This is a genomic window from Tabrizicola sp. (genome assembly GCF_031377265.1).
Lineage (GTDB): Bacteria > Pseudomonadota > Alphaproteobacteria > Rhodobacterales > Rhodobacteraceae > JAUYQR01.
This window is the reverse complement of the sequence record NZ_JANMET010000111.1, coordinates 1-56,726: the sequence shown is the minus strand read 5'-3', so window position 1 is coordinate 56,726 and position 56,726 is coordinate 1. Positions and strand designations below refer to the sequence as shown.

50 protein-coding genes and 1 tRNA gene are annotated in these 56,726 nt (G+C 64.3%); 16 read left to right on the top strand and 35 right to left on the bottom strand.

Annotated features, from left to right (window positions below):
* The 3 genes from RMO18_RS06590 to RMO18_RS06580 form a co-directional block, all read right to left on the bottom strand.
* On the bottom strand, positions 1 to 1,391 hold a 1,391-nt coding region (locus RMO18_RS06590; protein ID WP_309664705.1), incomplete at its 3' end, for a BTAD domain-containing putative transcriptional regulator.
* A 103-nt stretch (positions 1,392 to 1,494) separates the two neighbouring features.
* Positions 1,495 to 2,400 carry a DMT family transporter gene (locus tag RMO18_RS06585; protein ID WP_309664704.1) on the bottom strand — a complete coding sequence of 302 codons (906 nt, stop codon included), beginning with the start codon at positions 2,398 to 2,400 and terminating at the stop codon, positions 1,495 to 1,497.
* Positions 2,397 to 3,908, bottom strand: coding sequence for an amino acid permease (locus RMO18_RS06580; RefSeq protein WP_309664703.1), 1,512 nt, complete (start codon positions 3,906 to 3,908; stop codon positions 2,397 to 2,399). Before RMO18_RS06580 ends, RMO18_RS06585 begins: the two co-directional genes overlap by 4 nt.
* A gap of 100 nt (positions 3,909 to 4,008) precedes the next feature.
* Between RMO18_RS06580 and RMO18_RS06575 the strand changes: the two genes are divergently transcribed.
* Both RMO18_RS06575 and RMO18_RS06570 read left to right on the top strand, forming a co-directional pair.
* Complete coding sequence (locus RMO18_RS06575) at positions 4,009 to 4,497, top strand: hypothetical protein (protein WP_309664702.1); 489 nt, start codon at positions 4,009 to 4,011, stop codon at positions 4,495 to 4,497.
* A 115-nt stretch (positions 4,498 to 4,612) separates the two neighbouring features.
* A complete protein-coding gene (locus RMO18_RS06570) occupies positions 4,613 to 5,752 on the top strand; it encodes a histidine decarboxylase (protein WP_309664701.1) in 1,140 nt (379 codons plus the stop codon).
* Between the two features lie 653 nt (positions 5,753 to 6,405).
* Here RMO18_RS06570 and RMO18_RS06565 read toward each other — a convergent pair.
* From RMO18_RS06565 to rpoN, 4 genes are all read right to left on the bottom strand, one after another.
* Entirely contained in the window at positions 6,406 to 6,657 is a 252-nt protein-coding gene (locus tag RMO18_RS06565; RefSeq protein WP_309664700.1) for a hypothetical protein, read from the bottom strand.
* Between the two features lie 167 nt (positions 6,658 to 6,824).
* Positions 6,825 to 6,901 (bottom strand) — tRNA-Met (locus RMO18_RS06560).
* A gap of 196 nt (positions 6,902 to 7,097) precedes the next feature.
* Positions 7,098 to 9,101: a hydantoinase/oxoprolinase family protein gene (locus RMO18_RS06555; protein WP_309664699.1), complete on the bottom strand. Its 2,004-nt coding sequence runs from the start codon at positions 9,099 to 9,101 to the stop codon at positions 7,098 to 7,100.
* Between the two features lie 118 nt (positions 9,102 to 9,219).
* On the bottom strand, positions 9,220 to 10,503 hold the full coding sequence (gene rpoN / locus RMO18_RS06550; RefSeq protein ID WP_309664697.1) for an RNA polymerase factor sigma-54: 1,284 nt from the start codon (positions 10,501 to 10,503) through the stop codon (positions 9,220 to 9,222).
* A 209-nt stretch (positions 10,504 to 10,712) separates the two neighbouring features.
* Here rpoN and selD point away from each other — a divergent pair, with 209 nt between their 5' ends.
* Positions 10,713 to 12,905: a selenide, water dikinase SelD gene (selD, locus tag RMO18_RS06545; RefSeq protein WP_309664696.1), complete on the top strand. Its 2,193-nt coding sequence runs from the start codon at positions 10,713 to 10,715 to the stop codon at positions 12,903 to 12,905.
* A gap of 130 nt (positions 12,906 to 13,035) precedes the next feature.
* Here selD and mnmH read toward each other — a convergent pair whose 3' ends face one another.
* On the bottom strand, positions 13,036 to 14,085 hold the full coding sequence (gene mnmH / locus RMO18_RS06540; protein ID WP_309664695.1) for a tRNA 2-selenouridine(34) synthase MnmH: 1,050 nt from the start codon (positions 14,083 to 14,085) through the stop codon (positions 13,036 to 13,038).
* Positions 14,086 to 14,184: 99 nt separating this feature from the next.
* On the opposite strand from mnmH, the gene RMO18_RS06535 reads away from it, so the two are divergent.
* Complete coding sequence (locus RMO18_RS06535) at positions 14,185 to 14,802, top strand: DUF1287 domain-containing protein (protein ID WP_309664693.1); 618 nt, start codon at positions 14,185 to 14,187, stop codon at positions 14,800 to 14,802.
* A gap of 43 nt (positions 14,803 to 14,845) precedes the next feature.
* Entirely contained in the window at positions 14,846 to 15,619 is a 774-nt protein-coding gene (locus RMO18_RS06530) for a formate/nitrite transporter family protein (protein WP_309664692.1), read from the top strand.
* Here RMO18_RS06530 and argE read toward each other — a convergent pair.
* Positions 15,616 to 16,761, bottom strand: a complete 1,146-nt coding sequence (argE, locus tag RMO18_RS06525) for an acetylornithine deacetylase (RefSeq protein WP_309664691.1) — start codon at positions 16,759 to 16,761, stop codon at positions 15,616 to 15,618. The genes RMO18_RS06530 and argE overlap by 4 nt on opposite strands.
* 129 nt (positions 16,762 to 16,890) lie before the next feature.
* Here argE and RMO18_RS06520 point away from each other — a divergent pair, with 129 nt between their 5' ends.
* Together RMO18_RS06520 and RMO18_RS06515 are read left to right on the top strand one after the other, a co-directional pair.
* Positions 16,891 to 17,562 (top strand): hypothetical protein, encoded by a 672-nt coding sequence (locus RMO18_RS06520; RefSeq protein ID WP_309664690.1) that lies wholly within the window; start codon positions 16,891 to 16,893, stop codon positions 17,560 to 17,562.
* A 108-nt stretch (positions 17,563 to 17,670) separates the two neighbouring features.
* Positions 17,671 to 18,372 (top strand): hypothetical protein, encoded by a 702-nt coding sequence (locus tag RMO18_RS06515; RefSeq protein WP_309664689.1) that lies wholly within the window; start codon positions 17,671 to 17,673, stop codon positions 18,370 to 18,372.
* Positions 18,373 to 18,707: 335 nt separating this feature from the next.
* Here RMO18_RS06515 and RMO18_RS06510 read toward each other — a convergent pair whose 3' ends face one another.
* The 6 genes from RMO18_RS06510 to RMO18_RS06485 form a co-directional block, all read right to left on the bottom strand.
* Positions 18,708 to 19,769 (bottom strand): serine protease, encoded by a 1,062-nt coding sequence (locus RMO18_RS06510; protein WP_309664688.1) that lies wholly within the window; start codon positions 19,767 to 19,769, stop codon positions 18,708 to 18,710.
* A 33-nt stretch (positions 19,770 to 19,802) separates the two neighbouring features.
* Positions 19,803 to 21,761: a caspase family protein gene (locus RMO18_RS06505; RefSeq protein WP_309664686.1), complete on the bottom strand. Its 1,959-nt coding sequence runs from the start codon at positions 21,759 to 21,761 to the stop codon at positions 19,803 to 19,805.
* Between the two features lie 75 nt (positions 21,762 to 21,836).
* Positions 21,837 to 23,267 (bottom strand): patatin-like phospholipase family protein, encoded by a 1,431-nt coding sequence (locus RMO18_RS06500; protein WP_309664685.1) that lies wholly within the window; start codon positions 23,265 to 23,267, stop codon positions 21,837 to 21,839.
* Between the two features lie 15 nt (positions 23,268 to 23,282).
* A complete protein-coding gene (locus RMO18_RS06495) occupies positions 23,283 to 24,596 on the bottom strand; it encodes a HAMP domain-containing sensor histidine kinase (RefSeq protein ID WP_309664683.1) in 1,314 nt (437 codons plus the stop codon).
* A gap of 65 nt (positions 24,597 to 24,661) precedes the next feature.
* On the bottom strand, positions 24,662 to 25,357 hold the full coding sequence (locus RMO18_RS06490; RefSeq protein ID WP_309664682.1) for a response regulator transcription factor: 696 nt from the start codon (positions 25,355 to 25,357) through the stop codon (positions 24,662 to 24,664).
* 27 nt (positions 25,358 to 25,384) lie between these two features.
* Entirely contained in the window at positions 25,385 to 26,734 is a 1,350-nt protein-coding gene (locus RMO18_RS06485) for a trypsin-like peptidase domain-containing protein (protein WP_309664681.1), read from the bottom strand.
* A 153-nt stretch (positions 26,735 to 26,887) separates the two neighbouring features.
* Between RMO18_RS06485 and RMO18_RS06480 the strand changes: the two genes are divergently transcribed.
* Both RMO18_RS06480 and RMO18_RS06475 read left to right on the top strand, forming a co-directional pair.
* Complete coding sequence (locus RMO18_RS06480) at positions 26,888 to 27,511, top strand: hypothetical protein (protein ID WP_309664680.1); 624 nt, start codon at positions 26,888 to 26,890, stop codon at positions 27,509 to 27,511.
* A 9-nt stretch (positions 27,512 to 27,520) separates the two neighbouring features.
* Entirely contained in the window at positions 27,521 to 29,593 is a 2,073-nt protein-coding gene (locus RMO18_RS06475) for a caspase family protein (protein WP_309664679.1), read from the top strand.
* 214 nt (positions 29,594 to 29,807) lie between these two features.
* Here the strand turns inward: RMO18_RS06475 and RMO18_RS06470 are convergent, their stop codons facing one another.
* From RMO18_RS06470 to RMO18_RS06460, 3 genes are all read right to left on the bottom strand, one after another.
* Positions 29,808 to 31,001, bottom strand: a complete 1,194-nt coding sequence (locus RMO18_RS06470) for a hypothetical protein (protein ID WP_309664678.1) — start codon at positions 30,999 to 31,001, stop codon at positions 29,808 to 29,810.
* Between the two features lie 37 nt (positions 31,002 to 31,038).
* The gene (locus tag RMO18_RS06465; protein ID WP_309664677.1) at positions 31,039 to 32,448 is read right to left on the bottom strand and encodes an FAD-binding oxidoreductase; all 1,410 of its coding nucleotides are present in this window, start codon (positions 32,446 to 32,448) and stop codon (positions 31,039 to 31,041) included.
* A 113-nt stretch (positions 32,449 to 32,561) separates the two neighbouring features.
* Positions 32,562 to 33,260 (bottom strand): arylesterase, encoded by a 699-nt coding sequence (locus tag RMO18_RS06460; protein WP_309664676.1) that lies wholly within the window; start codon positions 33,258 to 33,260, stop codon positions 32,562 to 32,564.
* On the opposite strand from RMO18_RS06460, the gene RMO18_RS06455 reads away from it, so the two are divergent.
* Both RMO18_RS06455 and RMO18_RS06450 read left to right on the top strand, forming a co-directional pair.
* Positions 33,259 to 33,951: an ATP-binding cassette domain-containing protein gene (locus RMO18_RS06455; protein ID WP_309664674.1), complete on the top strand. Its 693-nt coding sequence runs from the start codon at positions 33,259 to 33,261 to the stop codon at positions 33,949 to 33,951. The genes RMO18_RS06460 and RMO18_RS06455 overlap by 2 nt on opposite strands.
* Positions 33,948 to 36,461, top strand: coding sequence for an FtsX-like permease family protein (locus RMO18_RS06450; protein ID WP_309664673.1), 2,514 nt, complete (start codon positions 33,948 to 33,950; stop codon positions 36,459 to 36,461). The genes RMO18_RS06455 and RMO18_RS06450 overlap by 4 nt, the downstream gene beginning before the upstream one ends.
* A 102-nt stretch (positions 36,462 to 36,563) precedes the next feature.
* On the opposite strand, the gene RMO18_RS06445 is transcribed toward RMO18_RS06450, so the two are convergent.
* Positions 36,564 to 37,262, bottom strand: coding sequence for a serine/threonine protein phosphatase (locus tag RMO18_RS06445; RefSeq protein WP_309664672.1), 699 nt, complete (start codon positions 37,260 to 37,262; stop codon positions 36,564 to 36,566).
* Between the two features lie 93 nt (positions 37,263 to 37,355).
* Positions 37,356 to 38,306, bottom strand: a complete 951-nt coding sequence (gene hemC / locus RMO18_RS06440) for a hydroxymethylbilane synthase (protein WP_309664671.1) — start codon at positions 38,304 to 38,306, stop codon at positions 37,356 to 37,358.
* Between the two features lie 92 nt (positions 38,307 to 38,398).
* Here hemC and hemE point away from each other — a divergent pair, with 92 nt between their 5' ends.
* Positions 38,399 to 39,430 (top strand): uroporphyrinogen decarboxylase, encoded by a 1,032-nt coding sequence (gene hemE / locus RMO18_RS06435; protein ID WP_309664670.1) that lies wholly within the window; start codon positions 38,399 to 38,401, stop codon positions 39,428 to 39,430.
* Between the two features lie 2 nt (positions 39,431 to 39,432).
* Positions 39,433 to 40,335 (top strand): DMT family transporter, encoded by a 903-nt coding sequence (locus RMO18_RS06430; RefSeq protein WP_309664669.1) that lies wholly within the window; start codon positions 39,433 to 39,435, stop codon positions 40,333 to 40,335.
* 10 nt (positions 40,336 to 40,345) lie between these two features.
* Here RMO18_RS06430 and RMO18_RS06425 read toward each other — a convergent pair whose 3' ends face one another.
* The 4 genes from RMO18_RS06425 to hemF all read right to left on the bottom strand — a co-directional run bounded on the left by RMO18_RS06425 (position 40,346) and on the right by hemF (position 43,727).
* A complete protein-coding gene (locus tag RMO18_RS06425) occupies positions 40,346 to 41,818 on the bottom strand; it encodes an MFS transporter (protein WP_309664668.1) in 1,473 nt (490 codons plus the stop codon).
* A gap of 73 nt (positions 41,819 to 41,891) precedes the next feature.
* Complete coding sequence (locus tag RMO18_RS06420; RefSeq protein WP_309664666.1) at positions 41,892 to 42,233, bottom strand: hypothetical protein; 342 nt, start codon at positions 42,231 to 42,233, stop codon at positions 41,892 to 41,894.
* A 12-nt stretch (positions 42,234 to 42,245) separates the two neighbouring features.
* On the bottom strand, positions 42,246 to 42,857 hold the full coding sequence (locus RMO18_RS06415; RefSeq protein ID WP_309664665.1) for a LysE family translocator: 612 nt from the start codon (positions 42,855 to 42,857) through the stop codon (positions 42,246 to 42,248).
* Between the two features lie 9 nt (positions 42,858 to 42,866).
* A complete protein-coding gene (gene hemF / locus RMO18_RS06410; RefSeq protein ID WP_309664662.1) occupies positions 42,867 to 43,727 on the bottom strand; it encodes an oxygen-dependent coproporphyrinogen oxidase in 861 nt (286 codons plus the stop codon).
* 125 nt (positions 43,728 to 43,852) lie between these two features.
* Here hemF and RMO18_RS06405 point away from each other — a divergent pair, with 125 nt between their 5' ends.
* Positions 43,853 to 44,245 carry a hypothetical protein gene (locus RMO18_RS06405; protein ID WP_309664660.1) on the top strand — a complete coding sequence of 131 codons (393 nt, stop codon included), beginning with the start codon at positions 43,853 to 43,855 and terminating at the stop codon, positions 44,243 to 44,245.
* On the opposite strand, the gene RMO18_RS06400 is transcribed toward RMO18_RS06405, so the two are convergent.
* The 3 genes from RMO18_RS06400 to clpS are packed head-to-tail and all read right to left on the bottom strand — an operon-like array spanning position 44,246 to position 46,433.
* Positions 44,246 to 45,058, bottom strand: coding sequence for an SDR family oxidoreductase (locus RMO18_RS06400; RefSeq protein WP_309664658.1), 813 nt, complete (start codon positions 45,056 to 45,058; stop codon positions 44,246 to 44,248).
* Between the two features lie 19 nt (positions 45,059 to 45,077).
* Complete coding sequence (locus RMO18_RS06395; RefSeq protein WP_309664657.1) at positions 45,078 to 46,064, bottom strand: methyltransferase; 987 nt, start codon at positions 46,062 to 46,064, stop codon at positions 45,078 to 45,080.
* Between the two features lie 48 nt (positions 46,065 to 46,112).
* Positions 46,113 to 46,433 (bottom strand): ATP-dependent Clp protease adapter ClpS, encoded by a 321-nt coding sequence (clpS, locus tag RMO18_RS06390; protein WP_309664706.1) that lies wholly within the window; start codon positions 46,431 to 46,433, stop codon positions 46,113 to 46,115.
* A gap of 168 nt (positions 46,434 to 46,601) precedes the next feature.
* Here clpS and RMO18_RS06385 point away from each other — a divergent pair, with 168 nt between their 5' ends.
* Positions 46,602 to 47,291 (top strand): HAD family hydrolase, encoded by a 690-nt coding sequence (locus tag RMO18_RS06385; protein WP_309664656.1) that lies wholly within the window; start codon positions 46,602 to 46,604, stop codon positions 47,289 to 47,291.
* Between the two features lie 256 nt (positions 47,292 to 47,547).
* Complete coding sequence (locus RMO18_RS06380; protein WP_309664654.1) at positions 47,548 to 49,467, top strand: serine hydrolase; 1,920 nt, start codon at positions 47,548 to 47,550, stop codon at positions 49,465 to 49,467.
* A gap of 153 nt (positions 49,468 to 49,620) precedes the next feature.
* On the opposite strand, the gene ccoS is transcribed toward RMO18_RS06380, so the two are convergent.
* The 8 genes from ccoS to RMO18_RS06340 all read right to left on the bottom strand — a co-directional run.
* Complete coding sequence (ccoS, locus tag RMO18_RS06375; RefSeq protein WP_309664653.1) at positions 49,621 to 49,779, bottom strand: cbb3-type cytochrome oxidase assembly protein CcoS; 159 nt, start codon at positions 49,777 to 49,779, stop codon at positions 49,621 to 49,623.
* Positions 49,780 to 51,978 (bottom strand): heavy metal translocating P-type ATPase, encoded by a 2,199-nt coding sequence (locus tag RMO18_RS06370; protein ID WP_309664651.1) that lies wholly within the window; start codon positions 51,976 to 51,978, stop codon positions 49,780 to 49,782.
* Between the two features lie 4 nt (positions 51,979 to 51,982).
* Positions 51,983 to 52,435, bottom strand: a complete 453-nt coding sequence (locus tag RMO18_RS06365) for a FixH family protein (protein WP_309664649.1) — start codon at positions 52,433 to 52,435, stop codon at positions 51,983 to 51,985.
* Positions 52,428 to 53,855 (bottom strand): cytochrome c oxidase accessory protein CcoG, encoded by a 1,428-nt coding sequence (gene ccoG, locus RMO18_RS06360; protein WP_309664648.1) that lies wholly within the window; start codon positions 53,853 to 53,855, stop codon positions 52,428 to 52,430. The genes RMO18_RS06365 and ccoG overlap by 8 nt, the downstream gene beginning before the upstream one ends.
* A gap of 60 nt (positions 53,856 to 53,915) precedes the next feature.
* Positions 53,916 to 54,794, bottom strand: a complete 879-nt coding sequence (gene ccoP, locus RMO18_RS06355; protein ID WP_309664646.1) for a cytochrome-c oxidase, cbb3-type subunit III — start codon at positions 54,792 to 54,794, stop codon at positions 53,916 to 53,918.
* A gap of 2 nt (positions 54,795 to 54,796) precedes the next feature.
* Positions 54,797 to 54,994, bottom strand: a complete 198-nt coding sequence (locus RMO18_RS06350; RefSeq protein WP_309664645.1) for a cbb3-type cytochrome c oxidase subunit 3 — start codon at positions 54,992 to 54,994, stop codon at positions 54,797 to 54,799.
* An 11-nt stretch (positions 54,995 to 55,005) separates the two neighbouring features.
* A complete protein-coding gene (ccoO, locus tag RMO18_RS06345) occupies positions 55,006 to 55,749 on the bottom strand; it encodes a cytochrome-c oxidase, cbb3-type subunit II (protein WP_309664644.1) in 744 nt (247 codons plus the stop codon).
* Positions 55,750 to 55,761: 12 nt separating this feature from the next.
* Positions 55,762 to 56,726, bottom strand: a 965-nt coding sequence (locus RMO18_RS06340) for a cbb3-type cytochrome c oxidase subunit I (RefSeq protein ID WP_309664642.1), incomplete at its 5' end; no start/stop codon positions are given.

Genomic DNA, 56,726 nt, shown 5'->3' with positions numbered 1-56,726 from the left:
CGGACCATGCTGCGGGTTGATAGAACCTGCGCAAGGCTTGCGTGGCTGCCCGCAAGTCCTGGGTCCAGCTCGATTGCGCGCAGAAACATCGCTTCAGCTTGCGAGTCCGCCTCGGCCGACCAAAGCCGTGAAAGCTGGTGCGCCTTCAGCCAAAGGTCGTACGCAACAGGGTTCCCCGGCGTGCTCCGGGCATGGCGCAACAGGGTGATGTGGTTGACCTGGCTTGCCAGATTGGCAGCAACGGCCCCGGCCACGGATGAGCTGATTTCCTGCAATTCATGCTCGGCCACCGGGAAAAGGTGCGACCAGACTTCGCTGCCGTCGCGGCAGTCGATCAGCGTGACAAACAACTTGCCGCCCCCGGTGCGCCAGTCCAGCACGCAGTCCACCGCGAAGTCGGCGTCGGTGGCGCGGCCGATGGCGGTGAAATCCACCGCGCTGGCCGAGTCAAAGCCGGTCGCGGGCCAGGGAATGACGATCCAGCAGCGAAAGCGTGACAGGCAGGCCTTTGCCAGATACGCGAAACCCTCACCAAGGTAGTCCTTGCTGGTGTCGGGATAGCGGGTCAGTGGCGGACGGATGGTGATCCGGGGCGGGCCCAGGCGTGACATCGCAGGGACAGTCGGGATTGGTGCCGCAGCCGAACGCTGAAGCGAGACCTCGCCGCTCTTGATGGCCACCAGAAGGTCGTTCGATGCCTCGCTGGGTTCGCTGTCCAGCTCGTCCGCCAGCGCCCGCTCCAGTTGGGCGAACTGGCGAAGGGCCGCCGACTGGTCGCCCCGCAGCGCATGAAAGCGCATCAGGTACTGGTGGGCAAGCTCGTGGCTCGGCTCGACGCGCACGAGTTCCTCGGCGATACCGGTGTCGGTGAAGGCGCTGGCGGCGATCTGTCGTTCCAGATGATCGGTCAAGGCCATGGTCAGTGTCGATCGCAGGTGCGAGCGCTCGATCTGAAGCCAGGCCTCGAAGACCGGGGCGCTGGGTTGGGCGGTGCCGAACAGCTCGCCCTGCCAAAGGGCAGCGGCGGCAAGGAGCGCTGCCTGATCCCCGGCAGCAGTGGTGATCAACTCGCAAAAGCGCAACACGTCCACCGAAAACTCCGCGCCGCGCAGACCGACGGTGAAGCGGTCGGAGTCAAGGACGTCGCCGTCTGGGTGCAGCACCTCGCGCAGCTCCTTGAGGGCCTGCCGAAGGCTGCTGCGGGCAAGCTCTTCGGGCGCCGGATCCCACAGAAGCGAGGCCAGTTGTTCGCGGTTCATTCGAGAGTTCGGACTGAGCAGCAAGAGACCCAGAAGGCATCTCGTCTTGCGGGTGCGAAAGGCGACCTCCTGGCCATTGGAAAGCCGGACGGCCCGGCAGCTTCCCAAAAGGTCGACTTGAAACCGCGCCATTTACGCCCGTCCTGGAAACTTGCCCCAGCGTAACGTTGCACATTGGCCGCAAACCTTTCAACAATGGATGTGTCAACACGCTGCTGTTTCAGCAAAGTTCCCCTCAGGGTTGCAGGGCCCGGGCCGAAGGGCGGCTCTCTGGCAGCTGTGTTGGGATCCGTGCCGCTATGATCACGCCAAGAATGATGCAAATGCTGCCAATGCCGCGCAGCATGCCCATGGTTTCACCAAGAACAAGCGCTGCGATCGCCGCGCCGAAGACCGCCTCGGCGCTGACCAGAACGCCGACGCAAGTGGCCGAGATGTGCTGCTGCGCGATCGCCATGAGGACATAGGCCAGACCCTTCGAGACAAGCCCCATGAACAGGATCTCGGGCAAGGCAGCGGACAGGGCGTGCGGCGCTGGCAGACCGTGGAAGGCTGTGCCAAGACCGATGCACAGAACGCCGCTGACCGCCAGTTGCACGACCGTCATCAGCACCGGTCGGCGGGTGCGCATCACATAGGCGCCGACGGCCAGGGTCCAGACAGCAAAACCCAGCGCCGACAGCAGTGCCAGAAGATCACCCGGGGTCAGGCCGGACCAGCTTGCCCCGGCCATTAGGAAGATGCCCAGGAGCGTCGACAGGCTCGCGGGCCAGATCGCCAGATGCGGTCGCTGCGACAGGAAGAGCCAGGCCAGGACCGGGGTCAGGACAGCGGCCGTGTTGACCATGAACCCTGCGTTGGTGACCGTGGTCAGCCCATAACCGAACTGCATGACGGTGCTGGCAAAGGTGAACAGAAGCGATATCGCCAGCAGGAGTGGCAGTGATCCCCTGACCGGGGGCAGATCGGCCGAGCTTTCCCGCAGGAGCAGCGGCAGCAGCACCACCACCCCGACAAGCGCGGTGATGCCGGTCGCGGCAAAGCCGTCCAGATGCTCCAGAATGGTCTTCTGCGCGACGTTGCCGATGCCCCAGGCCAGCGCGGCCATCAGGGCTAGGGCCGTGGCCTGGTTCGGGCTCATGTTGCCAACCGGTCGGTTGCAAGTTGGGCGGCCTTGCGGGCGGCAGTCTCGTCCGGGGTCAGGATCAGCCGGTGGCGGGCCACCATCAGGTAGTAGGCGATGGCGAGCGCTAGCCAGATGACCACCCAGAACGAGCCTTGCAGAAAGCGCGTGTCCTGCACCTGACAGACGAGAGTCACCAGGCAGATCGCGATGGTCAGCCAGCCGCCGAAGCGGCCCAGTGGGCTGCGGAACGGGCGCGGCAGGCGCGGGTAATCCCGCCGCAGCACCAAAAACGCCGCGGCACGCGAGAGGTAGGACAGCATCGCCCCGAAAACCGCCATGTTCAAAAGAACCGACCCGATCAACGTCCCGGCCTCGGCCTGACCAAGGCTCACTGACAGGATCAGCATGAAAGCCAGGCCAAGGCCCGATCCGGCCAGCATCGCCACAACCGGGGTCTGGCGGCCACCATTGGTCAGCGACAACCCCGAGGGCAGATAGCCCGCGCGCGAAAGCGCAAAGATCTGCCGGCCTTGCGCGAAAAGGATCGCGTGAAAGCTTGCCACCAGCCCCGAAAGGGCGATCAGCCCCAGCATATCGGCGCTTGCCCCGCCGAAAAGTGCACGGAACCCGTCCAGCACCGGCTCTCCCGATTGCGCCAGGGCATGGGCACCCACCCCTTCGACAGCCGGGTTGATCGCGACGATCAGGAACGCCGTGAGGATCAACGTGGCCAGCGCCAGCAGGATGCCCTTCGGCACGTCACGAACCGGATCGACCGCTTCCTCGGCCGCCAGCGGGGTTTCCTCGATGGCCAGATACAGCCAGACCGCAAAGGGAAGTGCAGCCAGAACCCCGGACCAGCCCATCGGCAGGAATGGACCGTTTCCGCGCGGAAGTTCGGTCCCGTCAGCGGCGATGTTCAATGCCCAGCGGCCGAAATCGACGTGTGGCAAGGCGACGGCGCAGAAGAACAGCAGAACGCCAAGCGAGGCCAGTGTTATGACCAGGGTGATCCGGAATGTCAGCGCCACGCCAAGCATGTTGAGAGCAAGAAAGACGACGTAGGTCCCGATCCACCAGACAGGCTCGGGCACCGAGGGGCCGAAGATCGCGCCAAGATAGGCGCCGATGAAGTAGCAGATGACAGCGGGGGTCAGCACATATTCGATATGCTCGCAAATGCCCGAGACGAAGCCCCAGAACGGCCCCAGCGCAAAGCGCGCAAAGGGGTAGGACCCGCCGTTGAGCGGCAAGGTGGTGCTCATCTCGGCAATGCAAAGCGATAGCGCCAGGAACATCACGGCCATTATGGCGGCGGCGATCAGCATGCCCCCCCAGCCGCCTGCGGCAAGGCCAAGGTTCCACCCCGAGAAATGCCCCGAGATGACGGCGCCGACCCCAAGCGCCCAGAGCGACCAGACCCCGGCATGGCGCCGAAGGCCGCGCTTTTCGAAATAGCCCGGCGCAGCGCTTACATAGGTGGCCGCCAGGCGCGCGGTCTGCACTTTGTCCAAATTGGTCATGGAAAGCTCCTCGGGAAAATGGATTGGTCGATCAATGCGTCGCTAGATGCGTTGCAGAACCAGGCTGAACCCGCTGCCGTGACCGCGCCGTGACACGCGCGTGAACAGTGCCGTCCGGATCGCTACTGCCGGCGTCGCAAAGATTTACCGCCCGCTTCACGCAGCGATCACGCACCCGGTAGCAGGCTTATGTCACTGCCGGTTCAAGCGCCTTTTGGTCGAGGCCGACCAGTTTCCGCCGCAAGGCACCAACACCCTTTTTCTGGAGTTCATTGCCATGAAGATCCTCTCTGCACTTTCCCTTTTCCTGCTTGCCACCCTCTCGGGGCCGGTCCTGGCCGAAACCACGGTCAAGGCCAGCCCCGCCGAAGCGTGCCCGCTCGTCGGCTCGTTAGCCGATCCCACCGAAGACTGCGCAACACTTCGCACCACCTACCGGGCCGAAGTCAGAAACTGCATGGCCAAGATGCTCGCCGACGCAAATGCCCGGGCCGGACGAAGAACCGAAGTCAATTCACATACCAATCGGTCTCGGTTCTTGATCTGCGACAAGGGCGTCCGCGAAAAAATGGCACACCTGGTCAACTGACTTTCCGCCTGGCTTTCGGGGCGGACCTGCCTCCGCCCCGATCCTTTTGCTTTCCCTTTTGGAGGTCCACAGCATGACCCACGCCTTTCCGCGGGGCCCGTCCCTGCACCGTTCATTGAACGACGAGCTAATGGGCCGACTGGTTCAGACCGAGCAGCGCATGCGCGCAGCGCACCAGACCCACCTTGGCTATCCCTATAACCTGTCGTTCGGTCCGGGCGTGCCGGCCACCCTGCAGCAGTTCCTGATCAACAACCTTGGCGACCCCTATGTCGGATCGCATTACGCCTCAGAAGTCTGCGAGCTCGAGCGCGAAGCGGTCTCCTGGTTGATGCGGCTCTGGGGCTGCGTGAACCTCGATGACTACTGGGGCACGATCGGCGCCAGCGGCACCGAGGGCAACATTTGGGGCATCTATCTGGGCCGCGAGGCACTGCCGGATGCCGTCCTGCTGTACAGCGCCGACGCGCACTACTCGATCCCCAAAGCCGCGCGCATCCAGCGGATCGACGCGGTCGAGGTGCCGTCGAACCCGGCGGGCGAGATCGACCTTGCCGCGCTTGCGACGGCGGTGGCGGGGCTGAACGGGCGACCGGTGATCCTGGCGCTGACCTGCGGCACGACGATGAAAGGCGCGCATGACGATATCGCCGGCGCACTGGTGGTGCTGGAGGCGACAGGCCTTGGTCGCGACCGGCGCTATGTGCATGTGGACGGGGCGCTAAACGCCATGGTGATCCCCTTCCTCCAAGGAGCGCCGGACCGCATTCGCCCGTCGTTCGAGATGGGGATCGACAGCATCTCGACGTCGGGCCACAAGATGATCGGCACACCGATGCCCTGCGGCGCACTGGTCGCTCGGCGCATCCATGTCGACCGGATCGCGCGCGCTGTGGCCTACCTCAAATCGAACGACACCACGCTGATGGGGTCGCGAAACGGCCATGCCGTTCTGTCGATCTGGGCGCGGCTGTTCGGGCATGGCTACGGCGGTTACGCCCATGATGCGCTTGGCTGTTCGCTTAAGGCAGAGGCGCTGGCGGACCGCTTGCGTGCCAGTGGCAGGCCGGTACTTTGCAACCCTTATGCCCTGACCGTGGTCTTCGGCGAGCCGGGACCCGAGATCGTGAATCGATACCAGTTGGCCGCCAACAAGGGGCTGGCGCATGCTATCGTAATGCCAAACGTGACCGATGACTTGCTGGACCGCTTTGCGACCGACTACCTGAATTGGAGCAAATGGACTGCGGCCTGACAGCTCACCGGCAAAGTGCTTGCGAGGTCCGCAAAACCTTGCCAGTTCCGCCTTGGTCACCAGAAGTGGTGCTGCCCAAGAAGCACTGACTGATCGTGTCAACGGCTCCAGCCTCGAATGGCCGCTTTGGGCCGGGTGCGTCGTTGCACCTGCACGTCGATCGAGCGCGCCATGTTCCGGGCGAACGACCGCTCAGGGCTCGAAGCCGCCATCTACCGCATTGCCTGGGACCGCCCAAGTCGCTCCACTGGACACTCTGAGCGTCAAAGATCAGCAGCAGCCCGACGAGCGACAAAATTGTTCGGTGAAGTGGGAAAACCGTGGAACGAGAAATCCTTACCCTCAAAGAAGATAGCCGCCAATGCAAAGAAAGCCCTGAGCGGCCATAAGTCACGTCGCATGAATCCTCCAAGAATTGAAAAATTTCTGGAAACTTCGCGAGGGGGAGTGGAGTAAAGGTCCGGGCCGCTGGAATCTTCCCCCCTCCCCCCCAGTAGTCGGACCCCCGGCCTTCTTGCCGGAGAGCCATCTTCATCCCGTCACCAATCTATGCTCAGGCCTACATGTGGGCAACGGCACCTTGGCGCTTCGGCTCGTGCGGAGGTCGCATCACGTCGAGCATGCCAAGAACGTCCCTCATCGCCATGGCCCTGCTATTCCGCCACTTTCAGCTTCGGAGCGTGCCATGCCCGCCATTCCGCATCATGGCTCTCGCGGACCTTGGCAGCTTGGACCTTAACGACCTCGATGAGCGAGAAGATCGCGCTCGACCGAGGGTCTGGCGTGTTGAGGCCCTCGCACTCTGGGATGATCTCATCAAGGGCGAACAGAAGCCCCTTAACTGTCTGGAGTTGTATGTCGGTATCGCTGTGAGCGCGGGACACTGTGTCGGGAATCACTTGCATCTTTGTTCTTCTGCATTCCGTCGTAAGGCGGGGTGACACGGCCAGCGCGACACTGGCCGGGAGGACGGTTTCTTGCGCTTCGAGACCCTGTTGGTGGGAAAATCGGTGGGTTGGCCCAAAAGTGGGGCCGATTTTCCGTTTATTGTCAGGATGTTGGAAGATTTAGGTGGTGGCGAGGGGGGGACTCGAACCCCCGACCCCGCGATTATGAGTCGCGTGCTCTAACCAGCTGAGCTACCTAGCCACTGTGGGGGGCATTAAGGGTGACCCTTCCCAAGGTCAAGGCCGAATCGCGTAGTTTGCGGCGCCAGATCGCACCGCAGCACAGGCAGCGGTACGGCGCAGCGCCGACGAGAACCCCGGAAATGCGCGACGGCGACGAACGTGGCTGGCCCGCGCGGCAAGTAACGGGTTTGTCCTGTGCCCGTCAGATCACTTTGTCACCCGCGCGCCACCCTCGGGCGGCCCGACGCAGTGGCTGTCAGGGTGGCTTCGATGAACATGCGCCGGCCCTCTACTTCGGCTTCACGAATGTCGCGCTTGGCTTCTATGCGCAGATCCACCGCACCGGCGCGCCTTGCCCGCTCTGACGCTTCAGCGACCAGTGCAGCCTCCATCACGACAAGCGCCTCGTCGCAGGATTTGAAGGTTTGCAGGCCGGTCGCCAGATGCGCTGTAAAGCGCCCCTCTCCGGGCGAAGACACCAGGCCGGTTGCGCGCTGACTGACTTGCCCCGCCACGGCGCCGATCGCGTTGGCGACGCCCGCATGTTCAGGCAGGATCATCTCGCACCCCAGCCGCACTCCCACGGCGCCATAATAGGATGGAGCAGAGGCCCCAAGCCCGATCACCGGCACGCCAAGCCTGGCGGTAATCTCCATCACACCGCGGTGTCCTGCCAACCCTGCGGTCGTTAGCGGATGCCGGGCCAGCGCCTCGGGCAGCTGGTCCGAAAAGGCCGGATCTTCGCCAAACGCCGCTTCCAGCAGGCAGTCCACGGTTTGCGCAGTAAGTTGGTCGACAACGGCCTGCGCAAAGGCTTCTGGCCCAGTGGCGAACCTCTCTCCTGCCCCGGTCCGTCGCCGCGCAATCAGGCGCACTGCCTTTTCCGCCGCAACCTTGTCCCAGGCCGCAAGCCGGCCCAGCGCATGCGACGCATCCGACGGCGTCACCCCCGAGATCATCACCAACCCGCGCGAAACCAGCCGCTCCAGCGCCGCCACCTCCAGCCGTGAGGTCAACGCCTGCGCCATTGGCATCGGTGCCGCGATGCGTGCCAACACCGCCGCTTCGCGCGTGGAAAGCCCGCCGGTCTGGCCGGTCATCGGCACCACAAATCGGCCGTCCATCTCGCCCGTGACTTCGGTGCTGAGCCAGCGGTCAAGGGCGGCATGCACCATTGGCCCGTGATCCACGGCCAGCAAGGCCACCGGAATCAGCCGCCTTGGGCCAAGCCGCAGGCCACCGGTCAGCCCTTCGGTAAGCAAATGCACCTCGCTGTCGCCGCCAAGGCCCGTGGTGCGCATCGCCACCGCCTCGACCATGGTGCGAAAGCCGCCGACACGGGCGCCTTGCGGGTCGATCTCGGGCAGACCGCCGCGCAACAGCGCCACATCCGTCGTGGTGCCGCCGATGTCACTGACCAGCGCGTCTGACGCACCGGTCAACCAGCGTGCACCGACGATGCTTGCCGCAGGGCCGGACAGGATTGTCTCGATCGGGCGTTCGCGGACCATGGCAGCCGAAATCAACGCCCCGTCACCGCGCACCACCATCAAGGGCGCATCGATCCCGACCGCGGCCAGATGCTGTTCGCAGGCCGCGACCAGCCGGTCGATCATCCCGATCAACCGCGCGTTCAGCACTGCCGTCAGTGCCCGCTTTGGTCCGTTCAACTGGGCCGACAATTCGTGGCTGCAGGTTACTGGGCGGCCGGTCACCCGGCGGATCACCTCGCGCGCGGCAATCTCATGCGCGGGGTTACGGGTGGCAAAGCGTGCGGCCACCGCAAATCCCATCACTTCATCGCCAAGACCCCGCACCGACTGTTCCAGTGCCGTCAGATCAAGCGGCGCCGTTTCGGTACCAGCATGGCTGTGGCCACCGGCGAACGAAATCACCGGATCGCCCTTCAGCGCCTCGATCAGCCCGCCCCGGCCCAGATCATCCGCATCAAAGCCAATGAAGATCAGGGCAACACGGCCGCCCTGCCCCTCGACCAGCGCATTGGTGGCAAGCGTGGTGGACAGCGACACAAGGGCCACTTCCGACGGGGTGACACCCGCCGCCGCAATCGCCGCATCTACCGCCTCGCCGATACCCACCGCCAGATTGTGGCGGCTGGTCAGCGCCTTGGCCTTGCCAATCACGCGGTTGGCAGCCTGATCAAGGATCACTGCATCGGTGTAGGTGCCCCCGGTATCGACACCTAGAAAATAGGCCATAATCACGCGCCTCGCCTGCCAGTTCTCGCCCCTGCTAGCCCGGTCAGCCTGAAACGTCACCCCTCGGCGCGACAGATGTCGAAACAAACGCGCCATTGGTTGCGCCGATTAGGGATGGCTAGCCGCGCCGAGCCCCCGCCTTGCGCCGCCGATGTGCCGGGGGCAGGCCGAGCATTCCGCGATATTTGGCCACGGTGCGGCGCGCAACAGGCATGCCCGCCGCTGACAGCGCCTCGGCCAGAGCCGCATCTGACAAGGGACGCGTGCCGTCTTCCTGCGTCACCAGCCGCATCAGCCGATCCCGCAACGCCGCCGCCGACAGGCCGTCTTCCGATATCGCCTGGCTGAACAATGCGCGCAGCCACCAAGTGCCCTTCGGTGTATCCACCGCAGCACCGGCCACGACCCGGCTGATCGTGCTTTGGTGCAGACCGACGGCTTCGGCCACCTCGGCCATGGTCATCGGCTCCAACGCGCCGACGCCGGTTTCAAGAGCCGCTGCCTGACGCATCAGGATCTCACGCCCCACCGTCAACAGCGTGGCATTGCGGCCTTCGACCATACGGATCAGCGCCTGCGCCGCAGCCCGGCCCTTACCCTTCTTTTCGGCCAACGACAGCGCCGGCAGGGCCGACCGGTTCAGCGAAATCTCCCACCCCGCATCGCCTTTGCGGGCCATCAGATCGGGTTCCCGTATCGGCGCGGCACAGGCCTGAAACTGCGTGCCGGGCTTGGGATCAAACCCCCGGATCACCGCGATTTTCTGCCGGACCACCTGCTCGCTCACCCCAAGTTCCCGCGCGATTCGACCAAGGTCCCCCGCCGCCACCCATTCAAGCCGTGCAAGCACGCCTTGCACCACCGCATCCAACTCATCCGCCTCTGCGGCTTGCAAGCGCAGGCAATCGGCTAGCGATTGGGCAAACAGACCAGGCGGGTCGATCCGCTGTTGCACCTGCGTCAGAACCGCAGTGACCTCGGCCACGGACGCGTTCGACTGCTTGGCAATCGCCGCCAGTGACGCCCCAAGCCAGCCACTCGGCTCCAGCGCCTCGATCAGGGTGCCGGCGATCCGCGCGTCCCGATCCTGAAGCCGCATCGCGGCAACCGCAGCCCAGGCATGCGCAACCAGACTTGGCCCCGCCGCTTCGATTTCTGGCGCTTCGCCCCCCGGATCCTGCCCGCGCCCGCTTGACCGGACCAGCGCATCGCGCCACCGCGGCAGCCATTCACCAAGCGATTGCCGGGCCAGCACCAACTGCGGATTTTCCGCCGCCTGTTCCTCAAGATATCGCGACAGGCCCGCCGCGTCGGCACGCAGAATCCGGATCGCCGTCGCCAGTCCGGTGTTCAGGGACAGCCGCTGGGTCTGGGAAACCGTGATCCGCGATCTTGACTTCATTTGTCATCCGGTTCTGAGGCGCTGGTCCGCAAGTGATCCCACGTAAGCCGCTCACACTCAACACCTCAGCAATGCCCGGCCACAGTCATGCAGCCATGGTCGCGCAGCCGGACCTGCCGTCGTCTGCACCTGCCGCCCTCGCCTTTCCGCACTGCTGCGGATAGGGTCGCGCGGGCTTGCCCCTGTTGCACCTTTTGATGGTTTTCCGCATGATACCTGCCTCCCACCCAGCCGTGCGCGATCTTGTGTTGGTCGGTGGCGGCCACGCGCACGCACTGGTGCTGCGGATGTGGGCGATGGACCCGCTGCCCGGCACCCGGCTGACTTTGATCAACCCCGGCCCCGCGGCACCCTATACCGGCATGTTGCCCGGCCATATCGCCGGGCATTACAGCCGCCACGACTTGATGATCGACCTGGTGCGGCTGGCGCGCTTTGCCGGGGCGCGGCTTATTCTGGATGCGGCCACCGGGCTGGATCTGGACGCAAGACTGGTGCATCTGTCCGGTCAGCCGCCGTTGCCATTTGATATCGCCTCGATCGACACAGGCATCACCTCAGACCTGCCAGACCTCGCGGGTGCTGCAGCCTATGCCACGCCAGCCAAGCCGCTGGGCGCATACGCCGCACGGTGGGACAAGTTCCTTGCCCGCCGCTTGGCCTTTCCCCGGATCACCATTATCGGAGGCGGCATAGGCGGCGTTGAACTGGCGATGGCTTCGGCCTTCCGGCTCCAGCAGCTTGGCACCCGCGCCCAAATCACCGTCGTCGATCAAGGCCCGCAGCTGTTGCCGGGCGTCGGTCGTGCCGCCAGGTCCGCAATCCTGCGCGAGGCCGCGGCACTTGGTATCCGGTTTCTGACAGGCGCGCTTGCCCGCGCGGTCACCGAAACCAGCGTCACCCTCACCACCGGCGAGACGCTGGGATCAGACTTCACCCTTACCGTCACCAATGGCCGACCAAACCCATGGTTTGCCGACACCGGCCTTGCCCTGGCCAACGGTTTCCTTGCCGTCAGCGCCACCTTGCAAACCTCCGACCCCGCGGTGTTTGCGGTCGGCGATTGCGCGCACCTGACCGAGAACCCGCGTCCCAAGGCGGGCGTCTTTGCCGTCCGTGCAGCCCCGGTGCTACACCGCAATCTGCGCGCTTCCCTGACCGGCGGCACGCTTCGCCGGTTCCGCCCGCAGCGCGACTACCTGAAACTTGTCTCGACCGGCGGGCAATCTGCCGTCGCCGACAAGTTCGGGCTGCGCCTGTCCGGTCATTGGTTGTGGCGGCTGAAACACCGGATCGACACTGCCTTCATGGCCAGGTTCGCGGCCTATCCGGCCATGCCCTTGCCCGCAGTGCCCCGTGAGGCAACGTCAGGTCTGGCCGAAACCATTGGGCAAAAGCCGCTTTGCGGTGGCTGCGGCGCCAAGCTTGGCCCGTCAGTGTTGCACGATGCGCTGGCAGCACTGCCCGCGCCACAGCGCCGCGATGTGCTTTCCGGCCCGGGCGACGATGCTGCCATCCTCGCTACAGCGGGCGGTGTTCAGGTGATGACCACGGACCATTTGCGCGCCTTCACCAACGATCCCCGGGTGATGGCGCGGATCACCGCCATTCACGCGATGGGCGACGTCTGGGCCATGGGCGCCGCGCCGCAGGTGGCGTTGGCCCAGATCACCCTGCCCCGTCTTGGTCCCGCACTGCAGGCCCGGATGCTTGCCGAGATCATGCAAGCAGCGACCGAAGTCTTTCGCGCAGCTGGCGCAGACATCGTCGGCGGCCACACCTCGCAAGGCGCTGAACTGACCATCGGTTTCACTGTGACCGGCATTGCCAACCGCGCGGTTACCAAAGCCGGCGCCCAGCCCGGCGATGTGCTGATCCTGACAAAGCCAATCGGTTCGGGCACCATTCTTGCCGCCGAAATGGCCATGGCGTTGGTGCCGGGCCTGCTTCTGGGCGAGGCGGTCGCCACATGCCTCGGCATCATGCAACGCCCGCTTGGCGCAGCCGCCGCGATCCTTGCGCCGCACGCCCATGCCATGACCGACATCACTGGCTTCGGCCTTGCCGGGCACCTGCTCGAACTGCTTGAGGCCTCGGGCGCCGCTGCCACGATCAGCCTGGCCAATCTGCCTCTGATACCGGGGGCCGAAGCGCTGGCCAATGCGGGCCACAGCTCCAGCCTTGCAGCGGAAAACCGCGCGGGCACGATCGGGCGGATGACCACCCCCGACACCCCCCGCGCCGCACTCTTACATGATCCGCAGACCGCGGGCGGCTTGCTGGCCGCGATCCCTGCAGATCAGGCCGAATCCGTGCTGGATGCCCTTGCCAGCGCTGGCGAAACCGCCGCCCTGATCGGCCACATTACCGAAGGCCGTCCATATCTGACTGTCACGGCCTGATACCTTCCGCTTCGCCAAATATCCCCGCCGGAGGCACGCGGAGCCAAGCGGCCATGGCCGCGCAGGCGACATGAAAAGGCGTGCGGCGGAACGCCGCTCCACTTGCTTCCGAGCGACCCCGCCAAAGCCTTCAACGCAATGCCAGAACCGCAGCCGCCACCCGGTCGGCCAGCCCCGGCAGCGCCGTTTCAGACAGATCATCCACCACCACTTCGGTAAAAGGCACTGCCACCCGGTCGCGATGCTTGGTGTAGCGCGGGTCATAATGCCGCGCCATCAACCCTACGGTCAGTGGCACGAAATCCCCCGCCGCGGCCATCGCCTGCCAGCTTTCGATCACTTCGGCCGGGTGCAACGGGCGCAACAACTCCACCGTTGCCGCCAGACGTGCCGGATCCGCCGTCATGTCCGCATAGGCCCGCGTGAGGTAAGCCGCCCGCGCCGCCACAGGTGCGGCAATGGCCACGCGCGGCGCGGCCACCATCGCCTTCCAGATTTCCGGCGGCAAGCGACGCTCGCCCACTTTGGAACTTTCCGCCTCGATCACCACCGGGCGCGTCGGGTCAAGCGCCGCAATCGCCATCGCAAGCGCTGCCTCGAACGCCTTTTGCGACGGCTGCGCCCCGAGCGAGCCGAACAATGATCCGCGATGCCGCGCCAGACCCTCAAGGTCGATCACCTGAACCCCGCGCGCCGGCAGCATGTTCAAAACCTCGGTCTTGGCCGATCCGGTATTGCCATCCAGAACCACCACCGGGGCGGTCATTGGCGTGTCATACACAGCTTTGACCACCAGCCCCCGCCACGATTTGTACCCACCCGCCAGCGTTTCCACCCGCCAGCCGATCTGGCTCAGGATCGTGGCAAACGACCCGGATCTTTGCCCCCCGCGCCAGCAATAGACCATCGGCCGCCAGCCGCCCGTCTTGTCGGCCAGCGCGCCTTCCAGATGCAGCGCCGCATTCCGCGCCACCAGCGCCGCCCCCATCTTGCGCGCGGTGAACGGGCTTACCTGCTTGTACACGGTGCCCACCCGCGCGCGCTCCTCGTCGCTCAGGACAGGCAAGGAGATCGCACCGGGCAGATGGTCTTCGGCAAATTCCGCAGGCGCGCGCACATCGATGATGTCGTCAAAGCGCAGCGTTGCAAGGTCAGTCAGGGACGTCAGGGTGATTGCCATGGTGGCGTTCTACCCCCTCCGGCGGAAAGACGCCACCTTCGGCGACAGGTCTGCCCTACCCTTCTAGCCAGCCGCCCTTCCACAAGGCATCATCGCGGCATGCGCACCCTCATCGCCCTGCTTTTCTTCGCCCTGCCAGTCCTCGCTCTGCCGGTCGTTGCGGCCGAACCTTCGCAGCTGACCACAGCAGCGCGGACACAGGTCGGCGTGACCACGATCTACGACCCCGGCTATGTGCGCCTGGCCTTTCCGGGCGGTGATATCGCGCGTGATCGCGGCGTTTGCACCGATGTTGTGATCCGTGCCCTGCGCGACGGCTGGGGGATCGACCTGCAACTGGCGGTCAACCGCGACATGACCTCGGCGTTCAGCGCCTATCCAGACCTGTGGGGCTTGGCCTCGCCGGACCGCAACATCGACCACCGCCGGGTGCCCAACCTGCAGACGCTGTTCACGCGCGTCGGTGCCGCGCTGCCGGTGACAGACGATCCGACCCCCTACCTGCCCGGCGACATTGTGACCTGGAGCCTGCCGGGAAATCTGGCGCATATCGGCATCGTGTCTGACCAGATGAGCACCGACCGCAGCCACCCATTGATCCTGCACAACATCGGCGCTGGCGCGCGTGAGGAAGACATCCTTTTCGCCTTTCCGATCACCGGTCACTACCGGATCGATGTTGCCGCCGCTGTGCGGCTTGCCGTTCTGGGCCGCTGACAGACCGATTGGCAAATCTGCCTGACGGGTTCAGAGTGCGGTCATGGACAGTGATCATGACGCCTACAAGCCCGCCCAGATTGCGGCCCTGATCGAAAGCGCCGGCGTCGCCAAGGCACATCTGCCGCTGCCGCAGATGATCATGCTGTCCCTGCTGGCCGGGGCGTTCATCGGGTTCGGCGCAGCAGCGTATCTGATGGCGATCACCGGCGCCGATCCTGGTTTTGGGCCGGTTCGCGTGCTGGGTGGCGCGGTGTTTTCGGTTGGCCTGATCCTGTGCATCGTTGGCGGGGCAGAGCTTTTCACCGGCAATGCGCTGATGGTGATGGCGGCGGTAGACCGCAAGATCACGCTGAAAGACCTGATACGAAGCTGGATCGTGGTCTATCTTGGCAATTTCCTCGGGGCCGTCGGACTGGCTTTGGCATTCCATTTCAGCGGACTGCTGGATGCGCCCTTTGGGGCTACCGCCGCCAAGGTGGCAACCGCAAAGGCCGCCTTGGGCCCGTTAGAGGCATTCACTCGCGGCGCATTGTGCAATGCGCTGGTGTGTCTCGCAGTCTGGCTGTCGTTTTCGGCGCGCGACACCACCGGCAAGATCCTTGCGATCTTATGGCCCGTCACCACCTTTGTGCTGCTTGGGCTGGAGCATTTGATCGCCAACATGTTTCTGTTGCCGCTTGGAATGTTCGCCGGGGCAGAGGTGAGCATTGCGTCTGCCGCCACCGCGCTGGCATGGGTCAGCTTGGGCAACATCGTGGGCGGTGCGGGCGGCGTGGCGCTGGCCTACCGTTTCGCCTATAGCGGCGGGCGCTAGAACCCGGCCTCCAGCCGGTCGATCAGCGCCGCAAGCATCGCCTCGCACCGGCCCAGCTGTTCCACACTCACATACTCGTCCGGCTTGTGCCCCTGCGCCATCGATCCCGGCCCGCAGATCACCGTGGGGATGCCCAGCCGCGTGTCAAACAGCCCGCCCTCCGTCCCGAACGCCACCTTGATCGTGCCGTTCGCCCCAGTCAGCCCCTTGACGAAAGTCACCACCCCCGCGTCTGACGACGTGCCCAGTCCCGGATAGTCCCACAAGCGTTCGACCCTGATTTCAGCCTCAGGAAACGCTGCGCGCAGCGGGGCAACGATCTCCTCTGCCGCCCACCGAAGTCTTGCAATCAGTGTTTCAGGGTCGTCGCCGGCCAGGGACCGGATTTCAAAATCCAGCACCGCAAGATTGGGCACGATGTTCACCTGCACGCCGCCATTCAGCTTGCCCACATGCAGCGTGGTATAGGGCACGTCATAATCACCATCACGCAACCCGGTTGCCACGACATCGGCCTGCAAGCCGCGCACCGCGCCGACGAAATCCGCCGCCAGATGCAGCGCGTTCAGCGCCATCGGCGCCAACGCCGAATGTCCCTCGCGCCCGACGCAGGTCGCGCGCAACGCCACTTTGCCTTTGTGCCCGGTCGCCACCTGCATTCCCGTCGGTTCGCCCACGATGCACATGCGCGGGCGCTGCGGTGCGGCCTCCAGCATGTCGATCAAACTGCGCACCCCCATGCAGCCGATCTCCTCGTCATACGACAGTGCCAGATGCAGTGGCACCTTCAACGGCCGCTTCGATGCCGCCAGCATTGCCGCAACTGCGCAAGCGACAAAGCCCTTCATGTCCGCCGTGCCGCGCCCATAGAGCCGCCCCTCGGCCTTGGTCAGCGCGAAGGGCGGGTAGGTCCACGCTTGCCCTTCAACGGGTACCACATCGGTATGGCCAGACAGCATCACGCCCGCGCCAACGGGGCCAATGCTGGCAAAGAGGTTGGCTTTGGTGCCATCGGCATCGGGGATCAGCAGGGGTGCGATGCCCGCGCTTTCCAGCACCTCCTTCACATACCGCATCAGCGCCATGTTCGGCTTTGAACTTACCGTGTCAAATGCCACCAGCCGCTCAAGGATTGCCCGCATCTCAGCCCTCACCGCTCATCTCACCGTGCTAGCGCGAAACCGCAGAAGCGGATAGCCACGTCATGCGATCCGGACTTTCCATCCCCGGCCCTCGGTGCCAGAAAGGTGGAAACCATACCCCGGATTCAGATGACCCGCCTTTCTTTGATCGCAGCACTTATCGCCAGCCCCACGCTGGCCGAAGCGCCGAACCTCAGCGCAAATCCGCACGGTGCGCCGGGCCCTGCAACCACACTCGCAATGGCTTACAAGCTTTATGCGACCGCCCTGCGCGACAGCGACACCACCACCCTGCTGACCGCAATCCGCCTTGCGCGCAGCGTCACCGAACGCCCGGCGGCGGGGTGGAAGAAGGAAACCACTGGCACCGCGATCCCTGATCAGCCGACCGGTGCCAGTGCGGCGGCCAACCCCGCGGGCGATCAGGCCATCGTCCTAGCCCGGGCACTGGCTGGGGAGGACCCGGCCTTGCAGGATCTGGTCTATGACCTTGACGCGCAACTGCCGCGCGGCCGGATCGAGGCCGCAGCGGCCGCCACGTCAGACCTTTCTGCCGGGCAAACCGATGTCTGGCAAATTGCGTTCTTTGGCGAAAGCTATGCTGAAATCGCCCTGCTGGGCGACGGTGACAGCAACCTTGATCTGGTTGTCACCGATGCCGAAGGCAAACTGATCTGCGCCGATCTTTCTGCCTCGGATCAGGTGTTTTGCGACTTTGTTCCCGCCCGGAATGGGTTTTTCACGATATCAGTCGCCAACACCGGAACGGCTGTAAACAGCTACAAACTGCTGACCAATTAGGAATATGACGATATTTGTCACGCCAAACCGTCTTCTCAAAGCACTTCCACCCTGCCAAAGTCACTGCATCCCGCCCCGCTCCGGGGCGGCCAACGAATAGGATAAACCATGACCCTGAAATCCCTTTCGATCGCCCTCTCGACGACCGCCTTGATCGGTCTCGCGCTGCCTGTGATGGCACAGGACAAGACGGGCACCAACGTGAACACCGAGGCTGCCGCTTCACCGGCTGGTGGCGCCGAAACCCTTGGCCTTGCCAGCCAGCTTTATGCGATGGGCGTGGCGTCAGGCGATGCACTGACCGTGCTGACCGCTGCCAAGCTGGCGATGGGCGTGGAAGTGAAAGAAGGCGGCGACATCAAGAAAACCACGACTGGCGACATGCCCGCCGATGATGCAGAAGGTGCAGCCGACGCCCCGGTCGACGCGATGATGATGCTGGCCAAGGCCAAGGAACTGGCTGCGGATGACGAAATCCTGATGGGCCTTATCGCCGACGCCGAAGCCGAAGGCTCGCGCGGACGGATAGGTGGGGCGGTGAGTTGGCTGTCGCGGCTGCCATCGGGCCAGACCGATGTCTGGGAGATCCCGTTCTATGGCAACTCCTATGCCGAGATTGCCGTCGTGGGCGACGGCGATGCCAACCTTGATGTGGCAATCACCGACGAAAACGGCAACGTGTTCTGCTACGATGTCAGTTGGTCGGACTCGCTCTATTGCAACTTCACTCCGTCCTGGGACGGCTACTTTTACGTGACGGTGCAGAACATGGGTCGGGCGCGCAACAGCTATTACCTGATGACGAACTGACCGGCGGCAAGCTTTGCGCGGGTAACTGCGCACGCAACACTCTTCCAAGACCAACGGCCCGGGCAGCACTGTCCGGGCCTTTTGCTTGGGCGGAAGGCCGCTATGTCTGGCACAAACAGTGGCCCTGCAGCGTCACCAAACGCATCAGCGCATCGCGCTCTCCCAATGGCTTCCCCTTCGCAGATATCCCCGCCGGAGGCTTCGCCCCCGTCCACCAGCGCAACATTTGCCGATGCTGCATGATCCCCCAGCCACCGGCCGTCAAACCGCAAGAAAAGCCCCGCGCCTCAAAACAAGGCACGGGGCGTGTGTTCGCATTGTGATACTGGGGCGGGTCAGGGGTTGGCCGCGATCACCTGATTAAGCCAGGGTACGAACTTCGAGATGTTGGTGTAGGCCGAAAACAACGCCGTCTCTTCGCAGCCCTTGCCGGTTGTGGCCGTCAGACCCCAGCTTACGATCCCGGCCTGAATATAGCTGCCATCGTCCAGCGGCACGACCAAAGGTCCGCCACTGTCACCGTTGCAACTGGTCTTGCCGCCCTCGAAGGTGCCTGAACAGATCATGTTCTCGCTGACCGGCAATGGCGCGCGGGCAACCAGTTCATCCCAGATTGCATAGGCGTCCTGCTCTGCCACACCAAGCGTCTGCGCGGCATAGGTAAAGCCGCCCGCCGCATCCTCGGCCCGCGCTTCCATCATCGCGTTGTTACACAGGTCGCGGTCGAGGATCTGGATCTGCGCCTGACGCAATTCGGGCGACGGCATCGCCCCTTCCTGCAAACCCCAGCCGGTGACCACAGTCGTCACGCCCTGCTTGTTCAGGATGTCGCCAAATTCTCCATCCGGCACTTCGATGGTTTGGTACGGCACCATCGGCGCGCGGGCCAGCTTCACCAGCGCTATGTCGAAATCGAACTGCGTTCCCACATAGGACGGGTGCTTGAACACGGCCTCCACTTCGATCAAGTCGCCTCTTCCGGGGCTCAACTCGTTGGTGCCCACCAGCACCTCGATATCCTGCGGCAGAAGATCGGCAAAGGTTCCGTCATCGCCCTTCCAATGGACGCAATGTGCCGCCGTCAGCACCCATTCATCCATTACCAGCGACCCGCCGCAGAACTGCGTGTCGGTGCCCACTGGCGTGCCACCCACCAGCAGTGCAACCTGCCATGGCCACGCTCCTTCCGCTGCAATTTCGCCACCGATGACCTTGGCACCCGCGGTGTCCGCCACTGCCGCGCGCGCCGCCTTGGCGCCGCTTTTGGCAAAGGCAAAGGGCGAACTGTTCCCCTCCTCTGCCGCAAAAGCCGGGGCCAGTTCGGTGGCCGCTGTTTCCGCACCCAGCCCGGTCGCAAGCACCAGCGGGAGGAGTGCCAGTCCAAAACGCAGTCTCATTTTGCATCCGTCCTTCCATCACTCGACATGGGATCACACCGTCCCGGGGTTCAGTCGCACCACCTGACGGATCATCGTCAGGGGGGCAGGTTTAATCGTGAAGCCGCGCGTCCTGGCCTCGTCTGGCGGGATCATCCGCCCTTCCAGCCAGATCGTCACCTCATCGGAGGCACCTGCAAAGGCGCGCGTCATCTGCGGCGTTGCAAGGCGTGTCAGGTCGACGCGCGGGGCATCGGGATCTACGGGCACCGCCAGAACCCAGATCTCCTCAAGCCCCGCCGTCTGCCCCGGCTCGATCTGCATTCCCACTCGGACGCTTTCGCCCGGTGCCAGCCGGTTCGCAAGGTTCTGCGCAGGCCAGATCGGGGTCACCTCGAAATTGGCGGCAAAGTACAGCACCGAGACATCCTGCGCCTTGCCACCGGTGTTGGTCAACGTCAGCCAGATCTGGTCACAGGCGGAAACCCCGTCCGCCGGATCATAGGCCACCGCCGCCTCGGGCGCGGCGCAGGCCCCATCGGCCGCCGCCGCAACTCGGCGTTCGATCTGCATCGACACTGCCGCCTTGCCGGTCAAACTGCGCCCGGCCGCCCCAGCCAGCACCTCGCGCAGACGCAGGCCGTGCTCGGCTTGCGCCAGCATCCGGTCCACGGCCATGGCAGCGGTCTCACCGGCCTCAAGCATGATTCGGGGGCTGGAACCCGGCCCTTCGGGGTCAAGCACGCCATCTGCATTGGCCAACGCCACGCTGCCTTCCGTCAGGATCGGCACAAGGTCAGCTGGCCCTTCGCCCGAAGGCAATGCCGCCAGCCATTCGGCATAATCCAATCCGTCCGCCGCATCCGCGCGCACCGGTTCGGCCAGCGTAAGCGGCGCTGGCGGGGCGAGACTGACAAGTTCGGCCCAAACTGCACCTTTCGGCACCGGGCCGTCCAGACGCGCTTCGCGTGCGGTCACATCGGTGATGGTCATCCTTCCCAAGGCATCGCCACCAGCAGGGCCAGCATACAGCGCCACCTCACTGCCTGCGGTCAGGCCCTGCAACAGACCCGCCTTCAGAACGTCCCCCTCGACCACCATGCGCGCCTCAGCCGCACCAGCGCCAAACACCTGCGCGTCCAGCAAGGTGCCTTCGCCTTCCGGCATCTGCCGCGCGGGACCTTGCACCATCGCATCCGTAGTGGCCGCCAATACTTGCGCCCAACTTGCCGTCGGCGCGCTACGCAACACCTCGGCAAGGCGCAGGGTGAACTCGCCATGCCAGGTGCCATCATCTCCCAACGGGTATTCGAACGACCGTTGATCGGACTGCGAGGAATACAGAAACACGAAATCGCCCGACAGCGGCGGAGCCTCGGCGCCCGCCACTGTAGCGATGTAATCCGGAATGCCTAGCGCCTCAGGGTCCAGCACCCGCGCCACGCCTTCGCCGCCAATCGCCCGAAAGCCGGTGGCCGAATGGCAGGCATCAACCAGCCCGACCAGCTTTACCCCACGGCTCAGCATGCCCTGCGCCCAGGCTTGCAGCTCATCGTCCAGCAAGGCGTTTTCCACCGCGCCGATCGCGCCCTTCCACCCGGCTGCGTCGGCGGGCAGCAGGATCTCGTCATAGCCGCCGCCTTCATCGCCGCTCATGTCCGGGGCCTGCGAGCCGTGACCCGAAAAGTAGAACACCACCGTATCGCCAGGCTGCGAGGCCGCAGCCGCCGCCTCCATCGCCGCAATGATCTCGGCGCGCACGGGCTGACCGGTGACAACACCCGCTGGCAGGCCGGTGGGGGTGGCCGTCAGCACCGTCATCTTGCCCGCGTCCACGCCGCGCACCACCAACGTCTCGGCCATCAGCGCCACGTCATAAGACGGACCCTGCAGATCGGCGTCCAGCACCAGATAATCGCTGACGCCGATCAGTACGGCGCGCACTTCGGCCTGAACGGGACAGGCCGCAAAGGCTGCAGCAAAAGAAAGAACATATGGAAATCTGTACGGCATGATGGCGCAAAGATACCCGGCCCGGGTCACAGAACAAGTGTCTCGCGGACCATGACCGCATTTGTCATTGCCATGTCAGTTTCCCAAGGGCACGACACGCCGCCCGCCCGCCGCAATCCGGCCTTCCACGCCATTTCCGGCCAACGACGCCAGAAAGCCGTTGAACTCCGGTGCCGCCCGCGTGGCCAGACGCCCAGCCTCGATCACCATGTCAACCTGCGCTGCTGCCAGCTTCAACCGCGTCGGCACTTCGTCCAGCTTGTCGCGCGTGGCGTCAGGCAGGCTGGCAAAGCTTACCTCACCGACGAACAGCTTCACGTCCCTGCAATCCCAGCCATCGGTCGAGCCGCGCAACCGACGCACTTCTGACAGAGGCAGCGCACAGCGCCATTCGATCAGTTCCGTCTCCCAGAACCGCAGTTCACCTCGCATCGAATCGTACCCCGACCGCGATGCGGCGGCCATCGCACTGGTCGCAATCGACATCGCCATCCCGACACCACCGGGGCCTGCCACCCGCCGCGTCCAATCGTAATCCTTTTCCACCCCCGCGTTGGCCACCAGAAACAGCATCCGCTTCAGTTTCACCGCCTCCTCTGGCGTCATCGGTGCAAATGGCGCCTGCGCGCGGGCACGTTCCACTGCCAGACCCGTCGTGCCGAAGTTGTCGGTGATGCCGCCATCCAGCAGTTTGACGAATTTCACCTCGTCGGGGTTGCCATAGCTTTCCAGCGCCCGCGCATGTGCCCGCATCGCAGCCGTCGCCTCGGGGTTATAGCGCGCGGCGGTCAGCCAGTCCGGCTCACGGTAGTCGCATTTGCCATGATGCGCGGTCAGCACGATCGGGGTGAACACCAGCGGATAGGCGGCAGAAGCAGCAACCGCTTCCGAAAGCAGCACCTTCGAAAGATCAGAACACAACGCGTCAAACGTTTCCGGGCTGAAAAGGAAGGGCGTGTTGTTGGCAACGTCGGTCGCGTTGATCCAGGTCTTGACCCCTGATCGTTTGCGCAGGTCGCCAAAGGTGGCGCCCTTGAACAGCACCTCGTCCAGATAGCGCCCGAAAGTTTCGCGGCTATTCACCCCTCCCGCCACGCCTTTGGCGATGGTCAACGGGTTCAGGGCAGATGTCGCCATGTACTTCTCGGCATTGGTGATCAGGTAAGTCTCGCGGAATCCGTCCAGACCCTGCGGGCCGTTCAACCCGAACTGCGCCGCCATCACCGACCCACCCGAAACGCCGGAAACCAGCCTGACGTGATCCAACAGGCCATTCGGGGTGCCGGTCACCATGCCCGCGGCGCGCAATTCCTTCAGCATTCCGTAGGCAAACGCCGTGGCCCGCATGCCGCCTCCGGAAAATGCGAGGCCGATGTACAGCTCGCCATCCCCCACTACCAGCGGTTCAACCAGTGCCGCGTTCTCGCCATTCAGGGGCAGGTTCTGCGGCCAGTTCCACGGTGCACAACCGGCAAGGATCAAAAGCAGGATGATGGCGATGCGCATGCAAACCTGTAGATGCTAAGGGGCCCGCGATGACTGTATCTTTGGCCAGGTGATTTCAAGCACGAAACCCGTGTCGCTGGGCGGCAGCTCCAGCCGCGCCCCATGCCGCGCCGCAATTGCCCGCACCAGCGCCAGCCCAAGCCCGTGCCCCTTGATGCCCCGGTCACGCTCGGCGCGCACAAACCGCTCGAACGCTTCGCCCTTGATGTCTTCGGGCAGACCCGGCCCGGTATCTGCAACCCGCATCAGATACCGATCCCCGGCATCGGCCAGCGACAACGTCACCCGGTCACCTGCCGCGCAATACTTGATCGCATTCTCGATCAGGTTCGACAGCATCTGCGCAATAAGGTTCCGATCGCCCAACACCATGGACCCCGGCAGGATCGACGCATCTGCAACCATCCCCTTGTCCTCGGCCAACGGCTCGTAAAGCTCCCACACTTCCCGCGCCACGGCTGACAGATCCACTGGCTGAAGCCCCCCGCCACTGCCCTGATCGGCCTCGGCCCGGCTGATATCCAGCAGCGAATCGAACACTTTGATCGCCTGCCGCATCTCGGCCCGCAGATCGGCGGTCACCTCCTCTTGCCCATCGATCTTCGCCAGTTTCTGCAGCATACGGTTCAGCGGTGTGCGCAGTTCGTGCGCGATGGTATCTGAAAGGCGGTGCGTCGCGCGGTTGAGGTTTTGGATACGGTCCAGCATCGCGTGGACGTGGGTCTCCAGCATGCCAAACTCGTCGTCGGACCGCGCGCCTGACAGACGCGCGTCCAACTCGCCTTCCGCCACTCGGTCGGCAAGGGCATTGACCCGCCCGATCCGCGCCATCACGGACCGCGCCGCCATCCAACCCACCCCGGCCCCCGCCACCAGAATTGCTGCCAGCAAGCCCAGCATCCCGCGCCGCATTGCCGCCAGCGTGTCATCCACCGGCTTCAGGCTGCGCGCCACCAGCAGCGGAAACCCCCCCGGCAAATCCCGCGCGACGGCCAGCCAGCGCACACCCGCCTCGGAAAACACCTGCGCCGGTTCAATCTCGAAATCCGCTCCTTCCGGCTCCAGCTGCTTTGGCCAGCCTTCCCGCGTGCCGGCCAGAACCTTGCCGTTGCGGTCCATCAGCAACAGCATTTCTTCACCGGTGGCCGCCGCCCCCCGGTACTCGATGGCCTGACGCAGCGCGATGATCCGGCGCTGGTCGTAAAGCGCCGCGAACCCATCCAGATCGGCGGTCAGCAGCGCCCGCTGCGCCGCCATCATCCGGCCTTCGACCAGACGGTATTGCAGCCCCATTCCGACCATCGACAAGACTGTGACCGCCAGCGCCATCAGTGCCGCCAGACGCAAAGTAGCTCGTGCGGCCAGAGGCTTGGCAGCCGGCCCCTTGGCCGCCGTCACCCGGCAGCCCCGGTGGGCGGCGCAAAGATGTAACCCTCGCCCCGCGCGGTCTGGATAGCCTGCGATCCGGCTTCCTCCAGCTTACGCCGCAGCCGCCCGACATGCACGTCAACCACGTTGGTGCCGGGGTCGAAATGCAGGTTCCAGACGTTTTCCAACAGCTGCATCCGCGTGACCAACTGCCCGGCATTGCTGGCGAAATAGGTGATCAGCTCAAACTCCTTGGGGCTGACCGCCACATGCGCGCGCTTGACATGCACCGTCCGCGCCTTCAGCCGGATTTCCAGATCACCAAAGGCCATCAAATCGTTGTCCAGCACCTGCATCGTGCCACGTCGCAGCAGCGCCCGTATCCGCGCGCGCAATTCGTCCGCCTCGAACGGCTTAGGCAGATAGTCGTCGGCGCCCTTCTCCAGCCCCTCGACCCGGTTTGCAGCCCGTCCCAGCGCCGACAGGATCAGGATCATCGCCCGCGACCCGCCGGCCCGGATGCGCGCCATCGCCTCAACCCCGTCACCGCCCGGCAGCATCCGGTCCAGCACGATCACCCGGTAATCGCCCGAATGCGCCGCCGCGATCCCGGCGTCCAGCGTGTCGCAGTGATCTGCGGCGCAGCCCAGCCCCTCCACCACTGCGCGCACTGCGGCAGCGGTCTCGGCATCGTCTTCCACGATCAGAATGCGCTCAATCATGGCACCCACCCTATGCTCTGTCCTGTTTCAGAACACCACCACGTCCGGGTCAAGCACATTTGCACCGCCCACCGGGCGCACTCCCTCGGTCGCACCCCAGGGATCAAGGTAGATATGCCGTGTCTCGCCGCCCGGAGCCGTCACCAGCATCAACACCGCTGCCGTCACCTCCAGCGCGCTCAGGGCGCCAAGATCCACTTTCTCGCCGTTCACAGCGATGATCCGGTCGCCCTTGGCGATCCCGGCAAACAGGGCTGGGGAATTGTCGGTCACATCCTCGACCAGCCCGCCCTCACCCAGCATCAGGCCCAGCGCCGAAAGACGATAGCTTGTCACTTGTTCCGGGTTGCCGCCCGCAATCTGCCGGGTCTTGATGCCGATGCCAAAGGCTTCACCCGCCTCGCCTGCACCAAACGCCAGCATGACAACCATCGCATCCTTGCCGCGTAAGATTGCCACCGCCGCCTGGCCATTCGCCACCGCGGCCTCGATGCCAAAGGCGAAATCACCAGCCTGCTTCAGTGCCACCCCATCAACCGCCAGAATGATATCCCCCGCCATCAGACCCGACATTTCTGCCAGACCACCGGCCTCGACCCCGTCGATCAACAGCCCTGCGGGCGTAACTGCCAGCGCACCAGCCACCTGCCGGTCCACCGGGCGCGCCATCATGCCCAACGACGGAAACGGTGCCAGGGTCTCGTCGATCAGCCCCGCCACGATGCGCGACAGATCAGCGGCAGGAATCGCGTAAGCGATGCCCACGAACATCCGGCTACCGTCGGCGATCTGGCTGTTCATGCCAACCAGCCGCCCCACGGCGTCCACCAGCGGCCCGCCCGACGACCCCGGATTGACCGCTGCATCATGCTGCAGCATCAACATCGGCACTGCGATTTCCACTTGCCGGTCCGCCGCCGAAATCCGGCCTTCGGTCAACGTGAACTCGACCCCCAGCGGCGCCCCAAGCGCGAACACCTCGGCCCCCAGCCCCGGTACGGTATCGGCGATCACCAGCCCCCGCCGCCCCGGCGTGACCGAAATCACCGCCACATCGCGCACCGGATCACGCGCGATAACCAGCGCTGTCGTTTCGTTGCCATGCCGGTCAATCAGACGAACGTCCTCTGCTGCACCCACGACATGCGCGTTGGTCACGGCAACCTCACCCGCCTCGCCCCACAGGAACGCCGACCCCAGAAATCGGTCTTCGGCATCGGCGCTGCGCACCGTAAAGACCGTGTCCATCGCCGCGTCCAAGGGCGTTGCCTGTGCAGGCGACACCAGTGCCACCAACGCCAGGACCACTACCACGGCCACCGCCTCAACCATACACACCAGCGGTTGCACCCGCTTGACGGCTTTTCGAAACAACATTCCGGACCCTCTGATCTGCTTCATTGCCCCAACGCTACCAGCCCGCCCCAACCGAGGCACATGACAAAGCCTGTCATCGAAAACTTGAGTGTTTACAGGGGCGCGGGCCGGCCTCATGTTTCAGCCTCAAGACCCGTATTGATGAGCGCCCGCATGACCCGATCGTTGCTTGCAACCCTTCTGCTGTCTGCCCTGCCGATGGCAGCCCTGGCCGAAGTTCCGTCGCCGGTGAAGGTGGCGGCGCTTTCTGCCCGGCTCTACGCGGTCGGGCTTGAGGCGCAAGATCCGCTTTTGATCATCGCTGCCGCGAAACTGCGCAAGACCATCGCGCCAACCCCCACCGACCGCACGGCCACTGGCGGGCAAACTGCAATTGACGCCCCGCTTGGCTGGGACGAAATGCTGGCCAGTGCCGAACCTCTGGCGACCGGCGATGAAGCCATGCTTGGCCTGATCGAAGATGTCCGCGCGGAAACCAACAAGGGCGTGGCCTCCGGACCGGTCTACAACATCGGCGCGTTGCCCAACGGCAGCGATGACACCTACCCGCCCATCGAATTTCGCGGTGGCGAGTATGCCGAAGTCTATGTCGAGGCAAAGTCGTCGACCAATCTCAACCTCACCGTCCTTGATGATCAGGGCCGTCTGGTCTGTTCTGATACCGATGTTTCGCACATTGCCTACTGCGGTTGGACCCCGGCCACCGGCGGCACCTTCACCCTGAGGGTTGAAAACAACGGCCCAACTGCAACGAATTACGCGCTGATGACCAACTGAGGGTTCCTCATGATTCGCCAATTCCTTCTGGCCACCGCCTTATCCGCCCTGTCGCTGCCAGCTTTCGCACGGGAAAACTATGCGATCCTGATCGGCGCGAACGAATACCGCAACCTCGAGGAACGCTGGTGGCTGAAGGGTCCGGCCAATGACGTGGCGCTGGTTGCCACCTACCTTACGACCGAGGCCCCGGTGCCATTTGCGGCCGAGAACGTCACAGTTCTGACCGATGGCCGCGATGACGTAGCGCCCGCAACCCTTGGCGCGATCCGCACTGCCTTTACCGATCTGACGGCCAAAGTGCAGCCGGGCGATTTCGTCTATCTGCACTTCTCCGGCCACGGCACCCAAGCCCCTGCCGCAGACCCGGCCTCGGAACTTGACGGTCTGGACGAGCTGTTCCTGCCGGTCGATATCGGCCAATGGTCCGACACTACCGGCCATGTCGAAAACGCGCTTGTTGATGACGAGATCGGCGCCATGATTGATGCCCTGCGCGCCAAGGGTGTCGATGTCTGGGCAGTGTTTGACAGCTGTCATTCCGGCACTGCTACCCGCGGCGTCGATGCTGGTGATGAAGAGGTGCGCACCCGCCAACTTGACCCAGCCGTCCTGGGGATCGCCCCTGAAGCAATGGAAGATGTCGTCACCCGCAGCATTGGCGACCCGCGCACCCCCGAAGATGCTCCGTTTGACTCAGGCGACGGCGATGGCAGCTTTGTCGCTTTCTTCGCCGCGCAGACCAATGAAGTGACGCCGGAAAAGAACCTGCCCAAGGGCAAGCCTGACCGCAAGCCGCAGGGCGTGTTCACCTATGCGCTGATGGAAACGCTGGCCGAATACCCCGGCGCCACGTACGGGCAGATCGCGCAAGAGGTGTTGCGTAAGTATTCCGTCAAGAACCTCGCCCGCTCCACCCCGCTGTTCGAGGGCGATCTTGATGCGGTGGTTTTCGGCGGCGTCGGCGGCGAACGCGTCGCGCAATGGCAGGCCAGCGTGACCGACGGCAGTTTTGTCATTCCGGCGGGGTCGCTGCACGGCCTGTCCGAAGGCGCGGTTCTGGCGGTGATGGCAACGGCGGCAGACGCATCGGACGCGGCCATCGGCTTTGTCGAGCTGGCTTCGGTCGACACTTTTACCTCGACCGGAGTCGCTGTGGCCAAGGATGGGAAAGTGCTGCCCGCTGACCTGCCCAAGGGCGTCTTCCTGCGCAAGCTTGATAGCACGCTCGACTTTTCCCTGACGGTCGCGCTGCCAGAACCCGGCACCGCCCCCGCCGACGCGCTGCTTGCGGCCCTCGACGCCCTTAAGGCCGAGGCCGGCCCGCGCCTCACCTTCGTGAACGCCGGGGCCGAGGCTGACCTGCGTCTGGCCGTGATCGCCGACAGCCCACGCCCGGATGCGATCTGGGTGCTGCTCTCTACCGGTCTCGCCGAAGATCTGGCGACCACGCCCTCGATCTCGACCGCCGACAAGGATTCCGCGACCCTGGCCCTTGCGGTCGGCGATACGCTGGCCACGATGTCCAAGGCGCTGAACCTGCTGAAGCTGGGCGATGCCTTGGGCAGCGGCAATCTTGACGTCGAGGTCGAGATGCTGACCCGCAACCCCGAAGACCGCACCCTGAAGCCGCTGCCCTTCATGCCGGTGCCAACCCTTATCCCCGATGACGAAGTTCACGTACTGGCGCGCAACAACATGGACATCTCGGTCGACGTGAACGTGCTTTACGTGGGCGCGGACTACTCGATCAGCCATTGGTTTTCGGGGCGGCTGCAGCCGGGCGACGAACTGAAAAAGGGCCTGTTCAAGATCAGCGACACTGTCCTTGGCCAGGAACGCATGATCATCGTCGTGACCCCCGCCAAACCGCAAAGCCCGGTCGAGGATCTGGGCTATCTGGCGCAGGACGCGGCAGAACTCTCTCGCAGCGCGGCGGCCAGCCCGTTGAACGACATGTTCCGCGATGCGGGTTTTGGCGAGGCAACGCGCGGCGTCGTCGCCCTGACTGACGAATCCGATGCAACCGGCCCGCTGCCAGCCATCTTGCAGCTTGAGGTCAGGACCGTCTCAGGTAATTGATTTTGCTGGATTGCTGCGCAGCAATGTCACCGCCTTAGGAAAAGATGCTGCGCAGCGATCACTTCCTCGCCGCGCAGCACAGGTCCGGAAGTCTGGCGCGGGAGAAACGCCTTCCGGTTGTTCAAATGTCGCATAACTCTTCCTTAACGTGCATTCTTCCACATCGGAATTCAAGCTGCTTATGCCAGCGCTTGCCCTGTCACCGCCTTGGATGTCAGGCTCGCCGATCCGCCGCCCAAAGACAGGCCGCCCCGACCACCGACACCGCGACGCCCAGTCCCGCTACCAGCCCATAACCCGACAGCGCCGTGCCTGCCGCAAAACACACTGCAGCCATCACATCCCCGATCAACCGCTGCACCGCCATCAGCGACGCCCCCGCACCCGGCCGATCTGCCATCAGGTCCTGCAAATAAGCTATCGGAACCGTCAGCGTGACCGCTCCGCCAATCGCGGCTGGCAAGATCAGCAGCCAGACCCAGCCGCTGCCTGCAAGCACCGGCAGTAGCGCCACATGCACCGCATAAAGCGCCGTCCCCAGGAAAATCATCCGCGTCCGGCTCCATCCTCGCGAAACCATCGGCAAGATCAGCATGAAGGGAACCTCCAGCCCGGCCACCAGCCCGACATACAGCGCAACATCCTGCGTCCCGCGCCCGACGTCCGCCACCATCACCAGCGAAATCAAAGCGATGTAGACCGTGCTCACCGCCACAACCGCGCCCAGCGCCATGACCCGCCATGCCAGCGCCGGATGCGCCATTTCGGCCAGTGCCGCCCGAAAGCTCAACCCGCTGGGCCGGTCCGTCCATGCAGCCGCACCATCGCGCGGCCACTGGCGCGCAACGACAGCCAACATGCACCCGGCCATGATCAGACCAACGGGATAGATCGCCAACAATGGCGCGCCCATCGCAAAGGCCAGTGCCCAGACCGGCAGAACCACCACGAAGGGCGCCGCGAACAGCGCCCGGATCACCGACATGATCCCGTCCCGCTCGGCCTCAGGATAGGTCGTTCCCGCCAGCCGCGCCAAGGCAAACACCTGCCCGAAAGTGATCGAGGCCACCGGAAACAGCACTGCCGACACAAGGGCAAAGACCCAAGGCCCCGGCGCAATCGTCATCAGCGCCATCCCCGCCACAAGACAACCTACTGCCGCCAGCGTGATCCGCCGCCGGTTCGCCGTCTGATCCGCCCTGATCCCCGCAATGACCGAAGCCGATACGCTCAGCACGCTGGACACCGCCAAAAGCACCGCGAAACCCGCGTCACCAAAGCCAAACGTGTTCACTGCAAGCGTCGCGAAGTATGGACCAAAGCTGCAAACAATGCCGCCCTGCAGCGCCATGACGACCCCGGCAGTGCGCAGCGCGGGGTCCTGCAGTACAATCCTGATCGCGGTCATGGCGCCACCGCTACCCCCGTGCCCCGGCGGGCACAAGTCACTGCGGAATGACCTTGCCGGGGTTCATCCGGTTTGCCGGGTCCAGCGCCTGCTTGATCGCGCGCATCACTTCGATTGCAACCGGATTCTTGCGCCGCGACATCGAGTTCAGCTTTGACAGCCCGATGCCATGCTCTGCCGAAAAGCTGCCGCGCAACTCGGCTACCACATTTTCCACGATCTCCAGAACCCGGTCCTTCAGATCAGCATCATCCCGCGTCGGAAAAGCGCTGAAATGCAAGTTGCCGTCCCCCAGATGCGCCACCGTCAGACTGGTAAGTCCGGGGTCAATCGCCTCTAACCGGGCCAGCACCGTGTCCAAGAAGGTCTCGACCTTGTCCAGTGGCACGCAGACGTCGGTATCCACCACCGGCGTCAGGCCCACCCCAATTTCCGCCGCAGCTTCGCGACGCGCCCACATTGCGCGGCGCTGCGCCTCGCTTTGCGCCACCACGGCGTCGGTAATCAGCCCGGCGTCCAGCAACTCGCCCAGCACATCCTCCAGCAGCGTCACCAACGGCACGGCCCCCGTCTCATCCGGCACCGCCTCACGCGGCACGGTTGTTGCCGCCTCAATCAGAATCGTGACGTCTGGAATGTCCGCGAACGGCAGCCCCAGGTCGGGCCGTGCCACTGCCAGCCTGCGCGAATAGGTGGCAGGCATGAACTCAAACGCCTCGACGCGGCCGCCCGTCGCCTCCTGCATACGGTTCAACAGCACCAGCGCATCAGGCAGACTGCGCGCGGCCACCGTCGCCGTGGCATGGGCGCGTGGCGCGGGCACCAGCTTCATCACGGCGGCGGTGATGATGCCCAGCGTCCCCTCGGCCCCGATGAACAGGTCCTTCAGGTCATAGCCCGAATTGTCCTTGTGCAACTCGCTCATCAAATCAAGCACCCTGCCATCCGCCAGCACCACCTCCACTCCAAGACACAGCGCCCGGGTCGAGCCATAGCGCAAAACGTTCGACCCGCCCGCATTGGTTGACAGCACACCCCCCAGCATCGCTGAGCCGCGCGCGCCAAACCACAGGGGAAAGTACAGCCCCTCCGCCTCCGCCGCTTCATGCAACCGGCTCAGGATCACTCCCGCCTCGGCCACCACGACCCGGGTATCGGCGCGCAAGTCGCGGATACGGTTCATCCGTTCCAGACTGATCATCAGCCCGCCGTTGGTCATCGTCCCGCCAACCAACCCGGTGTTGCCCGACACCGGTACCACGGCAACACCCACTGCTGCCGCAGCCCGCAAGCACGCCGCCACTTCGGCAGTAGTCCCAGGTCGCACCACAGCCACCGGCGCGCCTGCATACTTGCCCATCCAATCGCGCGAATACCGCGTCATATCGGCACCGGTCACCACATGCCCGGCGCCAACCACGGCCGCGAGTTGTTCAATCAACGTCATTTGGCACTCAGCTTTTTCTGTTTGGAAGTATTCTGGCGGTGCGGGGGCCAGCCCCCGCTTTGCCGGCAGCCTAGTGCCACTATGCATAGAAGCAAAGGCATCGGCTCAATGGCCTAACCCTTCACCCGCCCCAGCAATTCAAGCACCTTCGGCCCCAGCCCCTGCACGATCAACTTCACACCCTCCGGGTTCGGATGAATACCGTCGGCCTGCATGAACGGGGCAAACGATGCCGGGTCGCCCGCGATGGCCCCCGCCGCCACCAGCCCGTCAAAGAAGCTGTTCTCCAGCAGGCTGCCATATTGCGCCGCCAGCTCCGGATACATCGCGTCGAAGGTCAGCTTGTAGTCCGGGCCAAAGTTCCCCGGCGCCTGCATCCCCACCAACAGCACCGGCAATCCCCGCTCGCCAGCCTTTTGCAAAATGCCCTCAAGGCTCGCGCGGGTGCCTACCGGGTCCAGCCCACGCAGCATGTCGTTGCCGCCCAGCGTCACGATCAGCGCATCGACCTCCGGCCCCAGCGCCCAATCCAGCCGTGCCAGACCGCCCGCCGACGTGTCGCCCGAAACCCCGGCATTCTGCACCACCACATCCGCCCGCTGCGCTTGCAGCCAGGCCTGCAGCTGCGGCACAAAGCCGTCGTTCTGATCCTGCAACCCGTAACCCGCCGTAAGACTGTCTCCCAATGCCACAATCGTCACCGGTTCGGCAAAAACTGAACTTGACAGTGCAAATATCGCAACTGCAGCATTGCGGAACTGGCAAACCGCGCCATATGCCAATCCAGACAGTTCCTTAAGGGCAGACCGCATGACCGATCCGATCCTCGTGCTCACCGATGCACGCCTCACTTTGCAGGGCAATGCCGGTCCGGTAAACATCCTGAAAGGCATCTCTCTCTCCATCTCGCGCGGCGAATCGGTCGGGCTGGTCGGGCCATCGGGGTCAGGCAAATCATCGCTCCTCATGCTGATGGGCGGGCTTGAACGTGCCTCCGGCGGGTCGGTCATGGCGTTGGGCCAGGATCTCACCGCAATGGACGAAGATGCGCTTGCCCGCTTTCGTAGGGGGAATATGGGGGTGGTTTTCCAATCCTTCCACCTCATTCCCACCATGACCGCGCTTGAAAACGTGGCTTTGCCCATGGAACTCGCGAATGTGACCGATGCCTTCGCCCGCGCCGAGGCGGAATTGGTCGCGGTTGGCCTTGGCCCAAGGCTGCATCACTACCCCTCGCAGCTGTCGGGCGGCGAACAGCAGCGCGTCGCCCTTGCCCGCGCCGCCGCTCCGCGCCCCGCCATCCTTCTGGCGGATGAGCCCACTGGCAACCTTGATGGCGTCAACGGTCAGGCGATCATGGACCTGTTATTCGGCTTGCGTGACCAACACGGGGCGACGCTGGTGCTGGTCACTCATTCCGCCGAACTTGCCGCCCGCTGCGACCGCGTGGTGCGGCTGGCGGATGGCAACCTTGCCCCGGAACTGAAGGCCGCCGCAGAATGACGACACGCCTCGCCGCCCGCATCGCACGGCGCGAACTTCGCGGCGGCCTCACGGGCTTTCGCATCTTTCTTCTGTGCCTTGCCCTTGGCGTAGCCGCGATTGCCGCCGTCGGCACATTGCGCGCGGCGATCCAGTCAGGGCTGGAAGATCAGGGTGCAGCTTTGCTTGGCGGCGACGCGCAGATGGAATTCACCTACCGCTTCGCCGACGCCGAAGAACTGGCTTTCATGGACCGCACCGCCACGCGCCGCTCCGAAGTGGTCGATTTCCGCTCCATGGCCGTGATCGCGGATGATTCAGCCCTCACCCAGATCAAGGCCGTCGACGCCAACTACCCGCTCTACGGCACCGTCACCCTAGACCCCCCGATCCCCCTCGCCGATGCGCTGGCCACCAAAGGCGGCCTTCCCGGCGCGGCGCTCGACCCTGTGCTGATCGCCCGACTGTCGCTCAACATCGGCGACACCTTCACTCTCGGCACCCAGACCTTTCGTCTGACGGCCGCCGTGATCCGCGAACCTGACAGTTCCGGCGGCTTCACCCTCGGCCCCCGCACCATCATCCGCACCGACGCGCTGGCCGCCTCTGGCCTTCTGGCCCCCGGCTCACTCTATGAAACCGAATACCGCCTTGCCCTACCCCCGGGTACCAACCTGCAACAGCTCGAAGATCAGGCCAAAGCTACCTTCCGCGAAAAGGGCATGAGCTGGTCCGACAGTCGCCGCGCCGCCCCAGGCATCGACGAATTCGTCGACCGCATCGGCAGTTTCCTCGTGCTCGTCGGTCTGGCCGGGCTGGCCGTGGGCGGGGTTGGCATTTCTGCCGCCGTGCGCTCCTATCTGGACGGCAAGATCGCCACCATCGCCACCTTGAAAACCATCGGCGCCGAAGGGCGGCTGATCTTCCGCATCTACCTTTTCCAGATCCTCGTTCTCGCCGGCATCGGCATTGTCGCGGGCCTGATCCTGGGCGCAGGCATCCCGATGCTGTTCAGCCCGATCATCGAGGCGCAACTGCCTTTCCCCGCGGACATCGCGCTGGCACCAATGCCGCTGATCGAGGCGGCGTTCTACGGGCTGATCACCGCGCTTCTGTTTACTCTCTGGCCACTGGCCCGCACCGAAACCGTCCGCGCCGCAGCCCTGTATCGCGGTGGCGACGGCCAGCGTGCCCGCCCGCGCGGCATCTACATCGCGGCACTTTTGGGTCTGGCGCTGATCCTTGTTGGCGGCTCGGTCTACCTATCGGGCATCCCTGAACTTGCGCTCGGTGCGGCGGGTGGCATCCTGGGCTCGCTTCTGGTGCTGGCACTGACGGCTTACGGTATGCGCCGCCTCGCCCGGCGCACCGCGCGGTCCGGCCTCACGCGCGGCCGGGTTCCGTTGCGTCTGGCGCTTGGCTCCATCGGCGGCGCGCGGTCCGAGGCGACGTCGGTCATCCTTTCACTGGGCCTCGGCCTGTCGGTCCTTGCCGCTGTCGGCCAGATCGACAGCAACCTGCGCAACTCCATCGAACAAGACCTGCCCGAACGCGCCCCCGCCTTCTTTTTCGTCGATATCCAACCCGACCAGATTGACCCCTTCCTTGCCAGCATGGCCAACAACCCCGCTGTGACCAAGGTTGACAGCGCGCCGATGCTTCGCGGCGTCGTCACCATGATCAACGGCAAACCGGCAACCGAGGTGACCGACCACTGGGTGGTGCGCGGCGACCGTGGCCTCACTTACGCCGACACCCCACCCGAAGGCACCAAGATCACTGCCGGCAAATGGTGGCCCGAAGGTTACACCGGCGATCCGCAAGTGTCCTTCGCCGCCGAAGAGGCCGCCGAAATCGGCCTGAAACTGGGCGATACCATCACCGTCAACATCCTTGGCCGTGACATCACCGCCACCATCACCTCGTTCCGCGATGTGAACTTCTCCACCGCCGGAATAGGCTTCGTGATGTCGCTGAACGCCGCCGCCCTGCAAGGCGCACCGCACACCTTCATCTCCACGGTCTATGCCCCGCCCGAAGCGGAAGGCCAGCTTTTGAAGGATGTGACCAAGACCTGGACCAACATCACCGCCATCCGCATCCGCGAGGCGATTGATCGGGTGACCGAGGCGCTAGGCGCCATCGCCACCGCCACCGCCTGGGCCGCAGCTGCAACCCTGCTCACCGGTTTCGTGGTGTTGATCGGTGCCGCCGCTGCTGGTGAGCGCGCCCGTGTCTACGAGGCAGCTATCCTGAAAACCCTCGGCGCCACGCGTGGCCGCATCCTTGCAAGCTTTGCACTGCGATCAGCCCTGATGGGTGCCGCCGCTGGCAGTGTGGCTGTCATCGCCGGGGCAATCGCGGGCTGGGCGGTGATGACCTTCGTGATGGACGCCACCTACAGGTTCGAGCCGGTCTCAGCCTTCGCCATCGTCATCGGCGGCATCCTTGCCACGCTGCTCGCGGGCCTCGCCTTCGCACTGCGGCCGCTGTCCGCCCGCCCGGCGCAGGTGCTCAGGACCCAGGACTGACCAGTTTCCCCATGACTTGACCAAAATGTCATTGTTCTTCGGGATAATGCTCCACGGGGGTGCGGGGGTGCGAAACCCCCGCTTCGCCGCTACAACACGCGGTTACCGTAACCGCGCCAGCGTCAACGGCACCGCCGCAAGTTCCCGCGATTGCGGGCGCAGGCGCAAGACGGCATTCGCCAGCGGCCGCAGCCACCCCAGCCAGCGAACCACCCGGCGCACCATCGGCATCACTTCAACCGGTGCCGCTGACACATACGCGTCCAGCGCTGCATCCAGTTCCGGCACGGAACCATTGGTCGCCGTCATTACGGTCTGCACGAACATCACCACATCCAGCGCCTGATGCAGACGTCCGCGCCGCGCCACCGAGAACCGCTCCAGATCAATAAACCGCGCCTGCGTCCCGTCCCAGCAGATGTCGCGGATCGCCGGTCGCCCATGCACGAACCCCGCCCGATGCAGCCGTGCCAGCGACAGGCCCGCAGCCCGAAACGCCCTCAGCCGCTCCTCCAGCGGGGCCTGCCGCAACAAAAGGTTCAGGGTCCTCCCCACATCCGACAGCACCAGAAAGTCCGGCCCATCCAGCGCAATAGGCGCCACCGGCAGGCCAACCTCACCCAGAACACGCAATCCCGTCCGCTCGGCCTCAAAGGCCGCCGCTGCGTTGCCCTTTTGCAGTCGCATCCGCAGCGGCAACACCTCAACCCGCTTCAACCAGAACCGCCGGCCATCTGGCAGGGTCAAGGATCGCACCCGTGCCGGGGCCTCCATCGACAGCCGAAAAACCAGTTCTTTCAATAGCAAAGAGGTAGCGGCCGGCATAATGTCCACCATTGACGTGTAACGCAAATGTAACAGTCTAATATCGGAATTGTAAGAAGCCGAACAGTGTCACGCCTTCTGCCAAGCGAAAAACCGCTGCGGCGCACGCGCCAGCAGATCGTCCGCCAAGGCCCTGCCAATGTTGCCCGCATCCGCCGCCAAGCCACGCCGCTCGCCCTGAATGGCCTCGGAACCATCGGGCCGCAAAATCTCGCCGCGCAGCCACAGGGTCTCACCCTCGATCACCGCCAGCCCGGCAATCGGCGTCTCGCAAGACCCGTCCAGCGTGGCCAGATATCCCCGCTCCGCCGCCAGCCGTATACCCGTCGGCCCGTCGTGGATCGCGGCCAGCAACCCCGCCACCCGGGCGTCATCCAGCCGCCGCTCCACCCCGATGGCCCCTTGCGCGACCGCGGGCAGCATCTCGTCCACTTCCACCGGCCCGCGCGCCATATGCGTCAGCCCCAGCCGGTTCAGCCCCGCCATCGCCAGAAATGTCGCCACCGCAACGCCATCTTCCAGCTTCTTCATCCGCGTCTGCACGTTGCCGCGAAACTCCACCAGCTTCAGGTCAGGCCGCCGCAGCGCCAGTTGCGCCCGCCTGCGCAGCGATGATGACCCCACCACCGCGCCCTGCGGCAATGCCGCGAGCGACGGCACCGAAGGCGACACGAACGCATCCCGCACATCCTCGCGCGCAAGGTAGCAGTCGATGATCAACCCGTCCGGCTGCACCGTCGGCATGTCCTTCATCGAATGCACCGCGATGTCGATGTCACTGGCCAGCAGTGCCTCTTCAATCTCGCGGGTGAACAGCCCCTTGCCGCCGATATCCTTCAGCGCCTTGTCAAGGATCTGGTCACCCATCACCTTGATCACGCAGATCTCGAACGCGTCCTCGGGCAGGGCAAATGCCTGCATCAGGCACCTTCGCACCTCATGCGCCTGCCACAATGCAAGCGGCGAACCACGGGTTCCGATCTTCAGGGGTTTGGCGGGGTGGGGCAAATCTTCGCTCATCTGCACAGGCTTACATCTGTCATCCTGGCCTGACAACTCTTGACAAGCGCCATCCGCCAGCCGACCCATGGGCGAAACCCGAAAGGCTGAGAATGACCGACAAAACCATCCTGCGCGCCCTGAAGGGCGAGGTCCTGCCCACCCCGCCAATCTGGATGATGCGTCAGGCGGGCCGCTATTTGCCGGAGTACCGGGCCACCCGCGCCAAGGCCGGCGATTTTCTGTCGCTGTGCTACAACCCCGAGCTTGCCGCCGAAGTGACCCTGCAACCGATCCGCCGCTACGGGTTTGATGCGGCCATCCTGTTTGCCGACATTCTGCTGCTGCCACAGGCGCTTGGCCCAAAGCTGTGGTTTGAGACCGGCGAAGGCCCGCGCATGGAAACCACCACCACCATGGGGCAGGTCAACGCCCTGAAACCGACCGAGGCGATCCACGACACCCTGTCGCCTATTTATGAAACCGTCCGCATTCTTGCCGCCGAACTGCCAAAGGAAACCACGCTCATCGGCTTTGCCGGTGCGCCGTGGACCGTGGCCACCTACATGATCGCAGGCAAGGGCTCCAAGGATCAGGCCGCTGCGCATCTGCTCAAAGACACCGACCGCCCGACATTTCAGGCGCTGATCGACCGGATCGCCGAAGCGACGGTGGAATACCTGTCGATGCAGATCAGCGCCGGGGTCGAAGTGGTAAAGCTGTTCGACAGCTGGGCAGGCTCGCTCAAGGGTCAGGATTTCCGCGATTTTGCCACCGCGCCCACCGCCCGCATCATCGCCGCCCTCAAATCCCGCCACCCGGATATCCCGATCATCGCCTTCCCGCGCGAGGCGGGGCAAGGCTACATCGGTTTCGGCCACCAGACCGGCGCCGATTGCGTTGCCATCGACAATTCCGTCAGCCCGGAATGGGCCGCAGCGAATGTGCAGATCGACGGCTGCGTTCAGGGCAACCTTGCGCCGGAACACATGGTCACCGGCGGGCAAGCGCTGGTGGCCGCCACCCAGCACGTCGCCCGCGCGTTCCGCAACGGCCCGCATATCTTCAACCTCGGCCATGGCATCACGCCAGAGGCTGATCCAGCCAATGTGCAACTGATGATCGATACGGTGCGGGCCGGGTGATCATGGGCTTTGGTTGGGTCGCGGCGACCCTGATTGCTGCCGCCGCCCAAACCGCCCGCAATGCAACCCAGGCCAGCCTGACCCGCGCCATCGGCACCATCGGGGCGACGCAGGTGCGCTTTCTGTTCGGCCTGCCGTTCGCGATCCTGTTCCTCGGGCTCGTCACCGGCATCAGTGGCCAATCGGTTCCGCCGCTTACAGCGCAGGCCCTCGGTTTTACCACCATCGGCGCGCTGTCCCAGATCGCGGCCACCGCGCTGATGCTTTTCACTATGAAATCGCAAGCCTTCGCTGTCACCACCGCCTGGATCAAGACCGAGCCAGTCCTCGTCGCCCTGATCGCGGCAGCCGTGCTGGGTGACCCGCTGACCCTGCCGATGCTGGGGGCGATTGCAGTGGCAACGGCGGGGGTTCTCGTGATGTCGTTGAAGCCCGGCGCAACCCAGTGGCACGAGGTCGGTCCGGCACTGACCGGCCTTCTGGCGGGCGTGCTGTTCGGGGCCGCTGCCATCGGCTTTCGTGGCGGCATTCTGGCGCTGCCATCAGGCGATTTCCTGATCCGTGCCACCACCATCCTTACCCTTAGCCTGGCGCTTCAGGCTGGCATCTTACTGATATGGATGGTTCTTTTTGACAGGCGCTCGCTCATCGCGTCGTTTGGTGTGTGGCGCAGTTCGCTTGGCGCGGGGTTTCTCGGTGCGCTCGCCTCGCAATTCTGGTTCATCGGCTTTTCGCTCACCTCGGCTGCCAACGTCCGCACCTTGGCGCTGGTCGAAGTGATCTTTGCGCAGGCCGTCTCGGCCTACGTGTTTCGCCAACCGGTCAGCCAACGGCAGATGTTTGGCATGGCCGTGATCGTGCTGGGTGTTGGCCTGCTGCTTGGCGCGCAGGCCAAAACGCCGTGATCTGGCGGGCCTAATCGACCGCGACAGGGGGCCTTCCGGCGATGGGCGCAGGCTTTGGCAATATCCAGACCAGCAGCGCAATCGACCCGAAGCTGATCGCCGTGCACAGCACCGCCGCCCGCAACGCACCGGCATAGGCCAGATGATCGCCCCCGGCGCGCATCAGTGACGAAAAGAACACCTCGCCCACAATCGCCACCCCCAGCGCCGCGCCAACCTGCTGCATCGACTGCAGCGCACCCGACGCTGATCCGGTATCGTGGCCCGACACATTGGCCAGCACCGTCTGGAACATCGGCGAGATCGACGTCCCAAGCCCAAGTCCGCCGATGAACAGCGGCACCGCAAAGGCCGACCAGACCACCTCGTCAACCGTGCCGCCAACCACCATGCGCAAGCCCAGCATCGCGCTCATCAGCAACAGCGCGCCCAGCGTGATCCGCTCGCGCTGCCACCGCGGGCCCAGCGGCCCCGCAATCACCGACGCAATCAGCACGCCCACCGAAAACGGCACCGTCGTCAGCCCCGATTGCAGCGGGGATAACCCGTATCCGCCTTGCAGATAGATCGCCAACACCAGAAAAAAGCTTGGCACACCGGCGAACAAAACCGCCGCAAGCCCGGTTCCGACCATGAAGTTTCGGTTGCGCATCAACGTCACCGGCACCAGTTGCGCCGCGCCGCGTGCCGCCTGCGCAAACTGCCAGCGCACGAACGCCCAAGTCATTGGCACCGATGCCGCCATCATCGCAAAGCACCACCACGGCCAGCCAACCTGCCGCCCCTCGATCAGCGGAAAAACCACCAGCAGCAGCGCCACCGCGGCAATCGCAATGCCGATGTAATCGTTCTTCATCGCCGCATCGCCTTTGACCTTCGGCAGGTACTTCAGCGCCGCAAGGATTGCGAAAACCCCCACCGGCAGGTTGACCAGAAAGATCGGTCGCCAACCCAGGCCCCAGATATCGGCACCAATCAACAGCCCGCCGGCAATCGGCCCCGCCACCGCTGCCAGACCCGCCGACAACCCGACCAGCGCAAATGCCGCCCCGCGTTCCTTGGGCGCAAACAGCACCGGCACGATGGCCAGCGTTTGCGGCGTCATCATCGCCGCCCCCGCCGCCTGCACGATCCGCGCCAGCACCAGCGTCTCGATGCTCGGCGCCAACCCGCAGAACGCCGAGCCGATGGTGAACACCGTCACCCCGGCAATGAACATCTCACGCCGCCCAATGATGTCACCCAGCCGCCCTGCAGGCAGCAACAGCAATGCAAAGAACAGGATATAGGCCGCCACGACCCATTCGATCTGGCTGCTCGTGGCGTCAAAGGCCGCCTGCATGCTGGGCAGTGCCACGTTGACGATGGTCACGTCGATCAGGTTCATGAACCCCGCAATCAGCAGCACCGCCATCGCGATCCAGCGCCCCGGAACAATTGGAAATGGCACTTGGCCCGAAGCGGGCATGGCGTTGTGTTGCATGAAACTGTCCTAGAATGCCGCGCGGCATCGCGCACAGCTTTGATATAGCCCGCAATCGCCGCGAACAATGCCGCTAAGCTTGCGTTAACATGCCGTGTACCGCCGCCACGGCCTCTGCGGCGCTTTCGGCGTCGCCAAGGTGGATCAGCACCCGCGCCACACCGCCGAACCGGATCTGCATCTCGGGCCGGATCACGACGGTCAGCCGCCCTTCGACGACATCCGCCCGCTCCACCGCGTCAAAGCCGCCGAACACCTCGTCCGTCACCTCAAACCAGACCGGCCCACCCGTCACCGGCTGGCGAAACAGCGCATAGCCCTCATCCTCGTCCTCCCCCTCGGCAAAGCCCACGAACAGTTGCCCCTCGTCCTCGACGATGGACGCATAGGCCGCCGTCATCTCGATATCCGCCATCAACCAATCTCCTCAGGTCTTCCAAACGACCCATGCCGCCACAGCCAACAGCGCCAGCGCAAGGCCCCGCCGCACCGGGCGTGTCCGGCGCGGATCGGCAAGCCAGCCTTGCGCCGCACCAGCGGCCATGACAATCGCGCTGTGGATGGCTGTGGCCACGCCCACATAAACCGCCGACAGCGTCAGCGTATCGCCCAAGCCGGCGTCAGGGGCAAGGAACCCCGGCAAGACCGCAAGGTAGAACAACGCGGCCTTGGGGTTCAGCAGATTGGTGATCAACCCACGCCGGAAATACTGGCCTAGTGACGCCGTTGGATCAACTTGTTCCGCCGGGTCGTCCGCTTCGCGCCAGGCTTCCCAAGCCAGCCACGCCAGATACGCCACACCGCACCAGCGCAACACCTGATAAGCCACGGGCGATTGTGCGATCAGCGCGTCCAACCCGAACGCTGCTGCCACCCCCAGAACCCCCAGCCCCAGCGCGACCCCGGCCACCGCAGCAAGGCCCGGCTTTCGCCCTTTGGTCGCGGCAACCAGTGCCAGATAGGCCATGTTCGGCCCCGGCGTGATCTCGATCAAAGTCGATGTCAGCGCAAAGCTTGCAAGTGTTGCAAGATCAATCACCGGGCCGCCCTAATACCACTTGGCAATCGGCGGCAGGCTCATCAGCACGGCATTGGCATCATGCCCGGTTTCCAGCCCAAACTTGGTGCCCCGATCATAGACAAGGTTGTATTCCGCATAAAGGCCACGATGGCGCAACTGCGTCTCGCGGTCGTCTTCACTGAACGGCGTGCCCACCCTGCGCTCGGTGACCGGCACAAAGGCCGGCAAGAACGCCAACCCTACAGCTTGGGTAAATGCGAAGTCCGCCTCCCAGTCGCCGGTGTTCAGATCGTCATAGAAGATTCCGCCCACGCCCCGCGCCCGGCCCCGGTGCGGCACAAAGAAATACTCATCGGCCCAGGCTTTGAACTTGGGGAAATAGTCGGGCGAATGCGCATCGCAGGCCGCCTGCATGGCACCGTGAAAATGCGCCGTGTCTTCAGGGTATTCGATCGCCGGGTTCAGGTCCGACCCGCCGCCGAACCATGCCGCCCCCGGCGTCCAGAACATCCGCGTGTTCATGTGCACTGCCGGGGCATGCGGGTTGACCATATGCGCCACCAGGCTGATGCCGCTGGCCCAGAACCGCGGGTCCTCGGCCATGCCCGGCACGCCGCGCGCCGCCATCGCCTTTTGCGCCCGCTCGCCCAGCACCCCGTGCACTTCGGATACGTTGACGCCAACCTTTTCGAACACCCGCCCACCGCGCATCACGCTCATCAGCCCGCCGCCACCATCGGCGCGAACGGTGGGCGTAACCTCGAACCGGCCCACGGCACCTGTCCCATACCGATCCTCAAGCCCCTCGAACGCCTCGACAATCTGGTTCCGCAGGGTGCGAAACCACGCTGCCGCGCGCGTCTTGCGGGTGTCAAACGGATCGGTCATCACTTGCCTCCCAAAATCAATTGAGCCATGCCTACCATTCCCGCGCCGGGCTTTCCAACAGGACATTTGGCACCGTAACGTCAAGGGTTTACCCTGCGCCCACAGCCTCAGCCCCGAGTCGCCCGATGAAACGCTTTGCCCTGCCCGTCCTTGCCCTTCTTGCCGCCTGCGGAACCCCGCAGGAACAGTGCATCAACCGCAACACCCGCGACCTGCGCACCGTAGACCGCCTGATCACCGAGACCGAAGGCAACCTTCAGCGCGGCTATGCCTATGAACAGATCACGATCTCGACCCCGACCTGGGTCTATTGCGATGTGCCACAGGTTCCCGAAGGCGAAGTCCAACCCCCGCCGCGCATGTGCCTTGACGAGGTGGAGGAAACGATCACCCGGCCCAAAGCCATCGATCTGGCCGATGAGGCGAAAAAGCTTGAGGGCCTGCAAGCCAAACGCAAACAACTGGCCAAGGCAGCCGCCCCGGTGATCGCGCAGTGCAAGGCCGAACACCCGGAATGATCAGTGCGCCGGGGCGCTTACCGGGTCGATCAGGCTGCGCCCGCCATCCACCGTCAGCACCTGCCCGGTGATGAACCCGGCCGCGTCCGATGCCAGAAACTGCACCGCCTCGGCCACCTCGCCCGGTGATGCAATCCGGCCCAGCGGCGTGCCCCCGGTGATCTGGTCGCGGAAATCGGGGTTGTCCTTCAGCGCCGTCTGCAAACTGGCGCTCATCACGCTGCCAAAGGCCACGGCGTTGACGCGGATGCCCTTCGGTGCCAGCGCCACGGCCATCGACCGGGTCATCTGGTCAATCGCCGCCGACGCAATCGAATAACCCAACAGTTCCGGTCGCGTATGCTGCGCGGTGATCGACGAGATGTTGATGATCGACCCAAGGATCGTGCCAGGCTCCGCGTCGGCCTTCGCACCATGCTGGATCATCCGCTTCGCGGTCATCTGCGTCATCCGCAGCGCGGTCAAAAGGTTCTGATCCCACAGTTCTTCGACCGCGTCGGCATCCGGGTTCAGCACCTCCGACAGCGTTACCTTGCGGCTGGCATTCACCAGAACATCCACGCGGTCAAACGCATCCATCGTCGCCGACAACAGGTTGGCGATGGTCAGCTTTTGCGTCAGATCGCCCGCGAACATCCGGATGGTACGCTCGGCCCGCGCCTCTTCGCCGACCTCGTCCTCAAGCCGTGCCTCGTCGATGTCGGCGAACATCACATTCGCCCCCTTGTCGACCAGATGCCGCGCGATGGCGAGGCCAAGGCCATTCGCGGCCCCGGTCACGATGGCCGTCTTGCCGGATACGGAAAATGACATCAGCTGGCTCCGAATTCTGTCACGGTTTCGCTCGCTTGGGCTTTTTGGCGCGGATCACGCGGAAGGTTCCGTCACCGGCCATTTCCTCGACATCAAGGAACAGCGCGGTCAGCACCGCATCATAAGGCAGATGCCGGTTTGCAACCAGCCACAGCACCCCGTCCGGCGCAAGCATCCGCCGAGCCGCGGTGATGAACGCCGCGCCAAGGCCCGCGTCCGCATCGCGCCCGGTATGGAAAGGCGGGTTGCAAACCACCGTTTCCACAAGGTTTTCCGGGCGAAACGTGGTGGCATCGGCCCAGTGGAACCGCACCCTATCGTCAACGATGTTGACCCGCGCGCACTCCAGCGCCGCCGCCTCCGCCTCGACCAAATCCAGCCGCTTCACGCCATCCCGCGCCAGAACCGCGCGCGCGAGGTAGCCCCAGCCCGCCCCCAGATCTGCCACTTTCGGCCCGAGCTTGGTCGGCAGCGCTGCGGCAAGCATGACCGACCCCCGGTCCGGCGCATCGGCCGAAAACACCCCCGGCAGGGTCTGAAACCCGCCCTCGATGATGGTTGGCCGTGCCGCCCAATCTTCCAGCCCCGGCCCGGCGGCAAAGCTTGCCAGCTTGCCATGCGCCTTTGAAAGGCTTTCGGACAGCGCCACCCGCTTGCGCAGATCCTTCAGCACCGCATCCACGCCATCGGTCTTTTGCCCGTCGACGATGACCCGGCCTCCCGGCACCACCTCAGCCGCCGCCTGCGCGATAAGCGCCCGCGCCTCGGCCTTGGCGCGCGGCAGGCAGACCAACGCCGCTGCATAGGGCGCCGCTGGCTCCACGGCATAGCCACGCGCAGCGAAATGCTCGACATCGGGCCTGAAGCCGGTCAGCACCACCACCCGTTCTTTCGGAAGATCGGACAAATCATCGCCGACGCGGGGCCGGAAGACGGCCACCGGCCCTTCAGGCGGCAACGTCACTGCGCCGGTATCCAGCGCCAAATTCAGTCGGGATGATCGCATGGGCAGGCGCAAAAGCGCCCCTGATTCCTTATGGGTGGCTTGAAGACGCTACTCTTTTTCCATCGTACATTGCAGCGGATGCTGATGACGCCGGGCAAAATCCATCACCTGCGCCACCTTGGTTTCCGCCACTTCGAAGGAAAACACGCCAACCACCGCCAGCCCCTTCTTGTGCACCGTCAGCATAATGTCAAAGGCCTGCGCATGGTTCAGGCCAAAGAACCGCTCCAGCACATGCACGACAAACTCCATCGGCGTGTAATCGTCGTTCAAAAGCATCACCTTGTACAAAGGCGGACGCTCCGTCTTGGTCTTTGTCTTGGTCAGCAGCGATGTGTCCTGTCCGGGACCATCCGTCTTGTCGGACATGTTCAGTGGACGTTGCGACACGAGGGGTGGCTCCGGAATGGCAGATTCGGGGGTCAGACACATATCCGCTCAATATAGCTGGTTTTGCTGTGGCGAAAAGGGGGCCGTCAGACGACCATTGCGCACATCGCTGTGTCCATGCACAGACTTGGTCGAAAGGGGCCCGCGATGCTGACCACGATCGGTTTCGATGCAGACGATACGCTGTGGCACAACGAGGCGTTCTTTCGTCTGACGCAGGATCGTTTTGTCAACCTGCTGGCCGATCACGCCGATGCAGGCCAATTGCATGACCGACTGCTTGCCGCTGAACACCGCAACATCGGGCAGTATGGCTTTGGCGTCAAAGGCTTCACCCTCTCGATGATCGAAACCGCAATCGAGGTGACTGAAGGTCGGGTTCCCGCGACCGTGATCGGCGAACTGATCGCTGCCGGGCGCGAAATGCTGGAACATCCGATCGACCTTCTGCCACACGCCCGCGCCACGGTGACGACGCTTGCGGCCCGCTACCGTGTGGTCCTGATCACCAAAGGGGACCTTCTGGATCAGGAACGCAAACTGGCGCAATCGGGTCTTGGTGATTTGTTTCACGGCGTGGAAATCGTGTCCCACAAGACCGCCGCATCGTACACGTCGATCTTTGCCCGCCATGGAACCGGGGCCGATCAGGCGATGATGGTAGGCAACTCTCTCAAATCAGACGTGATCCCCGCGCTTGAGGCTGGCAGCTGGGGCGTACACGTCCCGCACGGCGTCACTTGGGTGCTGGAATTTGCCGATCCGCCCACCGCCCATCGGCGCTTTCATGCAATCGCCGATCTCGGGGCACTTCCGGACCTGATTGAACTGCTTTAGACGGCATCTACAGATAGCGTCACCTGTCGCAAAAGACCCCAGATGTGGCCATTCTTGATGGGGGTGCAGCATCCCTGCAACTAGGTGAGGTATTCCCCCAAAGCCATTGTAATTTGTGGGTTTTCGGATTGTGAAGCCTGTGCTAGCCTCGACCATGAGGCAGAAAATCGACACCGGGAATCCGGGTCGGACAGTCAAAGGGACCAGCGACGTGGTATCGCTTATCGGGCGGATTCTCCGTTTCACCATCATATTGATGATCGGCATTTTGCTGTTTGTGCCCGCGCAGGCGGCACCCTTTGCAGCCATCGTGATCGACGCGCGCACCGGCGAGACGTTGTATGAAAAGAACGCCGACGCCCGGTTGAACCCGGCGTCGCTGACCAAGATGATGACGCTCTACATCACCTTTCAGGAAATCGAGGCTGGTCGCTTGTCGCTCGACAGCAAGATCACCGTATCCAAACACGCCGCCGGACAGCCGCCTTCGCGCCTTGGGCTTAAGCCGGGGCAAAAGATCGCCCTGCGCTACCTGATCCGCGCCGCCGCCGTCAAATCCGCCAACGACGCTGCCACCACAATCGGCGAGGCCATCGGCGGCACCGAGGCCGCCTTCGCCAAACGCATGACCCGCACCGCCAAGCAGCTTGGCATGACCAACACCACCTTCCGCAACGCCAACGGCCTGACCGCCGAAGGCCACCTGTCCTCGGCCCGTGATATGACCACGCTTGGCCGCCATCTATTCTACGATTTTCCGCAGTATTACAACATCTTCTCCCGCCGCACCGCCGATGCCGGCGTAGCTGAAGTGCGCAACACCAACTCGCGTTTCCTCGACGCCTACGAAGGCGCTGACGGCATCAAGACCGGTTACACCGGCGCTGCCGGCTTCAACCTCACCGCCTCGGCGCAGCGCGGAAACAAGCGCATCATCGCAACGGTGTTCGGCGGCGCGTCCACAGCTGCCCGCAACGCCAAGATGATAGAGTTGATGGATCTCGGCTTTGGCATCGCCAAGAACCGCGTCGACGAACAAAAGCCGGTGGCGCCAGAGGCCCCCACTGACGCCCTGATCGCCTCGGCCGAGCCTGAGATCGACGTGCCCGATGCCGAAGGCGGCTCCGCCAAGACCCTGCGCATTTCCGGCGCCGTGAGTGTCTCGCCGCGCCCCAAGCCGCGCCCCAGCACCCCACAGGTACCCGATGACATAGCCATCGCGATGGCTGAAAGCATCGAGGGCGCACTTGCCGAAGCAACCGCCGAGTCTGCCCCCGAAGGCACCCTAGACTTCCAGGCCGAGGCCATCGCCGCCGCCCCCACCGACGCCGAAACCGATGCCGCAGTGGCACTTGCCCTGGCAGAAGCGCCAACCGAAGCCCCCGCCGGAACGCTTGACGCACAGGCCATCGCCCTCGCCGACGACACTCTGCCGGAAATGCCCGCAGAAGAAGCCACACTTGACGCCGAAGCCGTCGCCGTCGCCGAAGGCACCCTGCCCGAAACGGGCTCCGATGGCACGCTTGACGCCCAGGCCCTCGTCATCGCCGATGCCACCCCCACCGACCCCCTGGAAGACTCCCCCCTCGCCGCCCTGAAGCCTCCGGCCCGCCCTGAGGATCTGCCCAACAATAGCCCCGCCGACGCTCCCGTAGAGCTCGCCGTTGCCGAACCGCAGCCCACCCCGGAGCTCGTCATGACCGACGCCGGTGAACCGCTGGCCGAAGACATCGCCCTCGCAGACACGACCGATGCCTTGCCCGAGGTGACCGATGTGGAAACCGTTGCCGGCGCAGCCAATGCCACCCCGCCCCCGACCGAACTCGCCACAGCCATGATTACCACCCCGCGCAAGGCCCCGATCTTCGACAGCGCCGAACCCGCGCTTGAAGAACCCGCCGCCGAAGACCAGGAGGTCGTCGTCGTCATGTCCACCTCCGGCGGTCGCCATTTCGGGGTCAATGTCGGCAACTTCCCGTCGCGTTACGATGCCGAACGCGCACTCCTGAAAACCGCCCTGGCCGAAAGCGCCACCCTGAACGATGGCCTGCGCAAGATCAGCCAGAAAGATGGCACCTGGCACGCCAACTTCATGGGGCTGACCGAGGATCAGGCAGACCTCGCCTGCCGCCGCCTGCACGCCCGCGCCATCCCCTGCGAAACCCTGTCGCCCTGATCCACCAGGCGACCGAATTCAAGACCAGCGCGCCGATCCCAGGTTTGCTCTTTGTCCAAATACTCAAAACCGGAGCCAAGCGGCCCCGGCCGCGCAGGCGACAGGACAGCCGTGCCGCCTGCCCCTTCGGCAGGCGGCTCCACTTGAAAACCGTCAGGGTTTGGGGTGCTCGTCCCAGTCCTTGGTCAGGATCCGGTTCGCATCCCCCTCGGGGTCGTCAAACTGCTTGGTCTTCATCGCCCAGAAAAACGCCACCAGCCCGACACCGCCCAGAAACAGCGACACCGGGATCAGGATGGCCAGAATCTCCATCTACTTCAACCGCATCGCGTTCAACGACACGGTGATCGACGACAGTGACATCGCCAGTGCCGCCGCCAGGGGCGTTGCAGCACCCACCAGCGCCAAAGGCACCGCCACCACGTTGTACCCGCCCGAGATCACGAAGTTTTCCACCATCCGCCGCACCGCCTGACGGCTGATCCGGACCGCATCCGCGATCGGCGCCATGTCCTGGCCCAGCAGCACGATATCGGATGCCACCCGTGCTGCATCCAGCGCCGATGCCGGGCTGATTGACACATGCGCCGCCGCCAGCGCCGCGGTATCATTCAGCCCGTCACCCACCATCAGAACCTTGCGCCCCGCCGCCGAAAGCGCCGCCACCCGCGCCGCCTTTTCTGCCGGCAACACACCCGCCGACCAATCCTCGATCCCCAACCGGCCCGCCAGATCGGCCACCGCACCCGGCGCGTCGCCCGACAGCAGCACAATCCGCATGCCCGCCTTGCGCAACGCCGACACCGCCACCTCTGCCCCCGGCCGCAGCGCATCGGCAAAGGTGAAGGGCAACACCGCGCCCCCCATGCTCAGATAGCTTGCCGTCACTGGCAAGACTTCGGCCCCGCACCATTCCGCCCGGCCCAACCGCACCCGTTTGCCCTGCCAGACGCCTTCAATGCCGTAGCCCGGCACCTCGTTCACTGCGCCAACCACCGCAGGTTCCAGCCCCGCAGCCCTTGCCGCCGCCACCAGCGACCGCGCCAGCGGATGCGACGACCCCGCCGCCAGACCGGCGGCCACGGCCACGGCCTCATGCGGCTGGCTGTCAAGGTTCGTCACCCCCGGCACCCCCATCGTCAAGGTTCCGGTCTTGTCGAACACCACCGTGTCGACCTCGGCCAGCCGCTCCAGCGCCGTTCCCGCCTTGATCAGCAGACCCTTGCGAAACAGCCGCCCGCTGGCCGATGTGACCACCGCAGGCACCGCAAGCCCCAGCGCGCAGGGGCAAGTGATGATCAGCACCGCTGCCGAGATGTTGATGGCATAGCGCACATCGCCGCCCGTCGCCCACATCCAGTAGCCAAAGGCGCTGAATGACAGGATATGCACCAACGGCGAATACAGCTTCGCCGCCCGGTCCGCCAAACTGGTGTAGCGCGTCTTCGCCCCTTCGGCGACCGCAACCAGATCGGCCATCCGGTGCAGCGAACTGTCCTTGCCCGCCGCCGTCACCCGCAGCGTCAGGGGTCCGGTCAGGTTCACCTCACCGGCGCTGACCACAGTGCCCTCGCCCGCGAAGACCGGCAGGCTTTCGCCCGTCAACAGGCTTCGGTCCACCTCTGACGCACCCTCGACCACCACGCCGTCCACCGGCATCCGCCCCCCGGGCCGCACCAGCACCAGATCGCCCGCCAGCACAGCGGAAATCGCCCGCACGTCCTCGACCCCACCCGCCAGCACGGTCGCGCGCGGCACTTCCAGCGCGGCCAGCTCCTCCGCCGCCGACCGCGCCACCGCGCGGGTGCGGTGGTCCAGATAGCGCCCCAGCAGCAGGAAAAACGCCAGCATCACCGCCGCGTCGAAATACGCCTGTTCCCCTGACATCGACGTCTCGTATAGCGAGATCGTGCTTGCCAGGATCAGCGCCAGCGAAATTGGCACATCCATCCCCAGCCGCCCGGCGCGCAAAGATGCCCAGGCAGATTTGAAGAACGGCTGACCGACGAAAATCACCGTCGGCAGCGCAATCGCCGCCGAAATCCAGTGGAACATGTCGCGCGTCGCAGCCTCGGCCCCTGACCAGACGGCCACCGACAACAGCATCACATTCATCATCGAAAAGAACGCAACCCCCAGCCGCATCAGCAGATCGCGCCCTTGCCGGTCCGTCTCGGTCGTGCTCAGCAAACCGGGGTCCAGCTCATGCGCCTCCTGCCCTTCGGCCGCCAGCACACCGATCAACTGCGCCGCCGTGACATCGGGCGAGGCGTCCACACTCACCCGCTTGCGCGTCAGGTTCACCCGCGCCGACCGCACCCCCGGAATGGTGGACAGCGCCGATTCAACGGCGGAAATACACGTCGCGCAGTGCGCCAACGGCAGTGACAGCATGATGCGCGCCGCAACCGGTTCCGCCAGTGCCGCCAGCCGCTCGGCGCTTGGCACCACGGCGCAGGCCGGGCAGGCCGACATCCGGCTCGTTTCGGGAAAGCTTTCCGCCAGCGCCATCGCCTCAGCCCTTCACTTGCAGTTCCGAGCGTTGTTCAAACAGCGTGCCATCCGCCGATTTGGCGGTCACCTTGACCATCCACTTGCCCCGCGCCAGCGGCACGTCCGCCTCATACCCGGTGCCAACCGCTGCAAACACCGGCCAGACATCGTCCTTGGCTTCAGTCGTGCGGCCCACCAGCACCTGCAGATCGCTCACCGCCATCGGCACCCCGTCGCGGTCGACAAACGCCAGCGTCATCCGCCCGCCCTCATACGCCGGCTGCATCTGCCAGCCCAAAGCTTCCTGCGCCGCCTTGCGGTCGTCGAACCCCTGGCTCGCGACGTAGGAGTTGTCGACCTCCAGCCCCGGAAACGTGCTGACCGCCTTGAACGCCAGCACCATATTCACCCCGATGATCACCGCGAACGCCCCCGTGGTGATGAAGAACACATGCCGCCCGGTCAGTTCAGTCATCGCCGTCTTCCTTGCCATTGAATACCGTATCCAGATGCGCCCGGTTGGTGGACCCCACCTCTTCGACCCATAGCCGCACGTCGGACCGATCATCCCCCGCCGCCTCGGACCCCGCTGCCGCCGTCAGATAGACCCGCTGCGTCGCTGTCTCATTGGCCGGAACCGTCACGATCAGACCCTCGGCGCCTTCCAGCGACAGGGTGACAAATTCTTCTGACGTCACCGAAATGCCGAACTGCTGGTCATCGCCAGACTTGTTGCGCAGCCGCAGGTCATAGGCGTTGCGGATGCTGCCATCCGACAGTGTCACATAGGTCGGGTTCCGCACCGGCGTCACGTTGATGTCGATGGGCGATCGCAGGAACAGCGCCACCACCAGCCCGACCCCAACCCCGGCCCACAGTACCGTGTACATGATCGTCCGGGGCCGGAACACATGCGCCCAGACACTTTTCGCAGGCTGCCCCGCGCGTTCGCGCACCTCGTCGGTCAGCGCCATGTAGCCGATCAGGTCGCGCGGCTTGCCGATCCGGTCCATCACGTCGTTGCACGCGTCGATGCACAAGCCGCAAGTGATGCAGGCCATTTGCTGACCGTTGCGAATATCAATCCCCATCGGGCAGACGTTGACGCAGGCCATGCAGTCGATGCAGTCGCCGTTGCCCGCCACATCCTGCTTGCCACGCGGCTCTCCCCGCCAGTCGCGGTAGCCGATGGTCAGGGTATCTTCGTCCACCATCGCGGCCTGGATGCGCGGCCATGGGCAGGCGTAAATGCAGATCTGTTCACGCGCAAAGCCGCCAAAGGCAAAGGTTGTCCCGGTCAGGATGGCAATGGTGATATAGGCCACCGGATGCGCGCTGCCGGTCAACAGGTCGCCCAAAAGCGTCGGCGCATCAGTAAAGTAAAACACCCACGCCCCCCCGGTGCCCAGCGCGATCAATAGCCACACCGTCCACTTGACCGCCCGTTTGCGGGCCTTCTCGGCGTTCCAGGCCTGCCGATGCAGGCGCAGCCGCGCGTTGCGATCACCCTCGATCCAGCGTTCGACCAGAATGAACAGGTCGGTCCACACCGTCTGCGGGCAGGCATAACCGCACCAGACCCGGCCCGCCGCACTGGTGAACAAAAACAAGCCCAGTCCGGCCATGATCAGCAACCCAGCCACGAAGTAAAACTCGTGCGGCCAGATCTCGATCATGAAGAAAAAGAACCGCCGCCCCGCCATGTCGATCAGCACCGCCTGATCCGGCAAGTTCGGTCCCCGGTCCCAGCGCAGCCATGGCGTGATGTAGTAAATCCCGAGCGTCACCGCCATGATCCACCACTTCATCGTGCGGAACGCACCTTTCACCCGGCGCGGAAAGATCGGCTCGCGCGCCTGATACAGGCTCGGTGTGTCGGTGTCTGGTTGGGTCACGAAAGGCTCCGGCAGGTCAAATGGGGGATGCCGGGCGGATGATGCCGCCCGGCGCATTGGTCACTCGCCGCCCCCCCGGCTGTGCACATAAAACGCGACAGCGCGAATGTCATCTTCGCTCAGCCGCTTGTTCCAGTTCGGCATCACCCCGAACCGCGCATTCGTGACAGTGTAGGTGATCGCCTCGCGCGTGCCACCGTAAAGCCAGATCGCATCGGTCAGCTTGGGCGCGCCTTGTGTCCGATCTCCGGCGCCATCTTCCATGTGGCAGGCGGCGCAGTTCTCGGCAAAGACTGTGGCGCCTGCCTCTGCGGCAACGGCGTCATGCTCCTGACCCGAGATCTTCAGCACATGTTCCACAACCTGCCCGATCTGCGTGGCATCCAGCAGTTCGTCGACACCATACTTCGGCATCTCGGAATAGCGCGCGTCGGGGTCGGTCGTATTGCGGATGCCATGGGTGATGGTCAGGTGGATATCCTCCATCGTCCCGCCCCACAGCCAGTCATCGTCCAGAAGGTTCGGGTATCCCTTGCCAACAAAACCCGCCGCACCTGACCCGTGACAGGTGGTGCAGTTGGTGCGAAACACCGCCGCGCCAGCCCGTTCCGCGTAGCCCGCAAGATCGGGGTCAGACCCGATGGCATTCAGATCAGCTGCCACCAGCTTTGCCTTGATGGCAGAATTGGCCGCATCGAACCGCTCGATCTCAGCTGCCACATCGGCACGGGTCGATCCGCCGATCACCCCCGGAGTTGCCCCGGTGATCAAGGGCCAGGCCGGATACGCCACCGTGTAACCAATCCCCCAGACGATGGTCGCATAGAATACCCAGACCCACCAGCGCGGCAGCGGGTTGTTCAACTCCTCGATCCCGTCCCACTGGTGGCCGGTCGTTTCCACCTGCCGCGGTTCTTTCTTAACTTGCTTGGCGCACATGATTACGCCTCCTTCCGGTTGGTGGCTGGGGGGTCTTCCGCAGGACGCTCGTCATTGCGAAAGATCGACTTGGCCACCTCCTCATGGGTGGTTCGGCTGCCCGGACGAAAGGCCCAGACACACAGCGCCAGAAAGCCCAGCGTCATCGCCAGCAAGAACCAGCTGTCGGCCATGTGGCGCAGGAACGTATAGATCTCCATGTTCCCCTCCCTTACCGGTTCGCCACGGGCGTGAAGGTCGAGAAATCGACCATCGTGCCCAGCACTTGCAGATAGGCGATCAGCGCGTCCATCTCGGTCAGTTCGGGCTTGCCGTCAAAGTTGCGCACATTGACTGCGGTGCCGAAGGCGTCTGCGCCATAGCGTTCCTCAACACCGGAACTGTCGCCCAGCGGATCGGCCTGTGCCGTCATGTCTGCCAGACCGTTTTCCACCATCGCATCGGTGTAAGGCACCCCCACCATACGGTGCGTGGCCATCACATCTTCGATGTACTTGCCGTCGATCACTGCGTTGGCAAGGAACCCGTAAGGCGGCATCACCGATTCAGGCACCACACCGCGCGCATAGGTCAGATGGTCGACATGCCATTCATCCGAATAGCGCCCGCCCACCCGCGCCAGATCAGGCCCGGTGCGCTTGGACCCCCACTGGAACGGATGGTCGTACATGCTTTCCGCAGCAAGGCTGTAGTGGCCATACCGCTCCACCTCGTCGCGCATCGGGCGGATCATCTGGCTGTGACAGTTGTAGCAGCCCTCGCGGATGTAGATATCCCGTCCGGCCAGCTCCAGCGGGGTATAGGGGCGCATCCCGTCCACCTTTTCGATGGTGTTCTCCAGGTAGAACAGCGGCACGATCTGCACGATCCCCCCGATGGTCACGACCAGAAGGCTCAGCACCATCAGCAGCGTCGCATGCGTCTCGATTGCCTTGTGTTTGTCAAGAATACCCATTGTCCCGCCCTCTCATTCCGCCGGGACTGCCGAGTGCTGCGTCGCCCGTTGGGGCTGCGCACGCACCGTCATCCACAAGTTGTAACACATGATCAGCGCGCCCATCAGGAACAGCCCCCCGCCCAGCGCCCGCACCACATACATCGGGAACTTCGCGGCCACCGTGTCGGCAAACGCGTTCACCAGGAACCCGTTCGCATCCACTTCGCGCCACATCAGGCCCTCCATGATCCCGGTGACCCACATCGAAGACGCGTAAAGCACGATCCCGATCGTCGCCAACCAGAAGTGCCACGACACCAGCGTCAGACTGTAAAGCCGCTCGCGGTTCCACAGCTTTGGCACCAGGAAATACAGCACGCCGAAGGTGATCATCCCGTTCCAGCCCAAGGCGCCGGAATGCACGTGCCCGATGGTCCAATCGGTGTAATGCGACAACGAGTTCACCGCCTTGATCGACATCATCGGCCCTTCGAAGGTGCTCATCCCGTAAAAGCCGATGGACACCACCATCATCCGGATGATCGGATCGGTGCGCAGCTTGTCCCAGGCGCCCGACAGCGTCATCAGCCCGTTGATCATGCCACCCCAGCTTGGCATCCACAGGATCACCGAGAACACCATGCCAAGCGTCGAGGCCCAGTCCGGCAGCGCGGTGTAATGCAGATGATGCGGCCCGGCCCAGATGTAGAGGAAGATCAGCGCCCAGAAGTGGATGATCGAAAGCTTGTAGCTGTAGATCGGCCGTTCCGCCTGTTTTGGCACGAAGTAGTACATCATCCCAAGAAAGCCGGCGGTCAGAAAGAAGCCAACGGCGTTGTGGCCGTACCACCACTGCACCATCGCATCCTGCACACCGGAATAGACCTGCACCTGCGCTGACCCGAAGATCGACACCGGGATTGCCGCGTTGTTCACCAGATGCAGCATGGCAACGGTCAGGATCATCGACAGCAGGAACCAGTTCGCAACGTAGA

Excerpts from the sequence above, each read along its gene's own strand:
- RMO18_RS06585 (WP_309664704.1), bottom strand. The coding sequence starts at position 2,400 with ATGAGCCCGAACCAGGCCACGGCCCTAGCCCTGATGGCCGCGCTGGCC.
- RMO18_RS06580 (WP_309664703.1), bottom strand. The coding sequence starts at position 3,908 with ATGACCAATTTGGACAAAGTGCAGACCGCGCGCCTGGCGGCCACCTAT.
- RMO18_RS06565 (WP_309664700.1), bottom strand. The coding sequence starts at position 6,657 with ATGCAAGTGATTCCCGACACAGTGTCCCGCGCTCACAGCGATACCGAC.
- RMO18_RS06555 (WP_309664699.1), bottom strand. The coding sequence starts at position 9,101 with ATGGCCTATTTTCTAGGTGTCGATACCGGGGGCACCTACACCGATGCA.
- rpoN (WP_309664697.1), bottom strand. The coding sequence starts at position 10,503 with ATGAAGTCAAGATCGCGGATCACGGTTTCCCAGACCCAGCGGCTGTCC.
- selD (WP_309664696.1), top strand. The coding sequence starts at position 10,713 with ATGATACCTGCCTCCCACCCAGCCGTGCGCGATCTTGTGTTGGTCGGT.
- mnmH (WP_309664695.1), bottom strand. The coding sequence starts at position 14,085 with ATGGCAATCACCCTGACGTCCCTGACTGACCTTGCAACGCTGCGCTTT.
- RMO18_RS06535 (WP_309664693.1), top strand. The coding sequence starts at position 14,185 with ATGCGCACCCTCATCGCCCTGCTTTTCTTCGCCCTGCCAGTCCTCGCT.
- RMO18_RS06530 (WP_309664692.1), top strand. The coding sequence starts at position 14,846 with ATGGACAGTGATCATGACGCCTACAAGCCCGCCCAGATTGCGGCCCTG.
- argE (WP_309664691.1), bottom strand. The coding sequence starts at position 16,761 with ATGCGGGCAATCCTTGAGCGGCTGGTGGCATTTGACACGGTAAGTTCA.
- RMO18_RS06520 (WP_309664690.1), top strand. The coding sequence starts at position 16,891 with ATGACCCGCCTTTCTTTGATCGCAGCACTTATCGCCAGCCCCACGCTG.
- RMO18_RS06515 (WP_309664689.1), top strand. The coding sequence starts at position 17,671 with ATGACCCTGAAATCCCTTTCGATCGCCCTCTCGACGACCGCCTTGATC.
- RMO18_RS06510 (WP_309664688.1), bottom strand. The coding sequence starts at position 19,769 with ATGAGACTGCGTTTTGGACTGGCACTCCTCCCGCTGGTGCTTGCGACC.
- RMO18_RS06505 (WP_309664686.1), bottom strand. The coding sequence starts at position 21,761 with ATGCCGTACAGATTTCCATATGTTCTTTCTTTTGCTGCAGCCTTTGCG.
- RMO18_RS06500 (WP_309664685.1), bottom strand. The coding sequence starts at position 23,267 with ATGCGCATCGCCATCATCCTGCTTTTGATCCTTGCCGGTTGTGCACCG.
- RMO18_RS06495 (WP_309664683.1), bottom strand. The coding sequence starts at position 24,596 with ATGGCGCTGGCGGTCACAGTCTTGTCGATGGTCGGAATGGGGCTGCAA.
- RMO18_RS06490 (WP_309664682.1), bottom strand. The coding sequence starts at position 25,357 with ATGATTGAGCGCATTCTGATCGTGGAAGACGATGCCGAGACCGCTGCC.
- RMO18_RS06485 (WP_309664681.1), bottom strand. The coding sequence starts at position 26,734 with ATGTTGTTTCGAAAAGCCGTCAAGCGGGTGCAACCGCTGGTGTGTATG.
- RMO18_RS06480 (WP_309664680.1), top strand. The coding sequence starts at position 26,888 with ATGACCCGATCGTTGCTTGCAACCCTTCTGCTGTCTGCCCTGCCGATG.
- RMO18_RS06475 (WP_309664679.1), top strand. The coding sequence starts at position 27,521 with ATGATTCGCCAATTCCTTCTGGCCACCGCCTTATCCGCCCTGTCGCTG.
- RMO18_RS06470 (WP_309664678.1), bottom strand. The coding sequence starts at position 31,001 with ATGACCGCGATCAGGATTGTACTGCAGGACCCCGCGCTGCGCACTGCC.
- RMO18_RS06465 (WP_309664677.1), bottom strand. The coding sequence starts at position 32,448 with ATGACGTTGATTGAACAACTCGCGGCCGTGGTTGGCGCCGGGCATGTG.
- RMO18_RS06455 (WP_309664674.1), top strand. The coding sequence starts at position 33,259 with ATGACCGATCCGATCCTCGTGCTCACCGATGCACGCCTCACTTTGCAG.
- RMO18_RS06460 (WP_309664676.1), bottom strand. The coding sequence starts at position 33,260 with ATGCGGTCTGCCCTTAAGGAACTGTCTGGATTGGCATATGGCGCGGTT.
- RMO18_RS06450 (WP_309664673.1), top strand. The coding sequence starts at position 33,948 with ATGACGACACGCCTCGCCGCCCGCATCGCACGGCGCGAACTTCGCGGC.
- hemC (WP_309664671.1), bottom strand. The coding sequence starts at position 38,306 with ATGAGCGAAGATTTGCCCCACCCCGCCAAACCCCTGAAGATCGGAACC.
- hemE (WP_309664670.1), top strand. The coding sequence starts at position 38,399 with ATGACCGACAAAACCATCCTGCGCGCCCTGAAGGGCGAGGTCCTGCCC.
- RMO18_RS06430 (WP_309664669.1), top strand. The coding sequence starts at position 39,433 with ATGGGCTTTGGTTGGGTCGCGGCGACCCTGATTGCTGCCGCCGCCCAA.
- RMO18_RS06425 (WP_309664668.1), bottom strand. The coding sequence starts at position 41,818 with ATGCAACACAACGCCATGCCCGCTTCGGGCCAAGTGCCATTTCCAATT.
- RMO18_RS06420 (WP_309664666.1), bottom strand. The coding sequence starts at position 42,233 with ATGGCGGATATCGAGATGACGGCGGCCTATGCGTCCATCGTCGAGGAC.
- hemF (WP_309664662.1), bottom strand. The coding sequence starts at position 43,727 with ATGACCGATCCGTTTGACACCCGCAAGACGCGCGCGGCAGCGTGGTTT.
- RMO18_RS06405 (WP_309664660.1), top strand. The coding sequence starts at position 43,853 with ATGAAACGCTTTGCCCTGCCCGTCCTTGCCCTTCTTGCCGCCTGCGGA.
- RMO18_RS06400 (WP_309664658.1), bottom strand. The coding sequence starts at position 45,058 with ATGTCATTTTCCGTATCCGGCAAGACGGCCATCGTGACCGGGGCCGCG.
- RMO18_RS06395 (WP_309664657.1), bottom strand. The coding sequence starts at position 46,064 with ATGCGATCATCCCGACTGAATTTGGCGCTGGATACCGGCGCAGTGACG.
- clpS (WP_309664706.1), bottom strand. The coding sequence starts at position 46,433 with ATGTCCGACAAGACGGATGGTCCCGGACAGGACACATCGCTGCTGACC.
- RMO18_RS06385 (WP_309664656.1), top strand. The coding sequence starts at position 46,602 with ATGCTGACCACGATCGGTTTCGATGCAGACGATACGCTGTGGCACAAC.
- RMO18_RS06380 (WP_309664654.1), top strand. The coding sequence starts at position 47,548 with ATGATCGGCATTTTGCTGTTTGTGCCCGCGCAGGCGGCACCCTTTGCA.
- ccoS (WP_309664653.1), bottom strand. The coding sequence starts at position 49,779 with ATGGAGATTCTGGCCATCCTGATCCCGGTGTCGCTGTTTCTGGGCGGT.
- RMO18_RS06370 (WP_309664651.1), bottom strand. The coding sequence starts at position 51,978 with ATGGCGCTGGCGGAAAGCTTTCCCGAAACGAGCCGGATGTCGGCCTGC.
- RMO18_RS06365 (WP_309664649.1), bottom strand. The coding sequence starts at position 52,435 with ATGACTGAACTGACCGGGCGGCATGTGTTCTTCATCACCACGGGGGCG.
- ccoP (WP_309664646.1), bottom strand. The coding sequence starts at position 54,794 with ATGTGCGCCAAGCAAGTTAAGAAAGAACCGCGGCAGGTGGAAACGACC.
- RMO18_RS06350 (WP_309664645.1), bottom strand. The coding sequence starts at position 54,994 with ATGGAGATCTATACGTTCCTGCGCCACATGGCCGACAGCTGGTTCTTG.
- ccoO (WP_309664644.1), bottom strand. The coding sequence starts at position 55,749 with ATGGGTATTCTTGACAAACACAAGGCAATCGAGACGCATGCGACGCTG.